The organism is Colwellia sp. E2M01 (genome assembly GCF_018860585.1).
Lineage (GTDB): Bacteria > Pseudomonadota > Gammaproteobacteria > Enterobacterales > Alteromonadaceae > Colwellia.
Genome location: NZ_JAHKPR010000010.1, coordinates 28,050 through 83,390 on the forward strand (window position 1 = coordinate 28,050; position 55,341 = coordinate 83,390).

Below are 55,341 nucleotides of genomic sequence, written 5' to 3' on the forward strand. Positions count from 1 at the left end.
GCTGAGTGGGAAAGAACTTAATCAAATTGGTATAAATTTATGGAACACCTAGTATAAAGGCTGACATCGTCATAAAATAAGCGTAATTATCATTTGATGGAAAATTTAGTTACTTATGAAATTTCAGATTATTATGCTAAGCGCTTTAATTGTACTGACCGCTTGTTCAAGCTCAAGTACAGGTAGAAAACAAATTAAGCTTTTTTCAAGTGCAGAATTAGATCAAATGGGTGAAAGTTCATTTGAAGAAATGAAAAAAAATACAGCAATTAGTCAAGATAAAGCAACAAATGATTTTGTGCAATGTGTTGCTAGTGCCATCACTAAAAATGTAGCAAAGTCTGTACATCAAGGTGACTGGGAAGTTGTGGTGTTTGATTCAGCACAAGTTAACGCCTTTGCTTTACCTGGCGGTAAAATAGGGGTTTATACGGGCATTTTAAATGTAACTGAAACACAAGATCAGTTAGGCGCTATTATTGGTCATGAAGTAGGGCATGTTATTGAACACCATTCTAATGAACGTTTATCAGCTAATAAAATTCAAGGTATTGGTATGACTGCAGCAACAACCGCAGCAGGAATGGTAGAGTTTGAAAATAAAGATATGTGGATGGCTGGACTTGGTATGGGCATACAATATGGTCTGATTATGCCTTATAGTCGCTCTCATGAAAGTGAAGCTGATATTGTTGGTCAAGATCTCATGGCAAGATCGGGGTTTGATCCTAAAGCGAGCGTTAAGCTTTGGCAAAATATGGCGGCTTTTAGTGCAAGTTCAGGGCAAACTGCACCAGCGGAATTTATGTCGACACACCCATCTAATGAAACTCGTATAAAGCAGCTTAGTGAACATTTATCAGTTTCGATGAAGTACTATGATAAAAACCAGGCTCCAAACTGTGTAAAGCCTAAAATTATACCTAAACCTGCGTAATGTTTTGGTAAGTGTTGACGTAAGCTATACCTATAAAAAATGCCTATAGAGTCATGCACTCTATAGGCATTTTTGTATATCGTTTATTACGTATATAAAAATATTAAGGGTGCAGCTTATGTTGTGTCCACTGGCCATTTTCTTTTTCAAAACAAATTCTGTCGTGTAAGCGATTAGTTCGTCCTTGCCAAAATTCAATAGATTTAGGCTTCACTCGCCATCCGCCCCAAAATTCAGGGTGAGGTACTTCACCTTCTGAAAATTTTTCTTGGTAATGGCTCATTCGATCTTTTAATTCATTGTCATATTTAATTTTTTGACTTTGCTTAGAAGCCCAAGCGCCCACTTGGCTACCTCGGTCACGACTATGAAAATAATTGGCAGACTCCTGTACACTAACTTTCTCTACAGTACCTTCAATACGAATTTGACGCTGTAATACATTCCAGTGAAACAATAAGGCAACTTTATTATTCTCAGTTAATTCATTGCTTTTACGGCTACCGTAGTTGGTAAAGAAAACAAACCCATTCTCATCATAGCTTTTGAGTAATACCATACGGCTACTTGGTTGGCCATCAGCACTACAGCTACTTACAGACATAGATTCAGGTAATAATATGCCTGCTTTATTTGCATCATCAAACCACTGTTTGAATAACTGTTCAGGCGTAGTGATTGCAGATAGTTCTGGAAGGGGTAAGGCAACTCCCTGACCAAAAGTTAGTAGGCAGCGCAGTTTTTCAAATAAAGTCATAATATATAAATGAATGAATATAATTAATAATGGGGTATTCTAGGCTTTAATCATACTAATGCAAGATGATTACTTTGATATCCCTCTTTATATTTAATGGTTTTTAGCAAAGGATTCAGTTACCAATCTTCACTATCATCAAGTAATTCTTTGAGGCGCTTTTTTTCTTGTAATTCGTCAATACGCTTTCGAGCTAACAAGTTTTTTTGTGCTTGTTCTTGGATCTTTTTGTCAGACAGTGTATTACCTTTTGCACTACTATCATTTGCTGTTTCATCTGTGCTGTCATCACTAATATCGTCTGAAAAATTATCGTCAATATCAATTTCCATTAGTACTACCTTCTCTATAATAGCTGAAATATTGCAAAGTATATTGCTTAACATAGGTAAGTTAAAAGCGATTTTCAATGGTCAATTACAAAAATAAACAAAAATATTACTGGTTGAACTTTTTATACACGGATGCTTTATATATTTTGTACATATTATCTAGTTGATGCTCGGTTAATATTATAAAGTCATGAAAAGTTGTTAAAGCACTCAATAAAAAACCAGTGACAAACACTGGCTTTTTATTGAGTTATTGATTAGTTATACGTTTACCAACCCTCAACACCTTCCATATTAGGTAAGTGATGAGCGATACCTTTATGACAATCAATACAGGTTTTTTCACCTGAAGCAAGCGCCGTAGAATGTTGATAAGCTGCACGTTCACTTTGTTCAGTAAAGTCCATGTAATCAAAATTATGACAGTTACGACATTCTAAAGAGTCATTCGCTTTTAAACGTGTCCACTCATTTTGAGCTAGACGTTTACGGTGTACTAAAAACTTCTCACGAGTATTTATGGTTCCAAAAATAGTACCCCAAACCTCTTTCGATGCTTGCATTTTACGAGCAATTTTATCTGTCCATTTATGTGGAACATGACAATCAGGACATGTAGCGCGAACACCTGAGCGGTTGGTGAAATGTATAGTAGGCTTTAATTCTTCATAGACATTATTTTCCATCTCATGGCATGAAATACAAAACTCTTCAGTATTAGTTACTTCTAAAGCGGTGTTAAAACCACCCCAAAAGATAATACCGGCAATAAAACCACCAATAACTAACGCACCAAGGCTGTAGTAGCCACTTGGCTTGGTTAACGTTCGCCAACCAATTAAAAATAGTTTTTTCATGTTGGCTCCTAATGGCTCTCAGTTTTTATAGTTTTTTTCTTCATTAAACTATTCATATCAGTAAAAGTATTCTCAACTAAAGGCTCAGCATCAACTTGTGTCACATGACATTGATTACAAAAATAACGACGTGGTGATACATCAGCTAAAAAATTACCATCTCGGTCCATATAATGTGTAACACTTACCATAGGTGCTTGTGATTTTTCGGTACGGTGACGTGAATGACAAGACATACATTTGTTATTCATCGTATTTACTTCATAACCACGTATCGTATGAGGGATCACCGGTGGTTGCATTGGATAATTACGACCTTGTTTAATGTCCTTATTTACTACTTTAGGAATTTGATTTGGCTCTTTTTGAGTCATAATTGGAGTGTGATCACGTAACGTCGCCGGAGTATTAATTGTTTCTTTATCTGTCGCATATGCAGCTAAAGAGTACAGAGATGGTGATACAGCGAGTACCAATAAACTGGCAATGACTGCTAGATTAAATTTTTTCATTGTGTACTCCTATACTTTCTCAATTTTGATGGCACATTTTTTATAATCCGTTTGTTTTGATAGCGGATCGGTGGCGTCTAAGGTGACTTTATTCACTAAGCGACTTGCGTCAAACCAAGGCATGTAAACTAAGCCTTTCGGTGGCTTGTTACGTCCTCTTGTTTCAACACGCGTTTGTACTTCGCCGCGACGAGATATTAATTTAACTAAGTCACCGCGACGCATTCCGCGTTTTTTAGCATCATCTGGATGCATATAAACGAGCGCATCAGGCATAGATTTGTATAATTCTGGAACACGTTGGGTCATTGAACCAGAATGCCAGTGCTCTAATACTCGACCTGTTGATAGCCATAAGTCATATTCTTCATCTGGAGACTCTGCCGGTGGCTCATAAGGTAGGGCGAAAATATTTGCTCGACCGTCTTTGTTTCCGTAAAAGTCCCAGTTACTACCTTTTTTAGCATAAGGATCAGAGCCTTCTTTAAAGCGCCATTGTGTTTCTTTACCGTCTACTACAGGCCAACGTAAACCTCGCTCCTTATGATAAGTATCGTATGGCGCTAAGTCGTGTGCATGGCCGCGGCCAAAGGTTGCGTATTCTTCAAATAAACCTTTTTGAATATAAAAACCAAAATCACGGGCGTCATCGTTTAAACGATCTTCTGGAATTTCGTCAAGTGAGAATTTACCAACAGCAGAGTCTTTATAAAGTACGTCAAATAATGTTTTACCGCGAACTCCTGCTTTTTTAGCGATTAATTCTTCAGGCCACACATCTTCTACTTTTAAGCGTTTTGAAAATTCAACGAGCTGCCATAAATCAGATTTTGCCCCTTCAGGTGATTCAACCATTTGATACCAAGATTGAGTACGACGTTCAGCATTGCCGTATACACCTTCTTTTTCTACCCACATAGCGGTAGGTAAAATTAAATCGGCAGCTTGGGCGGTAACTGTTGGGTATGGATCAGAGACCACAACAAAGTTTTTAGGATTACGGTAACCAGGATAAACTTCTTCATTAATATTGGCGGCGGCTTGCATATTGTTATTACATTGCACCCAATAAAAATTTAACTTGCCATCTTTTAGCATACGGTTTTGTAAAGCTGCATGATATCCAGGTTTAGGCGGTACAGTACCTTCAGGTAAACCCCATATTTTTTCAGCGGTTGCACGATGTTTAGGGTTAGTAACCACCATATCGGCAGGTAAGCGATGTGAGAAAGTACCTACTTCACGGGCTGTACCACAAGCAGAAGGCTGGCCTGTTAATGAAAATGGGCTATTACCAGGCGTTGAGATTTTACCTGTTAATAAGTGAATGTTATAAACAAGGTTGTTCGCCCACACACCACGGGTATGTTGATTAAAGCCCATTGTCCAAAACGAGGTTACTTTCACTTTAGGGTCGGCATATAATTCAGCTAATGCTTTAAGTTTATGTTCAGGAACACCTGATAATTTAGCAGTGTATTCTGCGGTATAAGTACTTACAAATTTAGCATATTCATTAAAGCTAATCGGGGTTGAACTTCCTGCTGTTTTACCATTATTTTTTGCTACTTGCTCTAATGGATGTTCAGGACGTAAACCATAACCAATATCTGTTTCACCTAATCTAAAGTTTGTATGTTTATTAACAAACTCAGTATTAACACGATCTGTTTGAATAATGTAATTAGCAATATAGTTTAAAATAGCTAAGTCGGTTTGCGGTGTGAACACCATGCCGTTATCAGCCAAATCAAAACTTCTGTGTTCGAATGTTGATAATATCGCTACTTTTACATGTGGTGCACTTAAACGACGGTCTGTTAAACGCGTCCATAAAATAGGATGCATTTCTGCCATGTTCGATCCCCATAACACAAAGGCATCAGCGGCTTCTAAATCATCATAGCAGCCCATTGGCTCATCAATACCAAAGGTACGCATAAAACCACCAACGGCAGAAGCCATACAATGACGTGCGTTAGGGTCAATATTGTTGGTTCTAAAACCTGCCTTCATTAATTTAACGGCAGCGTAGCCTTCTTGAACTGTCCATTGACCAGAGCCGAACATGCCAACTGCTTCAGGACCATTTTCTGTTAACGTAGTTTTAGCTTTTTCTGCCATTACATCGAAAGCTTGATCCCAAGAAATAGGTGTGAATTCACCTTGTTTATCGTATTTGCCATTACTCATACGTAATAAAGGTTGAGTCAGTCTGTCTTTTCCGTACATGATTTTAGAAAGGAAATAACCTTTAACACAGTTAAGACCTTTATTAACAGGAGACTTAATATCACCGTGGGTGGCAACAACTTTACCGTCCATGACGCCTACATTAACACTACAGCCAGTACCACAAAAACGACAAGGGGCTTTGTCCCATTTAAGCTTGGTTATATCAGAGCTGGTAATTAGATTTGATGCCATTGCAGGTACAGAAACACCGGCAACAGCTGCTGCGGCTGCAATAGCGTTAGCTTTTATGAATTCTCGGCGATTAATTGTCATTGTGTCACCATCCTCTTATTTATATTGATTCAATGTTGTTAAATATATTTTTATTCTGTTTTATTCGTTATTAATGCGTTACGTATACTTATTTTATGAGCTATTAGTTAATACCTACATTTACCGCATCAATGCTTGGTTCATCAGGAGCTTTTTCACTTTCGTCTAAAATTTGGTGGTAAACAGGAGATAAGTTAATTATGCCTTTGTGCACCCTGATGATATCCATCTTGCTGCCAATATCTCGGTAACTATTACCTTCTATCGTAAATACTATTTTTCCTTCTTCACTGACTGCATGAATCTCGGTGCCTTCAACCGTAAGAATTGCTTTTTTTACTGTATCAAGCTGCTCAAGTATGGGGTAAGCGACAAAACTCGCTACATGGTATTCATCGCTTATATTTTCAGTGCTTTCCATTATTTTTACTCTCTGAAAAATCGGTTAAGTTAAATAGTGTTTGGTTCAAAGTGAAATGCGATAGCATCTTGTGGGCAGCTGCTAATACAAGCGCCACATTGCGTACAATCTAGGTCGTTTAAACTTGGCTCAGGTATACTGGAATTAATATAATTAAATTTAATCACACTGGTTTCACATTCATCACGACAACTCTGACAATAAATATTATTTTTGGCTAAACATTTGTCTGATATTGCAATTGTGACGGGCCAAGCTTTTGTATGCTCATTCTCTATTGCTTGTTCATCGGTAGTCTCATTTACAATATAGTCGTTAGGGAAGGCACCAGAAAAAAGTGGTTGCTCACATGCATTGATACATTTATTGCAAAAAGTGCATTCCCCTAAGTTAAAATCAACTTTAGGAAAGCCATCTTCATCTTTAACAATAATGTTGGTTTCGCAACTAGTGATGCAGTCTTGGCATTGTGTGCAGCCTGAGGTAAATATCGTTTCATTAATTATCCAAGGTAAACGTAATACTTGTTTGGTTTTTACTTGGCCACGAAAAAACCTTCTTCGAGAAGGATCCTCCACGCGTTCATTTTTTTGCGTGTTTTGATGGATGTTTTTAGTAAACAATGGTTAAGCGCTCGGTGGGCCAAATACCATCATTTGACTTATCCATATGGCAAAACCAAAGCCTGCAACGATTAATACAGATAAAATAGGCGCTAGAAAAACAGCAAGAAAAATAAAGGTATTTCGCTCATGCTTTTTTTGTTGTTCAGGTGTTGTAGCTTGGTTCATAATGCTCTCTAAGTTTATAATTTATGTAAATTAACCTGTGTTAGAAACTTGTACAGATTCTAATCCTTTGCTTGCCCTTGAATGTTGACTTGGATCAAGTTTCATCAAGTAACCTCGTAATTTTTCATTTAAATAGTATAGATAGTGATTGTTTAAAAAACACACTATTAGCAAGTCGTTTTTTTTGTGTTTACGTTTGTGTGATATGCTTGATAAATCTCATTTTAATAATGCTGTATCAAGATTATATTTTTACTCGCTTTTTATGGTTTTGTTGGCTCTGTATTTAATGAAAGTGATCTTTAAGGTGTAAAGAAAATATGACGGAATCACATGCTTTTTTATCTTGGTTTAATCAACTAAGAAAAGACGCCTTGAAAAATAATGAACGTCGCTTGATTGTCTTATCAGGAGAAGAGTCCTGGGCGAATTCCTTATTAAATAGCATCGAAAACTTTTCTTTAACGCTAGAACAGGAAAATACAAAATGCCTAATATATGGTGATAGCTCTGTATTCAAGGCGACTATTCAAAAAAAACGTTTTCGTGATTATTTAGGTACGGAAAGTGATTTTATAATTTTTGCTGATAGTCAGTTTACTATCGATGCTTTTGCTGCGTTATCGGGTATATTAAAAGCAGGTGGAGTGATGTTTCTAATTACGTCGTCATTCAATGAAAACATTGAAGAAAGTTTGTTTTTCAAACGTTTTTATTCACTTGTTAAAGCTAATGATAAACACACAGTAATAACTCAATCACAAGTAAATTTAAGTCACAATTTTATAGTTTCTGATGTAAGTGTTAAAGCTCTATTACCGAAAGTACACCTTGAAGGCTGTATTACCAATGAGCAATATGAAGCCGTTACGGCAATTAAAAAGGTTGTATCGGGACATAGAAAACGACCATTAGTCTTAACAGCTGATCGCGGGAGAGGAAAATCATCGGCATTAGCTATTGCTTGTGCGCAGTTAATGCAAGTGCACAGTAATGATGATTTTAATGTGTTGGTTAGTGCGCCTGATATTCAATCTTTGTCAGTATTTTACCGACAATTAAAGCAAAGTTTATCAACTGATATTATTAAAGAACGCTCAGTTGATAATGCAAAAGAAAGTATTATTCAACAAGGTAATACCATTCTTTTTGGTAAAGCTAATTTACGTTTTATTCCGGTTGACCAACTTATTAAATCTCCGGTTAAATGTAATTTACTGGTAGTGGATGAAGCGGCGGCAATTCCTGTTTATCTGCTTGAGCAATTGCTTAGCCATTATCACCGTATGGTTTTTTCTAGTACAGTTCATGGCTATGAAGGGGCAGGGCGTAGCTTTACGTTAAAGTTTCAAAAAACACTTAATAGCGTATGCCCACAATGGACAAGTTTACATGTCAATCAACCTATTCGCTGGCGTGAAGATGATCCTCTTGAGCAATTAGTTTTTGAAGCTTGTTTATTGAATGCTGAATTACCGAATATTGAAAATTTTCCGAGTCAAAAAGAACGAATAGAAACCTCAACTAAAATTGTTTTAGACACACTTTCATGTCGAGTGATTAGCGCTGAAGATTTAGTTAACGATGAAGTGCTATTAAAGCAAGTTTTTGCCATATTAGTCACGGCTCATTATCAAACTAAACCTAGTGATTTAAAGTTGATGCTTGATAATCCGCAGGTACAGGTGGCTTGTTTATTTAGTGGTGATAAGAAAGAAAAAATTATTGGCGTTGCTTTATTAATGACCGAAGGGGCAAATAGTCGTCTTGATAAGGGCGATATTAGTAATATTAAACAAGCAAAACGTCGGTTACCTAATCACTTTTTGCCACAGTCTCTATTAACACATTGTGGCTTTGAGGCGGCATTTAACTTTCAATATTTACGTATTATGCGTATTGCTATTCATCCTAGGTTACAACAACAAGGTATTGGCTCTCATTTTATGCAAGAAATAGAATTACTTGCTAAAAAACAAAATGTTGATTTTATTGGCGCCAGTTTTGGTGCTAATAGTGACTTACTGGCCTTTTGGTTAAATGCAAAATTTACAACGGTTAGAATTGGTTTTACTAAAGATAAGGCGAGTGGCGAAAATTCGGCACTAGTGCTTAAAGGCTTAAACGAAAAAGCTATAACGACTCAAGATCACCTTAGTCATGATTTTTACCGTAGTTTTGATTACTTACTTTTAGATGAGTATAAAACTCTTGCACCGCCACTCGTACATTTATTGTTGACTAAACAGGTTAAATCAACGTTAACTGCTTTAAGGCCATTAGATCTCGCTACTGTCAAAGCCTATTCAACCGGTGAGCGATTATTTAGTAGCTGTGTTTACAGTTTATATTTGTGGTTTAAACAACAGCTTTTAGAAGCTGAAACTGATATTGATAGTGATGTATATAAAACCGAACTTATGCTCATCACTCGCCTAATACAAAAACACGATAGTGAAACTGTTTGCAAGCAGTACGGTTATTCGGGTAAAAAAATGTTGGATAACCACATAAAAGGCTACGTTAATTTATGTTTATTAGCGTCTTAAATTCAGGTGTTTCCAAATATTAAAAGAATCAATTGATTAGACACTTTCTACATGTACAGCTATGATTTAATAACTAAATATACTTAAGGTTATCATGACAATATATACAAAAACACTTAAAACAGCGCATTATAAAAAAACATCTAGAATATTCGTTATTGTAAAATATGTCATGATTATAATGTTTTGTACGCTTGTCTATAGTAAGCCTTCAATGGGGCAAACGTTGATCAAAGTAGTTGATCAACATAATACTCCGCTAAGGAATGCGGTTATTGAATATGTTGCTGAACTAACAACGACAAACAAAAAATCAGCAGATCACATCTATGTAATGGATCAAATAAATAAAGAATTCTCACCTGAAGTGTTAATTGTACCGGTGAATAGCCTTGTTAGTTTTCCTAATAGTGATGATATACGTCATCATGTTTATTCATTTTCTTTAGCAAAAACATTTGAATTAAAGTTATATGCAGGTAAGCCGAAAAGCCCTATACATTTTGATAATACTGGTGTGGTGGTGATGGGCTGTAATATTCATGATTCGATGGTTGGTTATATTTATGTCACGGATAAATCACAATATTATCTGACTGATGAAAACGGGGAGGCAAAATTACCGCAAAATAGCATACCATTAAATACTCAATTACAAGTTTGGTATGCAGGTAGTGCGGCCGGCGTGGATAAACATACCTTATTTACACTTACTCAAGAAGTGCTCAATCAAGATGTCATTACCCTAATGCTAAATGTTAATACTCCAAAGGCGAGAGATAGTTTTGCCGAATTAGCGACTCATGAACACTAAAGCCAACACTCGCTTAAGCTTTAAAGCTCAAATAACTTGGCTATTAACAAGCTTAATTTTATTGACGGTCATTTTTTTAACCGCCAGTAATTGGTTTAGGTTTGCAGACTACGCGGAAAGCCAAATTGAACGACAAATGTATTTTGCGCAAAATGTACTTAATCAAACGCTAAAATCACAAGAGCAAGTACTTATTACCACGGCCAGTGTTCTTGCTTCTGATTTTGGATTTAAACAGGCTGTTGCCACAAAAGACAAAAAAACAGTAGAGAGTGTTTTACTCAATCAAGGTAAACGTATTAATGCAGATTTAATGCTAATACTTGATTTAGAAGGGAAGTTATCAACAACTAGCTCATCCCTTTCTTTTACTAGTGATGTTATTGAAAAAAATATTACTAAACTCCCATTTAGAGAAGTACATGCCCAAATACTAAGTATCGAAAATAAAGTCTTTCAAGTTATTGTTGTTCCTGTAAAAGCGCCAAGAATTATTGCCTATACCGTTATCGGTTTTGAATTTAAACAGACTGCTTTACTACAGCTTAAAGAGTTAATTGCATTTGATGTTACGCTTGTACAAAACAATAAACTTCTTGGCTCAACCATTGCAAACGAAGCCGTAAAATCACAGTTATTAGTAGAGCAAGAACAACAATCACCTAGCCTTTTATTTACTCGTTCAGATTACTTTAATAAAACTCTCAACTTTGCTAGCTCTAGTGATGTCCAAGTTATTTTATCTGCGTCTTTAGCGCAAATACAGAGCGACTTTAATCGTTTAATTTACGCTATGTTAATTGTCGCTTTTATCGTGATAGTAATCGCTTTCACTTTTTCTCGTCTGCTTTCTCGAAGCTTATCAACGCCGTTAACTGTATTGATGGAAGTAACGAAAAAGATTGGTAACGGGGAATTAGCTGTTCCTAAGTTAACCAATCGATTACCTGCAGAGTTTAATGAGCTTTACCAAGGGTTTTCTGTGATGGGAGCAGCAATTGAAAACAGAGAGCAAGCAATCACTTATCAAGCTGAACATGATATTTTAACGGGATTGTATAATCGTTATAAATTTTTATCTGCAGTCGAAAAGTACTTTAAAAATAATATTAAATTAGCATTGATAACCTTTAATATTAAAGGGTTTAAGGCACTAAATGACACCATAGGTTTAACTAATGGTGATCTTATTCTGCAAGAAATAGCAGCACGAGTCCGTGTTTATATTGAAAAGCTAAGCCAAGCTCCGCATAAAGTTACAGCGCAAAAATCAAGGGCAGAAACTATTATCGCTCGTACTAAGGATAATGAGTTTTTAGTGGCGGTTGCAATCAATGAAGTTGATGACATTACACATATTGTAGAGTTATTACAAAGTGAGTTAAGTCGTCCTTTTTGGCTTGATGATATAAAAATCGATTTGTCTTTATATTTTGGGGTCGCTAATTCAATTGAACATGGTATTGATGCAGAGCGTTTAATTCGACGTTCAAGTATGGCGGTTGCTGCTGCATTACAAGAACAGTTATTTTTACGGTTATATCAGGACGGTGAAGACGAAACTTACCTCTATAAACTACGATTGATTGAAGAATTAAAACTAGCGCTTGAGAGTAAAACAAGCCCATTGTTTATGAATTACCAGCCTAAATTAAATATGAATACAGGTAAAGTCGATAAACTTGAAGCGCTAATCCGGTGGATTAATAAAGATGGAGAGTTTGTTAATCCAGAATTATTTATTGATTTAGCGGAAAAGGCAGGCCTTATTGTCACCTTAACTCGATGGGTTATTCTACAAGTTATTCGACAGGTTGAGCAATGGAATCAGCAGGGCTATCAATTTAAAGTCTCAATTAATTTATCCGCCCAAGATATTCAAAACGAACAATTTGTTGATTACTTACTTACGAAGGTAACAGAGCATAATGTCGCAACATCACAAATAACACTTGAGTTAACAGAAAGAGATATTGCTGAAAATGAAGCGTTAGTCCTCTCTCGGTTATTACATTTAAAATCTCTTGGTTTTGCTATTTCAGTTGATGATTATGGCATTGGTCAGTCATCATTAGCTAAATTAAAAAACTTACCAGTTGATGAATTAAAAATAGATAAAACCTTTATTTTAAGGTTAGATCAATGTCAAAAAGATCAAGATATTGTTGCGTCGACTATATCCCTTGGTCATAAACTTGGCATGAGTGTTGTTGCTGAAGGGGTTGAGAATAAAGAAAGCTTAATGCTGTTAAACCGTTTTAATTGTGATTATGCTCAAGGTTATTATTTATCTCGTCCTGTTAATGCTGAAAAATTTATTGAGTGGTATAAAACTTATGAATCGCCTTTGTAGCTTTACTTCATGTTCACTTATACTAATATCGCTCATTATGCCTTCCCTTAGTTGGGCTAATGGAAAAATATTAGCAACCCCTGGTGTTATTCAAATTGAAGGTTCGGGCGGCGGCGGCTTAGTTCCGTGGGCTCAATTAGCGGGTTATGCGACTGAGGATGAGATTGCCATTTCCGCTTTCTGCTCGCGCGCTAACGTGAAAAACTTTCAATTAGATAGTTGTGGCGGACAGCTCAATTTATATGACCGACTGGAAGTCTCATTTGCACGGCAAAACTTCGATGTAGAGCCTTTATCACTAACCTTATCTCAAAACATTATAGGTTTTAAATTAAGAGTATATGGAGACTTAATTTATAGTGACTGGCCACAAGTCTCGTTAGGAATGCAACATAAAATGTTAAATACCCCCGAAGTTGCTTATTCATTAAATGCTAAAGAGGATAGCGGGACAGATATTTATTTAGCAGCAAGTAAATTACACTTAGGATTATTAGCGGGTTATAACGTACTGTGGAATGTAGCCACTCGGTATACAAAAGCAAATGAAATGGGGTTACTAGGTTTTGGCGGGCCTGATGGCGATGGGTCATTACAAGCGGAAGTATCTGTTGCGGTATTACTCAATAAACACTTAGCTATTGGCACCGAATATAGAATGAAACCAGACAACTTGGGTCTACAGGAATCTGATTGGCAAGATTTATTTATAGCTTGGTTTCCCAATAAATATTTTACAGTTACTTTAGCTTATCTTGACTTGGGTTCTATAGCCGCGATACCTGAACAAAATGGTTGGTATCTATCTTTATCGGGAGCCTATTAATGTTTCACCATTCACATATTCTTTGCTTATTATTAACTGTTTTATTGTTTGCTTGTACTAATAACACGGTTGAAAAAAATGTAGCAGATGAGACTCATATTCCGTACCAAAGTGAAAAAAACAACTCTCTTTATAAGGCGATTGGTGGTCAACAAGGCATTGAAAAGTTAGTAAATGTTTTTGTGAAAAACATCGCTAACGATCCCGACATATTGCCCTATTTTGAAAAATCTAGTGTTAAGCACTTCAAACAAGGTTTTGTCGAACATTTTTGCGGTATTGTAGACGGACCATGCAAGTATACAGGTGACAGTATGGTTGATATTCACACAGGTATGCATATCACTGAAAAGGACTTTAATCGTGTTGTAGAGTTGTTAGTACAATCTATGGAAGAAGTTAACATCTCATATCGAAATCAAAATAAAATACTTAACAAATTAGCATCCTTAAGAGGTCAAATAATCAAAATATAAAGTCAATAATAGGGTGAAACCTTTTAAAAATTTCGCTGTAAAATTAAGATAAGTACGTTTACTTAAAAATAGCAATGATTTGACTGCTACTTGATTTATAGAATAAAAAATTGATATAGCGCTGTTGTCGTGTAGTATTATTGCACAACACCAACATAGGCAAAGCTTAGTTAATAACGAGAAAGTATTTTATGTTCTTTCGTTACTCAAGTTATTGTTTATTGTTAAGGTACGTTTATTGGCTATCACCTAGGTATAACTAAATAATTATGTCGCAATCTAGCCTTTGGCAAATTCACACCGAGACTGGAAATTTTGCTGAGTTGTGTAATGCATTATATCAGCGTGAAATTAGCTTTATTGCCAAAGGCGATTATAGTAATGCGCAAGCAGTACAAACACGTTTAAAAAGTTTGCCGTATTACATTTCAAGAACAGCTCATGCTATGACTAAAGTTGTTGCTGAAAGTCATTCTCCATTATCCTTAGATTATCAAAATGCAAGTTGGTCAGCGAAGCAAAGTAAAAAAATTCCCTTAACGGGACAAGAAACCATTAATGAGCAGAAAAGTGCCATGCGTTGGTATTTACAAAAAGACATACGTGTTGGTCTTGTGGTACCTGTATTGTTAGTTGATCACATAATTATTGACTGTATTGATAGGATTGATCTGGATAAACAGCGAATTCGTACTAATGTTGGCGGTTGGTTTTCATTGACTGAAATAGACTCGTCGGATAATAGCGCTATTCTTACCAAAACCAGCGATAAAGCTATCAATAAGCGTTTACTTAAACCAAATAAAAAAATCATGATAGCCGCTTGTGCGGGTCAATGTTGGCAAGGTAATACTACGCAGCGACCTATTATTCCTACCCTGAGAGAATTACTCCTTTCTTGCTCTATTAATTGGCGTGACTTTAAAAAAACTTTAGCCATTTAACTAGCTATTTAACTCTGCCTTTAGTTAGGTATAATGACAGCAATATCTTCATTACTTTAATACTATTAACTAGGCCTGCATGCGCGTATTTACAGCAATTTTGCTGATACTCTTAATTTTACTTCAATACCGACTTTGGTTTGGTAAAAACAGTGTGCCTGACTATCTGGTATTGAAAGAGAATGTGCTCACTCAAAAAGAGACAAATGAAAAGTTACAACAGCGTAATAAATTGCTTTTTGCAGATACCGATGATTTAAAGTTAGGGCTTGAAGCAATTGAAGAGCGTGCGCGAAACGAGTTAGGCATGATCAAAGAAAATGAAACTTTCTTTCGTTTGATCCCTAAAAATAATAGACCTCGTAATAGCCGCAATTAATGATAGGCAGGATGCTACTTAATGGATGAAACACAAACTTTTATTGCTATCGTACCTGCAGCAGGTGTGGGCAAACGTATGCAAGCAAACTGTCCTAAGCAGTATTTAAAAATTAATGAACAAACAATTCTCTATCACACGGTAAGTAAACTCTTAAGTCACTCGTGTATTACGCAGGTTATTATTGCATTAGGTGAAAACGATCAATACTTCAATGACTCTGGTTTAGTCGATAATAAAAACATCCTTCGTGTAACCGGTGGTAAAGAACGTGTTGATTCAGTTCTTAGCGGTTTAAAAGCCATAAATTCTATAAAAAATCCGTGGGTGCTAGTTCATGATGCGGCGCGTCCGTGTGTTAGCCTGACAGATATTGATAAACTTATACAAACATGTCGACAACATAATAGCGGTGGTATTTTAGCAACCCCTGTTCGCGATACAATGAAGCGTGGTCATTTACTCAATGCTGATATAAGTACCATCAATAATACCGTTGAGCGAGAACAATTATGGCATGCTTTAACACCGCAACTTTATAAAACAGATGAGCTAACGTCAGCGATAGAAAAAGGCTTAAAAGAAGGCTGGAATATAACAGATGAAGCATCAGCTATTGAATTAGCTAACCTACCGAGCTTACTAGTGCCTGGTAGTAGTGAAAATATCAAAATAACGAATCCTGATGATTTAGCTTTAGCTGAATTTTATTTGAATAAGCAAGCAGCAAAATAAAAGGCAATAACATGCGTATAGGACATGGGTTTGACGTACATAAGTTTGGTGGAGAAGGCCCGCTTGTACTTGGTGGTGTAAAAATACCTTTTGAACATGGTTTTATTGCCCATTCAGATGGCGATGTTGCGATACATGCGCTTTGTGATGCTATTTTAGGTGCTTTATGTTTAGCCGATATTGGTAATCACTTTCCTGACACCGATGGTCAATACGAAAACATATCTAGCCGCATTTTATTACGTCATGTGGTCTCGCTAATGACCGAAAAGGGCTTTCAACTTGGTAATGCTGATATTACTATCGTTGCACAAGCGCCGAAAATTGCGCCTCATTTGTTAGCAATGCGTACTTGTTTAAGTGAAGATCTAAAGTCATCTATTGAGCAGGTGAATGTTAAAGCAACAACGACAGAAAAACTTGGCTACACAGGGCGCAAAGAGGGTATTTCAGTGCACGCTGTCGTTTTGCTTATTGCCAGAGAAGAAATACTACCACCTGCTGACGAAGTACAGCATATTTAACAGTTTGCTTTTGTTTAGCACACAAGTACATTAAGCCAGCATCTTGGCAAAAGTACACGTATTACAAAATTTAAGAAGATAACTAACATGTCAATAGAAAACGCTTACTTGCACGGTAAACCTGAATCAAGTGGTTTATTACGTAATGAAATCAGTGATTTTAAAGTGTATGAAAAATTACCATTCTTACCTTGCGGAGAAGGCGAGCATTTATTTATTCATATTCGCAAAACGGGAGCAAATACGGTATTTGTTGCTCGTGAATTAGCCAAGTACTTTGAAGTAAAAGAACAGCTTGTTTCTTATGCGGGATTAAAAGATCGCTTTGCTATTACTGAACAATGGTTTGGTGTACATGTACCAGGTAAGCAAGAATATAATTTAGATGATTTAAATATTGATGGTGTAGAAGTATTGTCTTACCAAAGACATAACAAAAAGCTACGCACAGGCGGTTTACTAGGTAATAACTTTGAAATTACCTTACGTGAAGTAACCGCCATTAAAGCGTTTACCCAGCGTTGGGATAATATTGTTAAACATGGTGTACCTAACTATTTTGGTGAACAACGCTTTGGTATTAATGGCGGCAATATTGATCGCGCCTTAGGTTTGTTTTCAGGGCAAAAAGTTAAAGATAAGAAAAAGCGAGGTATGTATTTATCGGCCGCACGCTCGCATATTTTCAACCGTGTTATTAGTGAGCGTATCAAGCAGCAATGTTTTGATCAGGTCGCCGTTGGTGATGTGTTGATGCTTGCTGGTACACAATCAGTATTTCACCTCGATGCCGTCGACAATACTATTAAACAACGCTTGATTGATAAAGATGTAGATATTACTGCGCCAATGTGGGGGGCGGGTGAATTAATGACAACAGACGAGCCGTTATTATTAGAGCAAAAAATAGCAGCAGAAAATCCAGAGTTTTGCCAAGGTCTACCTCGCTTTGGTTTAAAACAAGAGCGTCGTCGCATCCGTTTAACGGTGAGTGAGACTGATATTGAATTACTCAATAGCCCAGAGACTGAAAATGCCATAAAAATTAGCTTCTTTTTACCTGCGGGCTGTTATGCAACAACGATATTGCGAGAGTTATTAAACTATCAAGATATGACTACTCGTGTTGATAAAAGAGAACTAACCAGTAATGCGCTTTAAAGTGTGCTAATAACTATTAATATATCGCTTAGCAATCAAATTAACTCAAGACTAATAACTAATGAAAATACTACTTAGTAACGATGATGGTGTTCATGCCTTAGGTATTAAAGTACTCTTTGATGAATTGAAGAAACATTTCACAGTAAACGTAGTAGCGCCCGATCGAAACTGTAGCGGTGCTAGTAATTCATTAACTCTTATGAATCCGTTACGAGCAGATTTACTCGACAATGGCTTCACTTCAGTTAATGGCACGCCAACAGATTCAGTACATTTAGGGGCAAGTCACCTCTTTACTGATTGTGACCTTGTCGTCGCAGGTATCAATAAAGGTGCTAACTTAGGTGATGATACCTTATATTCAGGGACTGTGGCAGCAGCGACAGAAGGGCGACACATGGGTATGCCTGCTATTGCGGTTTCATTAGCAGGTAAAACTGAACAGCATTATCAAACAGCGGCGATAGTGACTGCAAAAATCATTAAACGTTTGCAAACGCATCCATTACCCGCAGATCAAATTTTAAATATTAATGTACCCGATATTCCTTTAAATGAATTAAAAGGAATAAAAGTGACACGCTTAGGTCATCGACATAAAGCTGAAAGTATGCAGAAAATGCAAGACCCATGGCAACGTGATATTTATTGGTATGGTGTTTTAGGAAAAGAATTAGATGGTGGTGATGGTACTGACTTTCATGCGGTAGCCAATGGTTACGCATCAGTAACGCCACTCACTGTCGATATGACAGCACATCGCAGTATTGAAAAAGTTAAGTCTTGGCTTACAGGCCTAAAATTTTAAGGTAAATGGATAATTTATATGATGTCTAATCGGTTAGGCGGAAAATCAAAACGCAGTGGTGAATTACTTGCGCAAAAATTACAAAGTGAAGGGATAAGTGATCCTGCTGTTTTACAAGCAATAGCCCATTCACCGAGGCATATTTTTATACCTGAAATATTAGCCCATAAAGCATACGACAATACAGCTTTACCTATTGGCCAAGGACAAACTATTTCACAGCCTTATATTGTCGCTAAAATGTCAGAATTATTGATTGCCGGTAAACGGCCTAATAATATATTGGAAATAGGCACAGGATCGGGGTATCAAACCTCTATTTTAGCGCAACTTACTGACAAAGTGTTCTCTGTTGAGCGCATTAAAGCTTTACAGTGGCAAGCAAAGCGCTGCTTACGTGCCATGGATTTGCATAATGTTGCCATGAAACATGGTGACGGTTGGCAAGGATGGCAAAGCAAAGGGCCTTTTGAAGCGATTATAGTTACCGCCGCACCTGCTAGCGTACCTCCTGCATTATTAAATCAACTTGCTGACGGTGGTCGCTTGATCATCCCTGTTGGCGAACAAACTCAAATTTTAAAAATTATTACTCGTGAAGGGGATGATTTTACAGAACAACAAATAGAAGCGGTACGTTTTGTACCTTTAGTAGCTGGGGATTTACTGTAGTGAAAATTTTTTCGAGACTTTATCAATGGACTTTACATTGGGCAGAGCATAAATTTGCGCCACGTTATTTAGCGTTATTAACATTTATTGAATCGATATTTTTCCCTATTCCTCCTGATGTTATGCTGGCGCCTATGGTGCTAGCTAAACCGCATAAAGCATGGCACTTTGCCAGTATTACTACAATCGCTTCTATTTTAGGTGGCGCAGTCGGTTATTGGCTTGGGTACTTTATGTTTGAACCATGGATACAACCATTAGTAACTCAATTTGGTTACCAAGAGCGATTAAATCTTGCTATTAACTGGTTTAATGAATGGGGTGTTTGGGTTGTTTTTATTGCTGGTTTCTCGCCTATCCCATATAAACTGTTTACAGTTAGCGCTGGCTTTTTGCACATGGCATTTATTCCTTTCTTTATTACCTCCGCAATCGGCAGAGGCATGCGATTTTTTCTTGTTGCGGGTCTCATTAAGTGGGGCGGAAGTGCGATGGAACAAAAAATACGCCAATGGGTTGATGCATTAGGTTGGTGTATTGTTGCTGCCATCATTGTGGGGTATTTTGTTTTATATTAAAAAATGAACCATTAGTTTATGCAGAAATTTAACATCGCAAAACTTAGCATTATGAAATATCAGCTCATAAAAAACGCCCTTAAGAGGTATTTTTTATGAGTGATTTTTATTATCTAAAGAACACCGTTCTTTGTTGCATATTGGCGAGCGCTTTATTTTCTTGTAGTAGCAGAGATACGCCTGCACCAGTCTCAACTCTCTATGGCAGTAGCTTCACCTCAGGGCGAAGCCTTGATGAAATAACCAGTAACCAATACGCTGTTAAAAAAGGCGATACCCTTTTCTCTATCGCTTGGCGTGCTAACTCAGATGTAAGAAATATAGCACGTATAAATAAACTCTCTTCCCCCTACCGAATATACCCAGGACAAAATTTATTTTTAGTCGAATCGAAAAGTAAAAAAATCACAAAAGTTAGCAAGGCTAAGGCATACAATAAAAAGTCGAATAAAAGCTCTATCAAAACCAATAAAAATAGTTCGAAAAATACACTTGCATCTACAAAAAAGCAGGCGTATGGTAAAAATGTAAGTAAGAATGAAATAGTACAAAAGTCACTACCAAAGTCTGATTTCTCTAAAAAAATCAAGCAGTGGCAGTGGCCAGTAAACGGCAAAGTTATAGAGTTTTTCTCTGACAGAGCTCAAGGTAATAAAGGCATTAATATTGCCGGTAGTCGCGGTACTGAAATACGTTCAGCGGCAAATGGTAAAGTGGTCTATGCGGGTACAGCGCTTCGAGGTTACGGTAAACTTATTATAATAAAACATAATGATGATTACTTAAGTGCTTACGCTCACAATGATCGCATTCTTGTTAAAGAGCAGCAGCTAATTAATGCAGGAGATGTTATTGCCAATATGGGAGATACTGATGCTAATAAAGTTATGCTTCATTTTGAAATACGCTTTAGAGGAAAGTCTGTTAATCCGATAAAATACTTACCAAAAAAATAGGCTTTAGCCGTTGAATTATAATAAATAACAACAGTTAAAGTTAAAGATAACCACAACATAATTGATAAAAAAACTACCGGAGTTACCGTGAAAATTTAATCGTTAATAAAAGCTTTGCACATTTGGGAGAATAGCATGGTCAAATTAAAAGAAGAAAAAACAACTGTTGAATCAAAGGAAGATGCTCCATCAAATTTAGATGCGACGCAAATATATTTAAGCGAAATTGGTTTTTCGCCATTATTAACAGCAGAAGAGGAAGTCTACTTTTCACGCCTAGCACTAAAAGGTGATGAACCATCACGTAAGCGTATGATTGAAAGTAATCTACGATTAGTTGTAAAAATCTCCAGACGATATAATAATCGAGGCCTACCATTACTAGACTTAATTGAGGAAGGTAATTTAGGCTTAATCAGAGCGGTAGAAAAATTTGACCCTGAACGCGGCTTTCGTTTCTCAACTTATGCTACTTGGTGGATACGTCAAACCATTGAACGGGCTATAATGAATCAAACCCGTACCATTAGATTGCCTATTCACGTAGTAAAAGAGCTGAATATTTATTTACGCGCATCACGTGAATTAATTCAACAACTTGATCATGAACCAACAGCAGAAGATATAGCCCAGCATTTAGATGTTTCTGTTGCTGATGTTAATAAAATGCTTCGTTTGAACGAACGTATTGCCTCAGTTGACACGCCTTTTGCCGGTGATTCAGAAAAAGCCTTACTTGATATTATCGCGGACGAAAAAAGCTCCGGTCCAGAAGATGATTTACAATCAGACGATATGAGTAAAAACATTGTACATTGGCTAAATGAATTGAACACCAAACAAAGAGAAGTATTAGCAAGACGTTTTGGTTTGTTAGGCTATGAAGCCGCAACACTAGAAAATGTAGGACATGAGATTGGTTTAACGCGTGAACGCGTTCGCCAAATTCAAGTAGAAGCACTTAAACGTTTACGTGATATTTTATCGCAACAAAACTTATCAATTGAAGCAATCTTTCAAAACTAAGTTGTTACACTATTAATAAATTTTCACAATAGAAAACTATTGTTCAAAAATATAAGTAACATCATTAAAAAGCAGTAAAAGAAATTTTACTGCTTTTTTGTTTATAAAATATAGATTTACTTTTTTGTACAGCCCTTAGGTACTTGATTAAAAGTAGCTTTACTCTGTCAGGTGCTTACCTCAAGCTGAAGTCATTTTAATCAACGAACGATTTATTTTAAGTACGGTTATCTGCACACTTTATTTCAGGTGATATATCTTATTCACTTATAAGTCTGATTTTATTTTTTAAGCGCAATTATCAACAAGTATGTATAAATTATATTTATAGAGGCATGTAACTATTGTTGATGGAAATAATTTTAATAAAAAAGATCGGATCTTAATAGAATAAAGGGTCGTGTTCATGGTAATATCGCGCCAGAAATTTTAACTTAGAGCCAGTGGGTTTTATTTTTAGTGTCATGCTAAACTTAATTCTTTACTGAAATACACTGAAATCGGCGACCTGATTTTACTAATTAATGCTTAGATTTTCGTATTTAATTATTAGTTAGTTTAATTAATAAACTGATTTTTATACTCCCATCAAAAGTAGTGCAAGTGTTTATGATTACAATAAAAAAAGGCTTAGATGTTCCTGTTCAAGGTGCTCCTCAGCAGGTAATCCATGATGGTCCGTCCATCAAAACCGTTGCAACACTCGGTGAAGAGTTTGTGGGTATGCGTCCAACCATGTTTGTAAAAGTGGATGACCGCGTAAAAAAAGGTCAAGTGATTTTTGAAGACAAAAAAAATCCTGGCGTTAAATTCACAGCTCAAGCTGCCGGTGTTGTTAAAGAAATTAACCGTGGTGAAAAACGTGTTTTACAATCTGTTGTTATCGAAGTCGATGGCTATGATCAAGAAAAATTCACCAGTTACCCAACCAATGAACTAAATACAATTGCCCGTGAAGACGTGGTAAAAAACTTAGTTGATTCTGGTTTGTGGACAGCGTTAAGAACTCGCCCATTTAGTAAAATACCAGCCATTGATAGCACGCCTGTTGCTGTTTTTGTTAGTGCTATGGATACTAATCCATTAGCAGCTAATCCTGAGGTTGTTATTAATGAGCAAAGCGACGCATTTAAAAATGGTTTAACCATTTTATCACGCTTAACAAGTGGTGAAGTTTTTGTTAGTAAAGCTCCTGGTGCTAATATCCCAGTAGATGCTAACTCTACCGTGACTGAATTTGCAGGTAAACATCCTGCTGGTTTAGTAGGTACGCATATTCACTTCTTAAAACCAGTAAGTGCAGACAAAGTCGTTTGGCATATTGGTTATCAAGATGTTATCGCCTTCGCCAAATTATTCACTACAGGTGAACTTGATAATACACGTATTATCTCTCTTGCTGGTCCTGCAGCTAAAAACCCACGTTTAGTACGTACTGTTTTAGGTGCTAGTACTGCTGAGTTAACAGCGACCGAAGCGACTGAAGGTGAACTGCGTGTAGTGTCTGGTTCATTATTAATGGGCTCTACTGCTAGCGCTGTGCATGGATATTTAGGTCGTTACCATACGCAAGTATCATTAATCCTTGAAGGGCGCGATAAAGCCTTTATGGGTTATATGTCTCCAGGTCCTAATAAGTTCTCAGTAACTCGTGCATATATGTCTCACTTGTTCCCAAGTAAGTTATTTAATATGACTACGACGACTAACGGTAGTTCGCGTGCCATGGTACCAATTGGTAACTTTGAACGTGTTATGCCATTAGATATTTTACCGACCTTGTTATTACGTGATATTTGTTCGGGTGATACCGATGGCGCGCAACAACTTGGTGCCTTAGAGCTAGACGAAGAAGATTTAGCACTGTGTACATTTGTTTGCCCAGGCAAAACAGATTACGGTGTGATCCTTCGTGACTGTCTAACTACTATTGAGAAGGAAGGTTAGTCATGGGCTTGAAAAAATTTATTGAAGATATAGAGCCGCAATTTGAAAAAGGCGGCAAACATGAGAAGTGGTTTGCGCTTTATGAAGCGATAGCTACGGGCTTATTTACCCCTGGTTACGTGAATAAAGGTAAAACCCACATTCGTGATAGCATTGATTTAAAGCGTATCATGATCACAGTATGGCTTGCCGTTTTTCCAGCCATGTTCTTTGGTATGTATAACATTGGTTATCAAGCGGTTGACGCTTTAGCTGCTGGTTATGCTTTACCACAATCTTGGCAGGTTGATTTATTTACCTTGCTAGGTGGTACGTTAACGGCAACATCTGACTGGTTCAGTATGATGTTGTATGGCGCTTGTTTCTTCTTACCTATTTATGCTGTGACCTTTGTGGTTGGTGGCTTCTGGGAAGTATTATTTGCGGCAGTACGTAAACATGAAGTTAACGAAGGTTTCTTCGTTTCATCAATTCTTTTTGCACTTATTCTTCCGGCAAGTATTCCATTATGGCAAGTAGCTATTGGTATTACTTTCGGTATTGTTATCGCAAAAGAAATCTTTGGTGGTACAGGTAAAAACTTCTTAAACCCAGCATTAGCGGGTCGTGCGTTTTTATTCTTTGCTTACCCTGCACAAATCTCTGGTGATGCTGTTTGGGTTGCCGCTGATGGCTTCTCAGGTGCTACTTTATTAAGTGCTGCTAACCAAGGTTTAGTTGATTACTCAATGAATGCTAATTGGTGGAACGCTTTTTGGGGTTTCATTCCAGGCTCTGTAGGTGAAGTATCAACTTTTGCTATTTTACTTGGTGGTGCTTACATTCTTTACAAAGGTATTGCTTCATGGCGCATCGTATTAGGTGTGTTTGGCGGTATGGTAGTAACTTCATTATTATTCAACGCTATTGGTAGTGACTCTAATGCTATGTTTGCTATGCCTTGGCATTGGCACTTAGTTATTGGTGGTTTTGCTTTTGGTATGATGTTTATGGCAACCGATCCTGTGTCAGCTTCATTCACTAATACTGGTAAATACTGGTTTGGTGCTTTAGTTGGTGTAATGGTTGTACTAGTACGTGTTGTTAACCCTGCTTTCCCTGAAGGTATGATGTTAGCGATATTATTTGCTAACTTATTCGCACCATTGTTTGACTACTTTGTAGTGAAGAGTAATATTAAACGGAGGCTTGCACGCAATGTCTAGTAATAAAGAAACATTCGGTAAAACGGTTGGTTTTGTACTAGCTGTCTGTATTGTTTGTGCATTGTTAGTATCTTTCTCTGCAGTGCAGTTAAAGCCACTACAACAAGCAAATAAATTACTTGATCAACAAACTAAAATTCTTGAAGCCGCAGGGCTTTTAGAAACAGCAGGCAAAGATGTTGTTGGAACTTACAACAAATTTGTTGATGCACGTATGATCGATTTAGACTCAGGTGAGTTTATTGAAGGTGACGTTATTAACTTTGATGAACGTCGTAATGCTCGTGATACAAGCTTATCTATTAAACCAGAAAATGATATTGCCGGCATCAATCGTCGCTCTAACAGTGCGGTTGTTTACATAATCAAAGATCAAGCGGGTGCTGTTGACTCTGTTGTGTTACCAATTGTTGGCTCTGGGTTATGGAACTTAATGTTTGGTTATGTTGGTTTAGAAGCTGACTTAAACACAATAAATAGCGTTATTTATTCTGATCATAGTGAAACTCCAGGATTAGGTGCAGAAGTACTTAACCCTAAATGGAAAGCGTTATGGCCAGGTAAGAAAATTTATGACGACGAAGGTAATGTTGAAATACGTCTTGTTAAAGGTGGTGCCAAAGCTAATGATATTCACGGTGTGGATGCATTATCTGGTGCAACGTTAACAAGTAACGGTGTTACACATACATTGCAGTTTTGGTTCGGTGAAGAAGGGTATGAACCTTTCATTACTAAATATCGTGCAGAAGGGGTTAAATAATGTCTTCAGATGCTAAAAAAGTATTAACGGGTCCTATTGCTGATAATAACCCGATTGCATTACAAGTATTAGGTATTTGTTCTGCACTTGCTGTAACAAGTTCAATGGCTAACGCCTTAGTTATGAGTTTAGCGGTTATTTTTGTAACAGCTTTCTCTAACTTGTTTATTTCAATTATTCGTAATCATATCCCATCTAGTGTACGTATTATTGTACAGATGGCGATTATTGCATCATTGGTAATTGTGGTTGACCAAGTGTTAAAAGCTTTCTCTTATCAGTTATCTAAAGAACTTGCTGTATTTGTTGGTTTGATTATCACTAACTGTATTGTAATGGGGCGTGCTGAAGCGTTTGCTATGAAAGAAAAGCCAGGTCTTAGCTTTTTAGATGGTATTGGTAACGGTTTAGGTTACGGTGCTATTTTAATGCTAGTTGCTTTCTTCCGTGAATTATTGGGTTTTGGTACTTTATTCGGTATTGAAATTTTACCATTGATTCAAAATGGCGGCTGGTACCAAGGTAATGGCTTACTAGTATTACCATTTAGTTCATTCTTTGTTATTGGTTTAATCATTTGGGCACTTCGCCAATGGAAACCTGAACAAGTAGAGAAGGATTAATAGCATGGAACATTATATTGCAATTTTAGTTAAATCTATTTTCATTGAAAACATCGCGTTAATGTTTTTCCTAGGTATGTGTACCTTCCTTGCTGTATCTAAAAAAGTTGATACTGCAATTGGCTTAGGTGTTGCTGTTGTTGTGGTACTTGGTTTAGCGGTTCCTATGAACCAAATCATTTACCAAGCAGTATTAGCTCCTGGCGCACTTGACGGTGTTTTAGGTATTACTGATCCGAAAGAATCGATTGACTTAAGCTTCCTATCTTTTATTACCTTTATTGGTGTAATTGCAGCTTTAGTTCAAATCTTGGAAATGGTACTAGACAAATATTTCCCAGCGCTTTATCAAGCACTTGGGATTTTCTTACCACTTATTACCGTAAACTGTGCAATTTTTGGTGCCGTGTCTTTCATGGTAGCGAAAAACTTAACACTTGGTGAAAGTGTTGTTTACGGTATTGGCTCTGGTATCGGTTGGGCACTTGCTATTGTGCTATTAGCTGGTATTCGCGAAAAGATGAAATATTCTGACGTGCCAGACGGTTTGAAAGGTTTAGGTATTACATTTATTACTGCAGGTTTGATGGCTTTTGGCTTCTTATCTTTCGGTGGTATTTCCCTATAAGTTTGGTCGGTGTAATATGGGATTACCCACATTACACCCTTAGAAAAGTTTAAGGAAAGGTCGATGGAAATTATTCTCGGCGTATCGATGTTTACCATAATTGTTGTAGCTTTAGTGTTAGTGATTTTATTCGCTAAATCTAAGTTAGTATCAAGTGGTGACGTTACGATTAGCATAAATGGTGACCCAGACAAAGCAGTAACTACTGCAGCGGGTGGCAAATTATTAGGCGCATTAGCTGATCAAGGGATCTTTATTCCTTCAGCTTGTGGTGGCGGTGGTACTTGTGGCCAGTGTCGCGTAGATGTGCATTCAGGTGGTGGCGATATTCTTCCAACGGAAGAAGGTCACATTACTAAACGTGAAGCCAAAGCGGGTTGTCGCTTAGCATGTCAAGTTGCTGTTAAACAAGACATGAATATTGAAGTTGAAGATGAAATATTCGGTGTTCAACAATGGGAATGTGAAGTTATCTCTAACGATAACAAAGCGACTTTCATTAAAGAACTTAAGCTTCAAATTCCTAATGGTGAATCAGTACCGTTTAAAGCCGGTGGTTATATTCAAATTGAAGCACCAGCGCATCACGTTAAATACAGTGATTTTGATATTGATGAGCAATACCGTGGCGATTGGAACCATTTTGGTTTCTTTGATGTTGAGTCAAAAGTGGACACAGATACATTACGTGCATACTCAATGGCTAACTACCCAGAAGAGGAAGGCATTATTATGCTTAACGTGCGTATTGCTACGCCGCCTCCTGGAAAGTTACATTTACCAGCGGGTAAAATGTCATCATTCATCTTTAGTTTGAAGCCTGGTGATAAAGTAACTATTTCTGGTCCATTTGGTGAGTTCTTCGCTAAAGAAACTGATAATGAAATGGTATTTATCGGTGGTGGTGCGGGTATGGCACCAATGCGCTCTCATATCTTTGATCAGCTTAAGCGTTTAAAATCTAAACGTAAAATGAGCTTCTGGTATGGTGCACGTTCATTGCGTGAAATGTTCTATGAAGATGATTATAACGGCTTAGCAGCTGATAATGATAACTTCCAATGGCATGTTGCATTAAGTGATCCACAACCTGAAGATAACTGGGACGGCTTAACTGGTTTTATTCATAATGTTCTTTTTGAAGAATACTTGAAAGACCATGAAGCACCAGAAGATTGTGAATACTACATGTGTGGTCCACCAATGATGAACCAAGCTGTTATCGGCATGCTTAAAGATCTTGGTGTAGAAGACGAGAACATCATGTTGGATGACTTTGGTGGCTAATATTCATATTTAAGCGTGTTTAAACGCCATTAGCTTCGTTGGAAGTGCTCATTGACTAGCGTCAACTTCGCGCTTCCGCCTTGCTACTAACGTTAAATCACAACTTAAATAAAGAATATAAAAATCATTTATTTTAAAGTATTAAAACTAAATGATTTATATCAAAGGTTATCAAAATTAAAGACGGCTTAGGCCGTCTTTATTCTTTTATATGTTTTATAAAAAGAAAAGTTAAATTTGTGTTCTATAACGATGAAATCGGCAATTAAGTTCTGAATCTATTAATAACATTATTATTTAAATGAAAATATTTTAAGCATTACTTTAAATATGATTAACAACATCACTTTATGAGTGTTTTCATTTAAACAATAATTTGGACGTACTATGAATATAATTAAATCATTATTATTAATATGTTTAACAATAACGTTATCTGCATGTTTCCCAAGTAATCCTTCTAAAAATACGGAAGTATTGTTGCAAGGTCGCACCATGGGGACTACTTATAATATTAAAGTAGTCACAACAGAAGAAGAGATTATTGCTCTTAAATTGCAGCAAAAAATTGATGCGGCTTTACAACAAGTTAATCAAGAAATGTCAACTTATCTGCCAAATTCTGAAATATCGCTATTTAATAAATCAAGCTCAACTGAGGCTGTTACCGTTTCACCGGGTTTTGCTCGAGTACTTAAAGAATCAATTCGCCTTGGTAAGTTAAGCCAAGGTAAGCTTGATATTACTGTTGGTCCATTAGTTAACCTTTGGGGCTTTGGTCCTGAGCAACGTCCTGAAAAAATTCCAAGTGATGAACTTTTAAGTACGACTAAGCAGCGTATTGGTTTAGATAAATTAATACTTGAAGGTGATCAATTATCGAAAAAAACACCTGATCTCTATATCGACTTATCAACTATTGCTAAAGGCTATGGAGTTGATGTCGTTGCAGAATTAATTGAAGAGAATGGCTTTACTAACTACTTAGTAGAAATTGGCGGAGAAATGCGTTTAAAAGGCGTGAAACATACAGGTGAATTATGGGCTATTGCCATTGAGAAGCCTATTCTTGATCCAAGTGGTGTCGAACGTGCAATTCATCAAGTCGTTATTCCTAAAGATAATGCGGTAGCAACCTCTGGTGATTATAGAAATTACTTTGAAGTAGAGGGAATGCGCTTTTCACATATAATTGACCCTGATACAGGTAAACCTATTAATCATAATTTAGTCTCTGTTACCGTGATTGATCCATCTTCAATGACCGCAGATGGCTTATCAACAACGTTAATGGTAATGGGGATGGAGCAAGGTATGCGTTTTGCTATTGAAAATGATATTGCTGCTTTGTTTATCGCTAAAACCGATGATGGCTTTGATGAGCAATTTACGGTAAAATTCAAACAATATTTGAAATAATAGTCCTGCTGTTTTTTAATAAAAAATTTGAACCAATGCATTGTTCATTGTGTTGTTTGGTTAACCGTTAAATAAATAAGTCAGTCGATGACGTTAGTAAATTAGTTGAGAGCAAAAATTATGATGATTTTCCTTATTACCTTCGGTTTCTTCCTTGTTGTTGGTGCAGCTATGGCTGTTGGTTATATATTTCAAAACAGAACCTTAGCAGGCAGTTGTGGTGGCTTAGCAAGCGTAGGTATTGATAAAGAATGTAACTGTGATAACCCCTGTGAAAAACGTCAAGAACGTGAAAAAAAGGCAGCACTACAACTTAACCTTGAATCAAAAATTGATGTAAAAAATTTATAATGCCTTAATTCTATTAACCGTAGGCTTAAGGACGTTATAAATAAAAAAGGGTAATGAACTAAGTTCATTACCCTTTTTTAAATGTTATTGAAGTTGTTTTTATAACAAGAATTTATCTATTTTATTAATAATTCCATCGGCATCCAAACCTAACTCTTGATGAACTTCTTGTTGAGTACCATGTTTAACAAACTGATCAGCAACACCAATATTTAATATACAAACAGGTTTACCTTGTGAAAGTAAGTACTCATTTACACCTGAGCCTGCACCACCTGAAATAGCATTATCTTCAACCGTTACTAATACATCATGCTCGTTAGCTAACGTATTGATAAGATTAATATCTAGTGGTTTAACAAAGCGCATATCAACAATTGTTGCGTTAAGTGTTGCTGCGGCCTTTTTGGCTTCGCTTAGCATGGTACCAAAACTTAATATGGCAATACGTTTGTTTGGCTGTGAATCAGTTGCTTGTACTTTGTCTTCTTGTCTAGTTGAAACAACTAGACCTTTACCTAACTCAATGGTTTCATCAATATTCGGTAATGTTTCACCGGTGCCACTACCACGCGGGTAACGAACTACACTTGGACTATTTAATTGAAAGCCAGTATTTAACATTAGCTGACATTCACGTTCATTAGATGGTGCCATGATAATGATATTAGGAATACAACGTAAAAAGCTTAAATCAAATACACCTTGATGAGTCGCTCCATCTGCGCCAACAATACCGGCTCTGTCAACTGCAAACATAACGGGTAAGTTCTGGATAGCTACATCGTGAATGAACTGATCGTAGCCGCGTTGTAAAAAGCTTGAATAAATAGCCACTACTGGTTTTTGTCCGCCAATAGCTAAACCTGCTGCATAAGTTACTGCATGTTGTTCAGCTATAGCTACATCAAAGTATTGTTCTGGAAAGCGTCGACTAAACTCCACCATGCCAGAGCCTTCAGCCATGGCTGGTGTTACCGCAACCAATTTTTTATCAACTTCAGCCGTTTTACATAACCAATCACCGAATATTTTAGAGTATGTCGGTAGGCTTGCTTTAGATTTAGGTAAAGTGGTCTCTTCAGGGTTAAACTTAGGTACAGCATGGTATTTGATAGGGTCTTGCTCAGCTGCTTGATAGCCTTTACCCTTAGTAGTTACTACATGTAAAAGTTGCGGGCCTTTTAGGTTACGCATATTTCTGATTGTGGTAACTAAACTATCCACATCGTGACCATCAATTGGACCAATGTAATTAAAACCTAACTCTTCAAAAAAGGTGCTAGGTACTACCATGCCTTTTAAATGCTCTTCTGCACGACTCGCTAATTCTTTTATTGGTGGCAGGTTATTTAATATTTTTTTACTGCTTTCTCTAAAGCCGGTAAAAATACTGCCTGATAATAACTTAGCTAAATGGTTATTTAATGCACCTACATTTTCTGAAATTGACATATCGTTATCGTTTAAAATAATTAACATGTCTTTTTTTATGTCACCAGCATGATTTAATGCTTCAAATGCCATTCCTGCGGTCATAGCACCATCACCAATTACAGCGACTGTTTTTCTGTTTTTGCCTTCCTTTTCAGCGGCAACAGCTAAACCTAAGGCGGCTGAAATAGACGTACTTGAGTGACCAACGCTTAAAGTGTCGTATTCACTTTCTTCGCGCCAAGGAAAAGGATGTAACCCATCTTTTTGTCTGATGGTATGTAATTGGTCGCGTCTTCCCGTTAATATTTTATGTGGGTAAGCTTGATGACCAACATCCCAAATTAAATGATCAAAAGGGGTGTTGTAGACATAATGTAAAGCAACAGTAAGCTCTATTGTGCCTAAACCTGAAGCAAAGTGACCACTACTTTTACTCACGGAACTTAATAAAAAACTACGTAACTCATTACTCACACGGGTGAGTTTTTCTTGCGGCATATTGCGCAATTCGCCAGGTAGGTTAATCTGCGAAAGTAAAGGATAGTTAGCTAAATTCGTGGTCATAGTGCGTCTAATAGTATGTCTATTGATAATTATTATAATTTTTAACGTGTTAGCTAATTATAAGGAGATTCCCAGTAATATGCTTAAATACAGTACAGTGTATAGCTTATTTAATGACTGCGTTTCACGATAAAGTTAGCAAAATTTGCTAAGGATTGCGTATTGTAAGGCAATCTTGCCAAAGCTTGAAGCGCTTGTTGTAATAAGTTTTCAGCTTTGTCTTGTGCGCCTTGTAAACCTAGAAGTGCAGGGTAAGTGCTTTTGTCTGCAGCAACATCAGATCCCACAGGTTTACCAAGCTCTTCTTCAGTAGATGTTAAGTCAATAATATCATCTTGAACTTGATACGCTAAACCAATAAGTTGTGCGTACTCACTTAATATTATTTTATGTTCATCGGTAACCAAGTCACTACATTCAGTAGGCATTAATACCGCTGCTTCAAGTAAAGCACCTGTTTTTAATGAATGTAAAACTTCTAAGTCAGTTAATGAAATACTTTTTCCGGTAGCGGCTAAATCAAGCGCTTGCCCGCCACACATTCCTTGGTAGCCTGATGCGCGTACTAATTGTTGCACTAGTTTAAGTTGTACCGGTGTTTTTAAAGTGTTTGTTGATAACGAAAAAGTATGATTAGCTAAAATATCAAATGCTAATGTTTGTAATGCATCACCTGCTAAAATAGCTGTAGCTTCATCAAAAGCTTTATGACAAGTAGGCTTGCCGCGTCTTAAATCGTCATTATCCATTGCCGGTAAATCATCATGAAGCAGTGAATAAGCATGAATACATTCAAGCGCACCTGCAACCGCATCAATTTCTTTTACATCAACAGCTATTGCTTCACCTGTTATATAAGCAAGGTAAGGGCGCATACGTTTGCCGCCAATAAGCAAGCCATAACGCATAGCTTCAAGCAATTTGGGGTCATTAATAGTTAAACTATCGATTTTTTCAGCTAAAAAGTTATTGATACGTTGTTGATAATGTTCATAAGAAATCAAAGTTGTCATTAATCTTCGCCTGTAGCACTATCAAAGTCTGTTAATTGTGCATTACCATTTTTTTCTAGTAAAATTTTAACTTTTTGTTCAGCTGTTTGTAATTTCACCTGACTTAACTGACTAAGGTTTAAGCCTCGTTCAAACAATGCCATTGACTCTTCTAGGTTTAAATCACCTTGTTCTAAGCTTTGGACTATGGTGTCCAGTTCATTTAATGATTCTTCAAAAGAGAGGTTTTCTAATTTCTTTTTAGCCATGATTATTGCTCTAAGCACTTAACGATGAATGAATGGAGGGCAAACTTACCTTAGCTTGCTACTCCGGTCAATTGACCTACGGAGAATATTGTTCAACAAATATTTTAACATTAGTGTTAAGTTATTGACACAACGGGCGATAATAAACTTATATGCGTATTTTTTATTGAACTGCTATTTATTCGGTATATGTAAGATATCACTTGGTTAATAGTGAATAATTTGTACATAATGTACTATTCTTTTAAAGAAGTACTGTTTTCAAGCGCTATCTATTTGTTGTTTAGGAGAGTTTTGTGGATTTAGCTACATTAGTTGGTATTTTAGGCGCCATAGGTTTATTGATAATGGCGATGGTGTTATCTGGCGATATTATGATGTTTGCAGATACCCAGTCAGTAATTATTGTTTTTGGCGGTTCACTTTTTATTGTTTTAGCTAATTTCAGCATAGGGCAATTTTTTGGTATTGGTAAAATTATTGCTAAAGCATTCATGTTTAAAATAGAGCAACCTGAAGAGTTAATTCAAAAAGCTGTTGATATGGCTGATGCCGCCCGTAAAGGGGGGTTTTTAGCACTAGAAGAAGCCGAAATTTCTAATGCTTTTATGCAAAAAGGGGTTGATATGCTCGTTGATGGGCACGATGCCGATGTGGTGCGAGCTACTATGCAAAAAGATATTAATTTAACGACAGAGCGCCATGAAAAAGGTGCTAGTATGATGATGGCACTTGCTGATGTCGCCCCCGCAATGGGAATGATAGGTACACTTATCGGCTTAGTTGCTATGTTATCGAATATGGATGACCCTAAATCTATTGGTCCTGCAATGGCGGTTGCGTTATTAACTACGTTATATGGTGCCTTTCTAGCGAATGTTATTGCCATTCCTATTGCGTCGAAGTTAAAACTTCGTATGGCTGAAGAAAAAATGAACCAAGAATTAGTGCTTGATGCGGTTTTAGGTATTCAAGATGGCCAAAACCCCCGCGTCATCGAAGGCTTACTAAGAAATTACTTAGCCGAAAGTAAACGAAAAATAGATACCACAGAAGAATAACAGGAGTAAACGTATGTTATTCATACTCGGTAGATTTATTGTCAACACCTTAGTATTCACAGTAGTTAACAGGAGGGCGCATGGCTGAGCAAAAATGTAAGTGTCCACCTCCAGGGTTACCTGCATGGATGGGAACCTTTGCTGATTTAATGTCTCTTTTGATGTGTTTTTTTGTTCTACTTTTATCCTTCTCAGAAATGGACGTTCTAAAGTTTAAACAAATTGCTGGCTCAATGAAGTTTGCTTTTGGCGTACAGAATAAAATTGAAGTAAAAGATATCCCTAAAGGCACGAGTATTATCGCGCAAGAATTCCGCCCTGGAAAACCAGAGCCAACGCCTATTGAAGTTATACAACAACAAACTATGGAAATGACCCAACAAATGCTTGAGTTTCAAGCGGGTAATGAAGCATCAGCGGGTGGTCGCCAAGAGCAACGTGGCACTGAACGTGGCGGACAGGCACAAAATACCGAAGATGCGCTATCACAACAAGCGATTGAACAAGCTAAACAAGATCTAGAAGAAGCATCACAAGAGCAAGTTAATGAGTTAGTTAAAAAAATTGCCGACCAACTTGAAGAGCAAATTCAAGATGGGGCAATAGAATTAGAATCTTTAGGCCAGCAAGTTATTATTCGTATTCGTGAAAATGGCTCATTTCCATCGGGATCTGCATTTTTACAACCTAAATTCTGGCCTGTTATTCGAGAAATTGGTGAGCTATTAAATACTATTCCCGGTGAAATTATGGTGTCAGGTAATACAGATAATTATGGTGTTGATTCTGAGCTGTTTACCTCTAATTGGGATTTATCAAGTAAACGCGCGGTTGCTATTGCCCACCAATTAATTAAAGTGCCAGGCTTTGACCCAACAAGGTTAGTGGTTGCCGGTCATGCCGATACTAGGCCTTTAGTTCCTAATACTAACGCACTAAATCGCCGTCGTAATCGTCGTGTTGAAATAGCCATAAACCAAGGTAAAGCTAAAGAAACTGAGCGTATAGGTTTAACTGAAGATGCAGCTAATTAGCTGCTAATTAGTCATAAGTTGCCGGCTTATTACTAATAGCAACGGATAATTGTATAAGCGAACGGTAAAATTTAAAAAAAGACAAAAAAAATAGTGTATAATCCGCGCCATTATTTTTTTGTCTTTTTTAGGTTATAACCGATGAAATTTATCGTTAAACTGCAGTCTGAGATCACCATTAAATCTCGCCCCGTTCGTAAACGTTTTACTAAAATATTAGAGTCGAACATTAAAAATGTTTTACGTCGTATTGACGAACAAGTCACTACTCGTATGAACTGGGATAATGTTGAAGTTAATACCAAAGACAACTCGCCAGAAAACCGTGAACGTTTAATTAATGGACTTAAGTGTATACCCGGCATTCCAACGTTTTTAGAAGTACAGCAAAGTGAATTTACAGATGTTCATGACATTTATGAAAAAACCTTAGCGATACACGCAAAAACGATTGAAAATAAAACTTTTTGTGTTCGTGCTAAACGTACCGGAACACATGATTTTAAATCATTAACTGTTGAGCAATATGTCGGCGGCGGTTTAAACCAAGCGGTTGCAAGCGCAAAAGTTAAATTAACTAAGCCAGATGTAACTATTCGTATAGAAATTAAAAATAAAGACTTATTTATTGTTACTGAACGTCATATTGGTTTGGGTGGTTTTCCTATTGCTACTCAAGAAGACGTTTTATCATTAATGTCGGGTGGCTTTGACTCTGGTGTTTCAAGTTACCAAATGATCAAAAAAGGGGCGCGTACTCATTACTGTTTCTTTAACTTGGGTGGATCTGCGCACGAAGTTGGCGTTAAGCAAATCAGCTACTATTTATGGGACAAGTTTGGCTCGTCGCATAAAGTTAAGTTCTTCGCTGTAGATTTTGAACCTGTTGTTGCTGAAATATTAGAAAACGTTGAAAACAGCCAAATGGGTGTTGTACTAAAACGTATGATGGTACGCGCCGCAACTAAAATTGCCGAGCGAGGTAAAATACAAGCGCTTGTTACTGGTGAAAGTTTAGGTCAGGTTTCAAGCCAAACCCTAACCAACTTAAATGTAATAAACAAAGTAACCGATACTCTTATCTTGCGTCCGCTAGCAGCTTACGACAAACAAGATATTATTGATATTGCCCGTAATATTGGTACTGAAGACTTCTCAAAAACTATTCCTGAATACTGTGGTGTTATTTCGAAAAAACCTACCGTTAAAGCAGTATTATCTAAAGTTGAAGAAGAAGAAGGTAACTTTAACTTTGATGTTTTAGACAAGGTGGTTAGTGAAACGCGTGTTTATGATATTCGCGATATAGGTACTGAAACCGAAGAAGAAATTCGCGCCGTAGACTTGGTTGAAAATATCCCAACCGATGCAGTAATTGTTGATATTCGTAGTCCTGAAGAAGAAGAAGACAAACCTTTAGAATTAGATAATGTTGAAATAAAACACATACCGTTTTACAAGTTAGCTACTCAGTTTGGTGATTTAGATATGTCGAAAGAATATTTACTATATTGCGATCACGGTGTAATGAGTAAACTACAAGCTTTATACTTACTTGATAACGGCTTTAAAAACGTTAAAGTTTACCGTCCATAACAGTTAGTTATAGCTGACAATATATCATCGATGTACAAACGTAGGCGGGAATTTATTCCCGCTTTTTTGTGCGCGAATTAATACTCACGAATGATTAATCACAAAGCTTATTGATATTCACTAAGAGATTTAACCGCTTGCCACATTCGAGTATTTTCAGGAGTAGCAATATTGTGCTTTTCTCCTAAACGGTGAATGTAACCGTTGATATAATCTATCTCAGTTGATTTACCTGCTAACACATCACAGCGCATAGATGAGCAATTTTGTGCCGTTGCTTTAGCGACATTTCTTACAATTTCTTGCAACTCAGCTAATGATAAATTAATCTCCTCAGCTTTACTTACTGCTACAATTTCAGCCAATATATAATTTACTTGCTCAGAAAATTGCTCATTGTTTACTTCGCCATTATCCAAACCATTAATTGCTGTTATTGGGTTTATCACACAGTTAATTGCTAACTTTAGCCACTGTTTTTCTATTATATCTTGATGGAAAGTAACACTAGGTAAGGCTGTATTTAGTAATGCCGTGAGTTGCTGTTGTTCAATGGCGGTTAATTCGTCAGCCAAACGTCTGTTGACTTGACCTATATCACTTCGCCCTAACCCTGTATGAGTTATATTTAGTGGAGAGTTTCGTAAACTACCGTGTGTAGTTAACATGGTCAGTATTCGCTGTGATTTTGGCAGTAAATTAACAACTTCTTCAACCGCTCCCATTCCATTATGAGCGAGAATAATAATGCAGTTAGGTGAAAGTTGTTTGGCTATGTTTTTTATCGCAGCTGCTATTTGGTATGACTTTACGCATAGCAAAATAATATCAGCAATAGCTATATCAGCTGTTTCACTATACCTAAGTGGGTAGCTTTTACCCTGTACCTTTTCTGACGGTATTTCTTGATAAGAGGTAAAGTGGTAGTTTGTTAGGTGTGCTTGACCAACATTTTTATTTTTATGAGTTAGCCCTTGTTTAGAAGTAAGTAAAGTTACTGAGTTTTTAAAAGAAAATTTAGCTTGGGACAAATGATGATACCAAAGTAAACCAATGGCACCTTGACCAACCACTACAATATTACTGAATGGAATTACTGAGAGAGTACTTGTTTGATTTGTCATGCTCTAACCTATACTAATAACCGGCTTTATTTGTAGCTTATCACTTATAACTTAAAGGATTATTTTTACGCTGACGGAAAAACTTAAGGTATAACCATTTCGCTAATACAAATAAACCTATGCCAATAACATCAGCAAAAAAGTCACCTAGCTCACCACTACGATACCCTAAAAATGATTGTCCAATTTCAGTGAGTGCCCCGTAAAAAACCAGTAAAGGGATGCAATAGGGCAAAGATAACTTAATAACTGAGTGACATACCCAAGTTAAAATAAAAAAGCTAGTCAGATGACCAATAGTATCAATGGCTGGAAATTTAAAAATGCGTTTTCTTAAAATATCAGGTAATAGCTCGTGGGCAAAAAGCAGTACGGTAAAGATAATAATAACAGTAATGAAAAAATACGTGTGTTGGCGTGCTTGCACGAGAAATCTACAGTCAAATAAAAAGTGATCTGATATTAACATGTATTTTTACCTCTGCCTCGGCTTTTATTGGATTGCTGGCGGAGCAATTACTGAAAGAGAAAGAGCTTAATTAATTGGTTTAAGGCTATAGTTGCACCACGTAAAGCTAAAGGTATAATAGCAAAAATTAAATTTATTCAACTTATAACTAGTTATAGTCACTTTAATTTTACGGCAAGTAAATATTGAAGTGGGGCTAGATCAACACAAGAGAAACAATTATGCCATCAATGGATATCGTATCAGAAACTGATTTAGAAGAAGTAAGAAATGCAGTCGACAATGCTAATCGTGAATTAACTACACGTTTTGATTTTCGTGGAGTAGAAGCTAGTTTTGAATGGAAAAAGCCAAATGTAACCCTTAAAGCAGAAGGTGATTTTCAACTAAAGCAAATGTGCGACATGTTACGTAGTCAGTTAACTAAACGTGGTGTTGATGCGAAAGCGATGAACATTGAAACAGCTAGCGCTACCGGTAAAAACTGGAGCCAACAAGTTAACTTTAAAGAAGGTATTGAGCAAGACGTTGCTAAAAAGGTAGTAAAACTAATCAAAGCAGAAAAACTTAAAGTACAAGCAGCTATTCAAGGCGAGTCTGTTCGTGTAACTGGTAAAAAGCGTGATGATTTACAAGCGGTAATGCGTTTAGTTAAAACGGCAGAGTTAGAACAATCTTTCCAATTTAATAACTTTAAAGATTAATAGCGCGACTCATACTAACATTATGGTTTTATCACTCAGGGTAGAACCATAACATTCACTTTTTTATTGCGCTAATTTTGGGATTTTTAGTAAGTAACATAAATTATATTTAATAATAAAAAAACTCTGTACCCTATACCCATATTGCTCTCTCGCTATTCACCATTAATAATACTTACAAAATCATTTAGACGTCTATACGTTTAAACGTTGACATACATATCAATCCAAGTAACATTGTATTCCTCAATAAATACGTGCTTTTTTGTTAGGTGTCTATCATGCCCATTAAAATTCCTGGTCAATTACCCGCTTTGTCAATTCTCGATAATGAAAACATTTTCGTTATGTCTGAAGATCGCGCTGCGAGCCAAGAAATTCGCCCAATGCAAGTGGCTATTTTAAATTTAATGCCTAATAAAATAGAAACGGAAGTGCAAATTTTACGTATGTTGTCGAATACGCCATTACAAATTAATGTGGAGTTTGTGCGTATTCATAAAAACGTGTCTAAAAATACACCGAAAGAACATTTAGAAAACTTCTATTGTTTGTTTGATGACATTAAACATAAGCAATACGATGGCTTACTTATTACGGGCGCACCTTTAGCGCTGCTTGATTATACCGAAGTAAGTTATTGGGATAAAATATGCGAAGTATTTGACTGGGCAAATAAAAATGTAACCTCAACAATGTTTTCATGTTGGGCTGCTCACGCTGCTTTATATCATTATTACGGATTAAATCGTCATTTACGTAAAGATAAGCTTTTCGGTGTTTTTCAGCATACGCCGTTAGATAGTAAAGAAGAGCTTACACGCGGCTTTGATGAGAACTTTAATGTGCCACATTCTCGCTACGGTTATATCGACAAAGCCGACTACGAAAGTATTGATGAAATAAATATTTTAGCGGAGTCTCCAGAAGCTGGAGTTTATTTGGCTGCAAGTGAAGATAAACGTCAGGTGTACCTTATTGGTCATCCAGAATATGACACATCTACATTACATGAAGAATTTTTACGCGATTGTAAAAAAGACAACACGACGAGCAAGCCTGTTAATTATTATCAAGATGATAATGTTGATAATGCGCCCGTTGGTACTTGGCGAAGTCATGGTAGTTTACTTTACACAAACTGGCTTAATTACTATGTTTATCAAATGACACCGTACCAGTTAGACGCTGAACACATGACCGCAACGTTAAAAAATAAATAAAGTTTATAATGCATCAAATATAATCTCGTTGGTTAATAAATACCCCGAGACTTACTAATCGTTTATCAACAGCTTGATGACGATAGTGAACAACGAAAAAATTACTTGGATATCAAAATGAAAAAACATGCTTCTTTCGCCTTATTTGAACAGCAACTTGCTAAAAATATATTAATTCTTGATGGTGCTATGGGTACCATGATCCAAGCATATAAATTTGAAGAGCAAGATTTCAGAGCTAATCGTTTTGCTGATTGGCACACTGATGTGAAAGGTAATAATGATATGTTAGTGCTTACTCAGCCTGACATAATCAAAGCTATTCATCTTGAGTATCTTGAAGCAGGCGCTGACATTCTTGAAACCAATACCTTTAACGCAACGACTATTGCCATGGCCGATTACGACATGCAAGAGTACAGCGCTGAAATTAACCGAGAAGCCGCAAGAATAGCGCGTGAAGCGGCTGATGAATACACCAAAAAGAACCCAGAACGCCCACGTTTTGTGGCCGGTGTTTTAGGGCCAACAAACCGTACTTGTTCTATTTCACCTGATGTTAACGATCCTGCCTTTCGTAACGTAACTTTTGATGAACTAAAAGATGCTTACATTGAATCAACTAAAGCCTTAATTGAAGGTGGCAGTGACATTATTTTAATCGAAACTATTTTCGATACACTTAATGCAAAAGCAGCTATTTTTGCAGTAGAAACGGTTTTTGATGAATTAGGTGAACGTTTACCAGTAATGATCTCAGGCACAATTACTGATGCCTCAGGTCGAACCTTATCAGGTCAAACTACCGAAGCATTTTACAACTCACTTCGTCATGCTAAACCTGTTTCATTCGGTTTAAACTGTGCGTTAGGTCCAAATGAATTACGCCAATATGTTGCTGAGCTAAGCCGAATTTGTGATACCGCCGTATCAGCGCATCCAAATGCAGGTTTACCAAATGCTTTTGGTGAGTATGACTTAATGGCTGATGAAATGACCACGCATATAGAAGAGTGGGCTAAGTCTGGCTTTTTAAACATTGTTGGTGGTTGTTGTGGAACCACGCCAGATCATATTCGTGCAATGGCACAAAGTGTTGCTAACATTTCACCACGTAAAATTGAAGAGCGCCCAATAGCTTGTCGTTTATCAGGGTTAGAAGCCTTAACTATTCAGGAAGACAGCTTATTTGTTAACGTTGGTGAACGTACTAACGTTACTGGTTCAGCGATGTTTAAACGCTTAATTGTTGAAGAAAACTACGAACAAGCGATTTCAGTTGCTTTACAACAAGTAGAGAATGGCGCACAAATTATTGATATCAACATGGATGAAGGCATGTTGGATTCAAAATCCGCTATGGTACGCTTTTTAAATATGATTGCTGGCGAGCCTGATATTGCTAAAGTGCCAATCATGATTGATTCCTCTAAATGGGACATCATTGAAGCGGGCTTAAAATGCATTCAAGGTAAAGGTATTGTTAACTCCATCAGCTTAAAAGAAGGTGAAGAAAACTTCCGTGAGCAAGCTGAATTACTTCGTCGTTACGGCGCTGCAGTAATCGTGATGGCCTTTGATGAAGAAGGCCAAGCGGACACACGAGAGCGTAAATACGAAATTTGTCATCGTGCTTATCATATGTTGGTTGACGAAATTGGCTATCCACCAGAAGATATTATTTTCGATCCGAATATCTTTGCCGTGGCAACGGGTATTGATGAGCATAATAACTACGCGGTAGATTTTATTGAAGCGGTTGACGATATTAAGAAAAATTTACCACACGCGATGATTTCGGGTGGGGTATCAAACGTATCTTTCTCATTCCGCGGTAACAACCCTGTTCGAGAAGCTATTCACGCGGTATTTTTATACTACGCCATCAAAAATGGTATGGATATGGGTATTGTTAACGCTGGGCAACTTGCTATTTATTCAGACTTGCCTGAAAAGCTTAAACAAGCGGTAGAAGATGTTATTAACAATAGCGATGACGGCGCTACCGAACGATTATTAGATATTGCCCAAGAATATCACGGACAAGCTGGCGGCCAAGCAGCTAAAACTGACATGGCATGGCGCGAATTACCCATTAATGAACGTTTAGCGCATGCACTTGTTAAAGGTATTAACGAATTTATTATTGAAGATACTGAAGAAGCACGACTTGCGGCAGACCGACCTTTAGATGTTATTGAAGGTCCGTTAATGGATGGCATGAACGTGGTTGGTGATTTATTTGGCGCGGGCGAAATGTTTTTACCGCAAGTAGTAAAATCAGCGCGTGTTATGAAACAAGCTGTAGCACATTTAAACCCGTTTATTGAAGCTGAAAAAACCGAAGCAAGTAGTAACGGTAAAGTGTTATTAGCAACTGTTAAAGGCGATGTTCATGATATTGGAAAAAACATTGTTGGCGTTGTACTGCAATGTAATAACTACGAAATTATCGACCTAGGCGTAATGGTATCTTGCGATGATATTTTACGCGTTGCTAAAGAAGAGAATGTCGATATTATCGGTTTATCTGGGTTAATTACTCCATCTCTTGATGAAATGGTGCATGTTGCTAAAGAAATGAAACGTAATGAGTTTAAGTTACCATTACTTATTGGCGGCGCAACCACTTCTAAAGCACATACCGCTGTTAAAATAGAACCTCAATACGATGAGCCTGTTGTATATGTTTCAAACGCATCGCGCGCGGTATCTGTGGTAAGTAACTTGTTATCAAGTGAACATAAAGAGCAGTTTCATATGAGCACTAAAGAAGAGTATGAAAAAGTTCGTGCCCGTCATTATAAAAAAGGCCCACGTTCAAGTTTAATTAGTCTTGAAGATGCGCGTGCTAATGCTACCGGAATTAACTTTGATGATTACACTCCGACAAAACCAAATAAGTTAGGCGTAACCGTACTTGATAACCTTGATCTTAACGAGGTAAGAAATTACATCGATTGGACGCCATTTTTTATGACTTGGCAGTTATCAGGTAAATACCCACTTATTTTAAAACACGAAGTTATTGGCGGTGAAGCAACTAAGTTATTCAACGATGCTAACGCCATGCTTGATGACGTTATTAATAATAAAAAACTTACAGCAAGAGCGGTATTTGGTCTATTTCCAGCAAATGCTAAGCAAGATGATATTGAACTTTATACTGATGAAAGTCGTAGCGAAAAATTAACGCGTTTACATCAATTACGTCAACAAAGTAAAAAACCAGCAGGACAGTTTAACCGTTGTTTAGCAGATTATATTGCCCCAGTTGAGTCAGGTATTGAAGATTATGTAGGCGCGTTTGCGGTATCTGCTGGCTTTGGTGTTGAAGAACTAGTAAAAGCTTATGATGCTGAATTTGATGATTACAATTCAATATTATTAAAAGCAGTTGCGGATAGATTAGCCGAAGCAAGTGCTGAATACTTACATGAAAAAGTACGTAAAGAATATTGGGGCTTTGCACCTGATGAAGATTTAGATAATGACGCGTTAATTCGTGAAAGTTACCAAGGTATTCGTCCTGCTCCTGGTTACCCTGCGTGCCCTGAGCATACCGAAAAAGGTTTAATTTGGGAGCTCTTAAACGTTAAAGAAAATATTGATATGGACTTAACCTCAAGCTATGCCATGTGGCCAGGTGCTGCGGTAAGTGGACTGTATTTCTCACACCCTGAGTCTAAATACTTTGCGGTAGCAAAAGTAGCGAAAGACCAAGTGATTGATTATGCAAACCGTAAAGGGATGACCTTAGAGCAAGCTGAGCGTTGGTTATCTGCTAACTTGGATTATGAGCCAGAGTAATAAAAGAAGCTACATAAGCATTAATTAAATAAAAAGCAGTTACTGATAAACAGTAACTGCTTTTTTTATACTTTTACATTAGCTTATATTGAAGCTTTGATGGTTTAGAACAATAGCCTTACGGGGCTGCTTGATACATATCTGTTTGTGGTACAACAAACTTAGAATGGAATTTAGCGGATAATACACCTTTACGATGTGCTAGAGCTCTCTCTAGTTTCTTAGCAACTTTCGCGATAGCGGCATAAAGTTTTTTGTCTGACGCATTTACGGTAACTTTTTCTCCTTCGTACAAGGTGGTTACTTCAAGTTTTTGCTGGTGTGGCTCAACGGTTATCGTTGAATCTAGCGTCATAATTGACGGATAATGTTTAGAGATTTTGGCGAACTTACTTTCGATAGACTGCTTGATACCTTCTGTAATTTCTACATGATGTCCAGAAACGTTAATCTTCATAATCTTACCTCTCGTTGTCATCTTAATCATTTACTTCAATTTCATAATCCTCCTCTTGTCATCAAAATGCAATAGTAAAATGCTAGATAAATGCAATTAAATGTAACTGGAAATTAAGATACTTTTATTCGGGGTATGATGATTATTAGGGCATGAAAAATGCTTATCAGCTAGCTTTCAAAGATAGAATAGCAATAGGGCTTTTTGAGAATGGAAGACGTAGGCAGGAATTTATTTTCGCTTATTCATAAAGGTGCACTTTAGATCCCACCTACAACAAATAGTTACTTTGGCGGACTCGCCTGAAGTCAAATTTTTATTTTAGACTCAATTGTTTATTTTAGACTCTATTGAATATTAGCTAAGTGATTTACAAAGGATACCAGATAATACACTTTAGGGATGACAGTGTTTAGTTTGATGATAATGGCAGAGGTAGGCGTGAATTACGTTGCATAAATGCAACGTAATAGACAATGCATATCGTTTTGTTCATGCTTATTTAAAATGCCTATCAAAAAAATCAACAATAGTAGTATTTAAATGCATTTTCACTTTTTTACCATTCATACTGTGTTTACTCCCCGGATAAGTCATTAATTCAAATAACTTGCCTTCATCTTGTAGAGCTTTCATTAACTTAGTTGAATGGGTAAAGAGTACATTGTCATCAGCCATGCCATGGTAAATCATTAATGGACCATTTAAGCCTGCAACATAAGGAAGTACACTACTTGCCTCATAACCTGCAATATTGTCGCTAGGGTGATTTAAATAACGTTCAGTGTAATGAGTGTCGTATAAACGCCAATCAGTAACAGGTGCACCACTAACTCCGGCTTTAAAGTACTCACCAGCTTTGAACATTGCCATTAATGTCATATAACCACCATAAGAATGGCCGTAAATACCAATACTGTCTTTATCAACATAAGAGAGAGATTGTAAATATTTTACTCCGCTAATTTGATCGCTAATTTCCAGTTGACCTAAACCTTCATAAATAGGAAATTCAAAAGCAGTACCGCGATGGTTAGTGCCTCTGTTATCTAATTGAAAAACAATATAACCTTGTTTTAATAAATACTGGGTTAGATCAAAGCCTTGCCATTTGTTAATAACGTGTTGTGCTTGTGGACCACCATAAACATTAACGATCACAGGGTACTTTTTGCCTGGCACCATGTCTTTTGGTTTGTATAGCTTGTAATACAAAGTGGTTTTTTCATCTGCAGAGGTTATTGCCCCAAATTCAGGTGAAACTAAATCATCATAGTAAGGTGCAATAGGGTGAGTTGGGCTAACTTTGTTTTCGGTTAACCAAGTGAGTTGTTCACCATTAGCCGCATGTAAACTTACTTGCTCTGGCGTTGTTATATTTGAAAAGTTATCTATATAATTTTCATTGTTTTTGCTAAACATAACCTGATGAACACCATTACGTTTGCTAATATTCTGCACATGTTCAGGAAACTTGCCACTAAGTGGTACTTTATATAAATGACTTTCAAGTGGTGTATCAGCGCGGCCAGTAAAATAAACCCAGCCTTGTTTTTCGTCAATGGTTGCAAGTGAATCAACTACCCATTCACCTTTGGTTAATTGTGCAATAAGTTTACCGTTGAGATTGTAATGGTACAAATGTTTGTAGCCATCTCGCTCAGAAGCCCAAATAAAGGTTTTATTATCTTTTAAAAACCTTAGATCATGATGTAGGTTAAGCCAATGGGTTGATGTTTCAGTCACTAGGGTGTTTTGACGACGATTTTTTAGGTTGTAACTTATTAACTTTAACGTTTTTTGATCACGACTTTGCCACTGATACGATAAACGCTTACTATCGTTTAACCAATTGACTCTAGGTATATAGATATCTTTATTGTCGCCAGTATCAATAAATTGAATGTTGCCATCTTTAATATCTATTATCGCCAGTTTTAAAGTGACGTTATCAGTGCCCGAAGTTGGGTATTTTTGTTCTATTAATGCTATTTCTTCAGCATATATTTCATTACGAATAATAGTTTCTACCGGTGCATCATCAACTTGTAAAAAAGCGATATGTTTTTCATTAGGTGACCACCAATAGCCAGTCATGCGATCCATTTCTTCTTGGGCGACAAACTCACTCATACCGTTTTTAATCGATCCTTTGCCATCGCGGGTTAGTTGAGTTTCCTTACCTGAACTTATATTAAGGATATAAATATTTTGCGCGCGAATATAAGAAACAAAATTACCTTTGGGTGAAAACTTGATATCCGTTTCAAAGTCAGCAGTTTGCGTTAACTTTTTAGCGACTTGAGTTGCTATATGGTAATGGTAAATATCACCATTAATAGGAAATAATAAAGCGCTACCATCATCTGAAAATTGATATTCCATGATGCCAAAGCCATATACACGCTGGCGCTCGCGACGAGATTTTTCTTCATCTGATAAAGTTTCAGAGCCGTCGAATAAGACTTGAGAGTCAACTAATAATTTATGCTCTTTACTTGCAAGGTTATATTCCCATAAATCGTAATGATTTGAGTCTTCAGTTTTACCTTGTAAATAAGTGACGCGGCTACCATCAGGAGAAAACTGTAATGACTTAGGTGTTTGACCATTAAGTGATGGCGAGCTATAGATGCGCTCAAGTGTTAATTCATTTGTTGTGTCATTTATTATTGGCATAACTGTTTTACCAGTGGTTTTGTCGGTGTTGTTAGAATTGGCGTTTTTTTCACTAAATTCTTGTTTTAACTGTGTAGTAACTGTTGCAATACTTTGCTTAGTACTTTTTTCTTTAGTGTCGACTTCTATGCTTTTTTCTACGCTTGCTTCAGTATTTTTTTCAATAGCTATTTCGGTACTTATTTGGGGAGCTTCTTTTACTTCACTATCGGCTAATGCTTGTATATAAAATGAAGTTGATAATAAACAAGTGAGTGAAAAAAGTATTTTAGTCATGATAAATTTCATTGCTATCTCTTAGTTATCTAACTGAGCTCTTTTCCTTGCTCATTATGGTAAAAGCTTATTGTAAAAGTGAAAATGGAGTCGCTGATATTACCATAAACTCATATATCGCTTGTTCTTTTGTATATGTGTTTATGGTCACTTTATTTAATGGAGTTTTATTAATGCTACTTATTTAGAGTTATTTAATTAACGCTATTAGCTCATGAATCGTTTTTACCGCTTTAATGTTAGCGCCTAAACCTTCCATTGATTTATGGTAATTACGATATGGAATATATATTTCGGTAAAACCATGTTGTGCAGCTTCTTTAACGCGTGGTACACCACTATCTATTGGTCTAACATCACCATTTAAACTCAACTCGCCCATAATGCAGGTAGTACGAGGTATCACAAAATCATTCAAACTACTTAATAAGGCGGTAACTAACGCGAGATCGATACAGGTTTCAGACTCATCTATTTTTAAACCGCCAACAATATTAAAAAAGGTATCGTGAAATATTTTGGTTTTGGTGTGTTTACGCAATATTCCAGTTAACATTTTTATGCGGTTCATGTTTAAGCCAACACAAACACGTTGTGGAAACTCTGCTTCGGTTTCTGTGGTTAAGCATTGAATTTCTAAAAGCAGATTTCGATTACCTTTGCGAATACAGGTGATGGTTGAACCTGGAGATTCAGTACTAGAGCCAGATAAAAATATTTCACTTGGGTTATCAACGCTAAGCATACCTCGCTCACACATTTTGAAAATGCCGACAGTATCAATATCACCAAAACGGTTTTTGTTGGCGCGTAAGGTTCGTATTTGCCCGTCGTTAGTGTCTATATGCAGTAACGCATCAACAATATGTACTAGTGTTTGTGGACCAGCAATTTCATTGTTTTTATTAACATGAGCAATAATAAACATGGTTACATCGTTTTGCTTACAGTATTGCGTTAAGGCTTGAGCACTACTTTTTACTTGTGACGGAGAGCCAGGGCTACCGTTGGCATTATCAGTAACTACCGCTTGAATAGAGTCAATTACTGCGAACTTAATCTTATTTGTTTCTAACTCTTCGATGATTGCTTCAACGCTTGTTTCAGCAAGTAAATATAGCTGTTCTTCGTTGTAATCGAGTTTTAATCGGTGTACGCGGTTTTTAAACTGAGAAAGTGATTCTTCCGCAGTACAATAAAGTGATGCCATATTTTGTGACATGCGGGCAATTAAATCTGAGAGTAGGGTGGTTTTACCAGCGCCAGGATCACCTGAAATAATATTTACAGAGCCTGTGGTTACGCCGCCACTTAATACGCGGTCAAGCTCACCAATGCCTGTTAATCTTTTTTCGGCTTCGGTTGATTGAATTTCATTAATTTTTTTAGAGCCGCCACCGGTAAGTCCGGCATAACCACCATTACTGGTAAGGCGAGAGCTAGCACTTTTATTGCCTGCCTTAGGTATTTTCATTTCAACAATTGTATTCCAGGCGCCGCAACGGCATTGTCCTTGCCAACGATTATAGTTCAACCCACAATCTGTACATACGAACTCTATTTTTGCTGCTTTTGCCATTTAAATTGATACCTATTTATGAACACGACTATGACTGAAACGATAACGGACTTTAACACTGGACTTACAACTCAAATTTTCTAGGTAAGGCTAGTGAGTTGCGGTATTATTTATAACGCTATTAAATTTTTAGCTTTATTATAAGGTTTACATTAGGAGTTAGCATTATAGAATTAAAGAAACAATTAAAAAAATTCAAATTAAATGAATGACTTTGTACTTTTGTGCTAACTTTTTTCTAATGAGGCATAATATTGCTATGTTTTTAAAGATAAATTTGTTTAGATTACAATGATTTTAATTTTGTTGTCTAAACTAATAATATAAAGTAATAAAAACTAAAAAACACCGCTATCAAACTCGGTTTAATTGCAGTCTTTAACTGTAGAATATAAGTTAATAAAATAATTATGAATAAAGATTTTAGCAAACACTATGAAATTATTAATAATTTACGTGGTGAAGTAAATAAAAAAGGCTTTGAACCTAAGTATAATGCGGCGACCGAACATTTAAGTAAAAATGAACGATTTTTACTTAAAATGGAATTAAAACGTTTAGCGTCTCCTTGTACCCGTGCTATTGATTTACGGGGATTGGTTAAAGGTGATTGTCAGTTTTTTGATTTTCAGGGGCAATCACACTTTTTAGATGAAGTTGCTATTGCTGCTTTTAAAGAAAGTGTAGGTATATATGGCGGTTATACTTTTGGTGTTTATGAAGATGTTAAAGATGCTAAAAATAGTTTTCGTAATATTTATGAAAACGAACAAATAAAGCCGAGTACAGTCGACAACGTTAGCAGTACTAATAAACCCAGTGTTGAAAAACTGCAATATACAGCCAAACTTCACCTGTTAAGTAACTACCCAGATCGCGCAGAAGAGCGGATGAATTATGCCATTCCGATCACCTTAAAAGTGCATAATCAACGAGAAATATCTACTACCAGTATTGATATTAGTGTACGCGGAATAAAGTTTAAATTGATAAATGAAATGGGCTTATATAAAGGTGATGTTATATCTATTGCTTTTACAGGATTAGAGCAAGAATTTCAGTTTACTAAAGATTCATTATTCACCTTTGAAGTGAAAAATGTAAAACGTGATTCGGGTACGCAAATTATTGGCTGTAAGCGTATTAATATTTCCGATAACGATGCTTTTGAACGTTTTTTGATAGGTTATATTCAAGGTAATAAACGTCGTTATAAAATTAATTTAGACAATACTTTAGCTGCATTACAATCAAGAAGTTTTGAACAATTTTCGTTAGTAAAGGTAAATGAGCTACCTATATTTTTGCAAAATAAAAATAAAAATAAAAATAAAAATAACAACTCAGAAACGTTCTTACCTCGTTATGCCTTAACAACTAAAAATAATAACAAGCAATATCAATACTGGAAAGATGATAAAAATCAGTCAGCATTACATTTTTTGATAAACCCAGAACGACTGCAGTATTTACTTGAGTGTAAAGAGCAAGGCAAGTCTTTACTTGTGTTTAGTTTTTTTCATGAAAATAAAGGTAACAAGTTTTTTTACACTTTAGATGAGCAACATCTAAAAGAAGACAAAGTGTTTTTTAAACAATTTTTAGCCTTTGCAGCAACAAAAGAAAGTTTTGCTGTTACGGCATTAAATATTAAAAAAGTGGATACTGAACATGCATATTCACCTTTTACTTTATCAAATACAGCAACTAAACAAGAAATTTACTTAAACCCACCTGTTTCAAATGAAGTTAATCAAATAATTAAGCAACTACCTTATATCGTTACCGCTATTGATATTACCGACAAAACGGCAAGAAGTGATTATAAATCGCTAGGAGCCACGGGAATTGATCCAGATAAACTTAAACGACTTGGTTGTAAAGTTACAGCGACGAAAACTGTTGATGAAATAGTGTTAAGTTACGGCCACCAACGCCAAGAGATGCGCTTTAAATATGAAACGCCGGTAACTATTGAATGTGAGTCTGTAAAATGGTCAGGAACTTCGGCTGACTTTTCTGTATCAGGTATGAAAATAAATTTAGCGAGTCCTGCAACTTTGTCTAAAGATGATATTGTTTATTTAAGCTTTCCTAAATTACAGAAAATAACTTCAGAGTTTGATCTTAGTAACTTGCCTTATAAAGTTATTCGAGTAAATAAGGATAAAACAGAAATTAATTTACGGGTTTCTGTGAAAGAACATCAACATATAGGTCGTTCATTTTTTAAGTTACTTATAAATAAAAATAAGAACAAATTAACGCCTGATGAATACGCCATGTTAACGCCGGGTTTATCTGATGCATTAAGAACTTTATATGCAGTAAATATGTCGATACCGTCAGCGATAGTGCAATCAAGCGGTAGTCGTTATAAGGTGGAAAGCTTGGTCGCAGGGCAGTATGGATTACAAAACCATAATAATCTTTTAGCTGATATGTTACGTTTAAGTGATCGCCGTGGTTACTATAATCTTTACCCGTTGTTGAGTAATTTAGGTGTTCGTAACTTACTTGATCAGTATATGAAAAAACTACTAGCAACAGATAGTGCGATAAATGAGCAACTTTATATTGCCATTAAAACTAATATAACTGACGTAGAAAGCTCTGTTGAAATAAGCCGAGTAAGTGAATTAAAGACAGCTGAATTACGGCATGCATTTATTAAAGAGGCTTTAAAGCAAGGGCGGTTCTATAGTGTTGATTTAAAGTTATCACGAAGTGATGAAGCACATATGGAATATTTAAACCCAGAGCTAGCGTATGTTAGCTCATATGCCATTCATCGTGGTAAACAGATTGAACAAGAGATATACAGTGTCGCAGGTTTAGTTCAGCTGGTTGATTCGACACAAGAAGCTTTATTAAGGCATATTCTGGTAAGTGAGCTAGATAATAACTAATTTGTTATTAAAAGTTATATTGTGAGTGAGCAGGTTGCGATACTTATAACGTAACTTGATCAAAAAAGCCTCAGTGAAAACCCTAAATAGGTTTTTCACTGAGGCTTTTTAGTTAGTGCTTATGACGTTAGCGCTTTAGAAATTATAAGTTAAAGCTTACTACCATGCATATATAATGGATTAGATAGTTAAGCTAACCAATGTAATAAGCAGTCTAAGCCTTGTACATTGATACTACTATCAGCTTGCGCTAACACAATTGGTTTAGCATGAAATGCAACACCAAAACTTGCTGCGGCCATCATCACTAAGTCATTAGCACCATCACCCATTGCGACAGTTTGACTAGGTGGAATCGAGTACTCTTCACTTAAAATAGCTAATGAGTCAGCTTTTACTTGTGCATCAACAACATCACCTAAAACTTTACCCGTTAATTTGCCATCAACAATCTCAAGAGTGTTAGCAAAAGCAGCATCTAAACTTAACGTATCTTTTAAGTGATCGGCAAAATAAGTAAAACCACCTGAAGCAATAGCAATACGCCAATTATACTTTTTAAGTTCAGCAATTAAGGGTTTTAAGCCTGCCATTAAAGGGATGTTTTTTGCCACATCACTTAATATACTCACAGGCGAATCTTCTAAAGTAGCAACACGTTGATGTAAGCTTTGAGCAAAATCTAATTCACCTTGCATAGCACGTTCGGTTACTTCTGCTACTTCTTCGCCAACACCGGCAAGAATGGCTATTTCATCAATACATTCAATTTCTATTGTGGTTGAATCCATATCCATTACTAATAAACCGGGCTCACTTAACCTTGGTACTTTATTTAATAAAGCAGCTTCAATGTTATTGGCTAAAGTAAACTCTGCTAGAGTTTTACGCGAAGCTATAAAATCGGCACAGTTTACTTGAAAACGATAACTGGTTTGATTATTGCGGTGATTAATAGTGTTTAATGAGGTTATTTCAAGCTTAACTTGCTCTGTTAATGCGAGTAGCTGAGATAATGTCAATTCTTGAAAAACAACTAGTTCTGTTTTATTTTCGTTGATGTTTGTTTGGTTGCTCTTTTCACCAATGTTAAGTGCTTGTGTGGAAAAGGTGAAAGTAACAGGTAATTGAGTATTTATTGGGTTTTGAGCTAAATATTGCTCAAGTGATAAAGGTAATAGATTGCTGATTTCAGGCACGTTAATTCTCTAGGCTATTGGTATTTATGTAAATATTAAACTTCACATCAGTTAATAATCTAACTATAGTGAGATTATTAATGTAATAAAACAATTATAGCCGTATTATGAAGCAAGCCGAGCCGTTTTTATACCCTAAATTATCGTCGACTTATAATAAAATTTTCCAATTAATTGCTGCCATTGTACTGATCGTTCTATTGATGAGTATTTGGCAATCGATGAGTAAACGCGATAACGAAAATTTAACTGAACATTTTAATTATATTGCTAAGCAACAGTTAAAACAGGCTATTGCTGGTATTGCGGTAATTCTTGAGCAATCTCATGAAAATAAAAATAAAGAAGCCAGTTTTTTACAAGATTACCTCGACGGCTTAACCAAGGTTAATTTCGTTAATCAGGCCCATTTATACGACGCTACAGGAAAATTACTTGTTTCAAGTGTTTCTATTGGAAAAGATAAACAGGGTAATGATGTTATGCCCGCACAAGCAAAAAGTATTAATGATCTATATGGTGTTTCTCCTTTTCAACGTAACTTAACGTCAACCTTTACTCCTTTTATTGAAGAGATCAGATATACCGATCAAAATATTGATAAATTACATGGATATTTACGCTTTACTATCGAGCCGAGTTATTTAACTAAATTATTAGCCAAAGCTGATGAAGAGAAGCAATCGTTACAGCGCTTAATGTTGTTATTAGCGGGCGTCGTTGGCTTTTTATTGACTCGCGGTTTAAACCGCTTTAGTCGACGTGGTTATCGGTTAAATACTAAACCAAACGTAGATCAAACATAATTTATATGGTTAATTAAATGTGGCTAAAAAATACTTGTTCTATATTGCTCTCAAGCTGATTCGCAATTTCTTCGACATTTTCTGTACGTATATTCGTTAGTACTTTAAATATCTGAATAATATTAACTGGTGAGTTGTTTGGTTTTTTTGTTGCGTCACTTTCATATGTCATAAGTAACTCGTCACTCTTTACCTCATTACTCATAACTTCTTTACTTAACGGCATTGATGGCGCGTCAGTTTCCAGTACTAAACTTGTTAACGGTAAACGCTTAATGGCGTTAATGGTCTTTTTTGCTCGTGAATAGGTGATAGTACTGCCAACGCCGAGTTTAAAGCCTAAGTCTATATAATTTACTGCTTGTTGGTAACTGCCCGAAAAGCCGTGAATAATACCTGCTTTGTTTAATTTATAGCGTTTTAAAAAAGGCATTATTTTATCGTGAGATTGCCTGTGATGAATAATAACTGGTAAGTTTTGTTCATTTGCAATATTCAGCTGATAATCAAAAAAATGTTGCTGATGATGCCAGTTATCTTCAATACTTTGCCCATGTGCTTCCGCTTTTTTAGCAATAGCGCCATCAAGACCAATTTCTCCAATAGCAATAATGTCACTACGAGCTTGCTTAACACTTTGTGTTAATTGTGCAAGATGTGTGTCGTTTAAGTCTTGTAAAAACCAAGGATGAATACCTAAACAAGGATAAATGCAAATAGGATCTTTGTGATGATTTTTCGCTAACTCAAGTACTTGGTTAAAGTTGCTAGGTGATATTGCAGGGACAATAATGCGGTTAATATTGAGCTGCTGGCATTGCACCAGTAACTCAGGAAGGTGCTCTTTAAAAGCAATGTCATCAAGGTGGCAATGGCTATCAGTAAATTGCATTATTGCCTCCGTTGATGGTTTAGCTATATTAATAGTAGTCGTTATCCCCGAGTTATTTATCGGGGAGCTATTCTTGTATTTTTTAATGTCTTAAAAACTAGATTCCCGACAGGACACTT

General features: G+C 36.5%; 50 protein-coding genes. 32 read left to right on the forward strand and 18 right to left on the reverse strand.

The genetic code is table 11. The features are described 5' to 3' along the window. Positions 1 to 115: 115 nt before the first annotated feature. Positions 116 to 937: a M48 family metallopeptidase gene (locus KO502_RS00890; protein ID WP_216020670.1), complete on the forward strand. Its 822-nt coding sequence runs from the start codon at positions 116 to 118 to the stop codon at positions 935 to 937. A 103-nt stretch (positions 938 to 1,040) separates the two neighbouring features. On the opposite strand, the gene pdxH is transcribed toward KO502_RS00890, so the two are convergent. From pdxH to napE, 8 genes are all read right to left on the reverse strand, one after another. Further along, entirely contained in the window at positions 1,041 to 1,694 is a 654-nt protein-coding gene (gene pdxH, locus KO502_RS00895; RefSeq protein WP_216020671.1) for a pyridoxamine 5'-phosphate oxidase, read from the reverse strand. 119 nt (positions 1,695 to 1,813) lie between these two features. Continuing rightward, a complete protein-coding gene (locus KO502_RS00900) occupies positions 1,814 to 2,026 on the reverse strand; it encodes a PA3496 family putative envelope integrity protein (RefSeq protein ID WP_216020672.1) in 213 nt (70 codons plus the stop codon). Positions 2,027 to 2,295: 269 nt separating this feature from the next. Continuing rightward, positions 2,296 to 2,883: a cytochrome c3 family protein gene (locus KO502_RS00905; RefSeq protein ID WP_216020673.1), complete on the reverse strand. Its 588-nt coding sequence runs from the start codon at positions 2,881 to 2,883 to the stop codon at positions 2,296 to 2,298. Positions 2,884 to 2,891: 8 nt separating this feature from the next. After that, positions 2,892 to 3,395 (reverse strand): nitrate reductase cytochrome c-type subunit, encoded by a 504-nt coding sequence (locus KO502_RS00910; protein ID WP_216020674.1) that lies wholly within the window; start codon positions 3,393 to 3,395, stop codon positions 2,892 to 2,894. A 9-nt stretch (positions 3,396 to 3,404) separates the two neighbouring features. Further along, on the reverse strand, positions 3,405 to 5,903 hold the full coding sequence (napA, locus tag KO502_RS00915; RefSeq protein WP_216020675.1) for a nitrate reductase catalytic subunit NapA: 2,499 nt from the start codon (positions 5,901 to 5,903) through the stop codon (positions 3,405 to 3,407). A 103-nt stretch (positions 5,904 to 6,006) separates the two neighbouring features. Beyond that, positions 6,007 to 6,324, reverse strand: a complete 318-nt coding sequence (locus tag KO502_RS00920; RefSeq protein WP_216020676.1) for a chaperone NapD — start codon at positions 6,322 to 6,324, stop codon at positions 6,007 to 6,009. A 29-nt stretch (positions 6,325 to 6,353) separates the two neighbouring features. After that, positions 6,354 to 6,947, reverse strand: coding sequence for a ferredoxin-type protein NapF (locus KO502_RS00925; RefSeq protein ID WP_252730436.1), 594 nt, complete (start codon positions 6,945 to 6,947; stop codon positions 6,354 to 6,356). A 3-nt stretch (positions 6,948 to 6,950) separates the two neighbouring features. Continuing rightward, positions 6,951 to 7,115, reverse strand: coding sequence for a periplasmic nitrate reductase, NapE protein (gene napE / locus KO502_RS00930; protein WP_216020677.1), 165 nt, complete (start codon positions 7,113 to 7,115; stop codon positions 6,951 to 6,953). A 320-nt stretch (positions 7,116 to 7,435) separates the two neighbouring features. Between napE and KO502_RS00935 the strand changes: the two genes are divergently transcribed. From KO502_RS00935 to nqrM, 23 genes are all read left to right on the forward strand, one after another. Then, entirely contained in the window at positions 7,436 to 9,664 is a 2,229-nt protein-coding gene (locus KO502_RS00935) for a GNAT family N-acetyltransferase (RefSeq protein ID WP_252730437.1), read from the forward strand. A gap of 94 nt (positions 9,665 to 9,758) precedes the next feature. After that, complete coding sequence (locus KO502_RS00940; RefSeq protein WP_216020678.1) at positions 9,759 to 10,478, forward strand: methylamine utilization protein; 720 nt, start codon at positions 9,759 to 9,761, stop codon at positions 10,476 to 10,478. Next, complete coding sequence (locus KO502_RS00945) at positions 10,468 to 12,831, forward strand: EAL domain-containing protein (protein WP_216020679.1); 2,364 nt, start codon at positions 10,468 to 10,470, stop codon at positions 12,829 to 12,831. Before KO502_RS00940 ends, KO502_RS00945 begins: the two co-directional genes overlap by 11 nt. Next, complete coding sequence (locus KO502_RS00950) at positions 12,815 to 13,657, forward strand: DUF3034 family protein (RefSeq protein ID WP_216020680.1); 843 nt, start codon at positions 12,815 to 12,817, stop codon at positions 13,655 to 13,657. Before KO502_RS00945 ends, KO502_RS00950 begins: the two co-directional genes overlap by 17 nt. Further along, entirely contained in the window at positions 13,657 to 14,133 is a 477-nt protein-coding gene (locus KO502_RS00955; RefSeq protein WP_216020681.1) for a group 1 truncated hemoglobin, read from the forward strand. Before KO502_RS00950 ends, KO502_RS00955 begins: the two co-directional genes overlap by 1 nt. A gap of 269 nt (positions 14,134 to 14,402) precedes the next feature. Next, positions 14,403 to 15,077, forward strand: a complete 675-nt coding sequence (locus KO502_RS00960; protein ID WP_216020682.1) for a hypothetical protein — start codon at positions 14,403 to 14,405, stop codon at positions 15,075 to 15,077. Between the two features lie 79 nt (positions 15,078 to 15,156). Continuing rightward, positions 15,157 to 15,456: a cell division protein FtsB gene (gene ftsB, locus KO502_RS00965; RefSeq protein WP_216020683.1), complete on the forward strand. Its 300-nt coding sequence runs from the start codon at positions 15,157 to 15,159 to the stop codon at positions 15,454 to 15,456. 21 nt (positions 15,457 to 15,477) lie between these two features. Then, positions 15,478 to 16,191 carry a 2-C-methyl-D-erythritol 4-phosphate cytidylyltransferase gene (ispD, locus tag KO502_RS00970; RefSeq protein WP_216020684.1) on the forward strand — a complete coding sequence of 238 codons (714 nt, stop codon included), beginning with the start codon at positions 15,478 to 15,480 and terminating at the stop codon, positions 16,189 to 16,191. A gap of 11 nt (positions 16,192 to 16,202) precedes the next feature. Beyond that, positions 16,203 to 16,715 (forward strand): 2-C-methyl-D-erythritol 2,4-cyclodiphosphate synthase, encoded by a 513-nt coding sequence (ispF, locus tag KO502_RS00975; protein ID WP_216020685.1) that lies wholly within the window; start codon positions 16,203 to 16,205, stop codon positions 16,713 to 16,715. A gap of 87 nt (positions 16,716 to 16,802) precedes the next feature. Further along, the gene (locus tag KO502_RS00980; protein ID WP_216020686.1) at positions 16,803 to 17,876 is read left to right on the forward strand and encodes a tRNA pseudouridine(13) synthase TruD; all 1,074 of its coding nucleotides are present in this window, start codon (positions 16,803 to 16,805) and stop codon (positions 17,874 to 17,876) included. Between the two features lie 61 nt (positions 17,877 to 17,937). Beyond that, positions 17,938 to 18,687 (forward strand): 5'/3'-nucleotidase SurE, encoded by a 750-nt coding sequence (gene surE / locus KO502_RS00985; protein ID WP_216020687.1) that lies wholly within the window; start codon positions 17,938 to 17,940, stop codon positions 18,685 to 18,687. A gap of 21 nt (positions 18,688 to 18,708) precedes the next feature. Further along, positions 18,709 to 19,359: a protein-L-isoaspartate(D-aspartate) O-methyltransferase gene (locus tag KO502_RS00990; RefSeq protein WP_216020891.1), complete on the forward strand. Its 651-nt coding sequence runs from the start codon at positions 18,709 to 18,711 to the stop codon at positions 19,357 to 19,359. Then, the gene (locus KO502_RS00995; RefSeq protein ID WP_216020688.1) at positions 19,359 to 19,937 is read left to right on the forward strand and encodes a YqaA family protein; all 579 of its coding nucleotides are present in this window, start codon (positions 19,359 to 19,361) and stop codon (positions 19,935 to 19,937) included. Before KO502_RS00990 ends, KO502_RS00995 begins: the two co-directional genes overlap by 1 nt. 95 nt (positions 19,938 to 20,032) lie before the next feature. After that, positions 20,033 to 20,893, forward strand: coding sequence for a peptidoglycan DD-metalloendopeptidase family protein (locus tag KO502_RS01000; protein WP_216020689.1), 861 nt, complete (start codon positions 20,033 to 20,035; stop codon positions 20,891 to 20,893). Positions 20,894 to 21,028: 135 nt separating this feature from the next. Continuing rightward, positions 21,029 to 21,919, forward strand: coding sequence for an RNA polymerase sigma factor RpoS (gene rpoS / locus KO502_RS01005; protein WP_216020690.1), 891 nt, complete (start codon positions 21,029 to 21,031; stop codon positions 21,917 to 21,919). 609 nt (positions 21,920 to 22,528) lie between these two features. Continuing rightward, positions 22,529 to 23,866 (forward strand): Na(+)-translocating NADH-quinone reductase subunit A, encoded by a 1,338-nt coding sequence (locus KO502_RS01010; RefSeq protein WP_216020691.1) that lies wholly within the window; start codon positions 22,529 to 22,531, stop codon positions 23,864 to 23,866. 2 nt (positions 23,867 to 23,868) lie between these two features. Then, entirely contained in the window at positions 23,869 to 25,071 is a 1,203-nt protein-coding gene (locus KO502_RS01015; RefSeq protein WP_216020692.1) for an NADH:ubiquinone reductase (Na(+)-transporting) subunit B, read from the forward strand. Next, positions 25,064 to 25,834 (forward strand): Na(+)-translocating NADH-quinone reductase subunit C, encoded by a 771-nt coding sequence (locus KO502_RS01020; RefSeq protein WP_216020693.1) that lies wholly within the window; start codon positions 25,064 to 25,066, stop codon positions 25,832 to 25,834. Before KO502_RS01015 ends, KO502_RS01020 begins: the two co-directional genes overlap by 8 nt. Beyond that, on the forward strand, positions 25,834 to 26,457 hold the full coding sequence (locus KO502_RS01025; protein WP_216020694.1) for an NADH:ubiquinone reductase (Na(+)-transporting) subunit D: 624 nt from the start codon (positions 25,834 to 25,836) through the stop codon (positions 26,455 to 26,457). The genes KO502_RS01020 and KO502_RS01025 overlap by 1 nt, the downstream gene beginning before the upstream one ends. A 4-nt stretch (positions 26,458 to 26,461) precedes the next feature. Further along, positions 26,462 to 27,085 (forward strand): NADH:ubiquinone reductase (Na(+)-transporting) subunit E, encoded by a 624-nt coding sequence (gene nqrE / locus KO502_RS01030; protein WP_216020695.1) that lies wholly within the window; start codon positions 26,462 to 26,464, stop codon positions 27,083 to 27,085. Between the two features lie 63 nt (positions 27,086 to 27,148). Then, positions 27,149 to 28,372 carry an NADH:ubiquinone reductase (Na(+)-transporting) subunit F gene (gene nqrF, locus KO502_RS01035; protein WP_216020696.1) on the forward strand — a complete coding sequence of 408 codons (1,224 nt, stop codon included), beginning with the start codon at positions 27,149 to 27,151 and terminating at the stop codon, positions 28,370 to 28,372. Positions 28,373 to 28,759: 387 nt separating this feature from the next. Further along, positions 28,760 to 29,791, forward strand: coding sequence for an FAD:protein FMN transferase (locus KO502_RS01040; RefSeq protein ID WP_216020697.1), 1,032 nt, complete (start codon positions 28,760 to 28,762; stop codon positions 29,789 to 29,791). A gap of 120 nt (positions 29,792 to 29,911) precedes the next feature. Continuing rightward, the gene (gene nqrM / locus KO502_RS01045; RefSeq protein ID WP_216020698.1) at positions 29,912 to 30,142 is read left to right on the forward strand and encodes a (Na+)-NQR maturation NqrM; all 231 of its coding nucleotides are present in this window, start codon (positions 29,912 to 29,914) and stop codon (positions 30,140 to 30,142) included. A gap of 99 nt (positions 30,143 to 30,241) precedes the next feature. Here the strand turns inward: nqrM and dxs are convergent, their stop codons facing one another. The 3 genes from dxs to KO502_RS01060 form a co-directional block, all read right to left on the reverse strand. Then, a complete protein-coding gene (dxs, locus tag KO502_RS01050; RefSeq protein WP_216020699.1) occupies positions 30,242 to 32,143 on the reverse strand; it encodes a 1-deoxy-D-xylulose-5-phosphate synthase in 1,902 nt (633 codons plus the stop codon). Positions 32,144 to 32,253: 110 nt separating this feature from the next. After that, on the reverse strand, positions 32,254 to 33,156 hold the full coding sequence (ispA, locus tag KO502_RS01055) for a (2E,6E)-farnesyl diphosphate synthase (RefSeq protein WP_216020700.1): 903 nt from the start codon (positions 33,154 to 33,156) through the stop codon (positions 32,254 to 32,256). Further along, the gene (locus KO502_RS01060) at positions 33,156 to 33,404 is read right to left on the reverse strand and encodes an exodeoxyribonuclease VII small subunit (protein WP_216020701.1); all 249 of its coding nucleotides are present in this window, start codon (positions 33,402 to 33,404) and stop codon (positions 33,156 to 33,158) included. The genes ispA and KO502_RS01060 overlap by 1 nt, the downstream gene beginning before the upstream one ends. Positions 33,405 to 33,700: 296 nt before the next feature. Here KO502_RS01060 and pomA point away from each other — a divergent pair, with 296 nt between their 5' ends. From pomA to thiI, 3 genes are all read left to right on the forward strand, one after another. Then, the gene (gene pomA, locus KO502_RS01065) at positions 33,701 to 34,465 is read left to right on the forward strand and encodes a flagellar motor protein PomA (RefSeq protein ID WP_216020702.1); all 765 of its coding nucleotides are present in this window, start codon (positions 33,701 to 33,703) and stop codon (positions 34,463 to 34,465) included. A gap of 80 nt (positions 34,466 to 34,545) precedes the next feature. Then, positions 34,546 to 35,499, forward strand: coding sequence for a flagellar motor protein MotB (locus KO502_RS01070; protein WP_216020703.1), 954 nt, complete (start codon positions 34,546 to 34,548; stop codon positions 35,497 to 35,499). A gap of 141 nt (positions 35,500 to 35,640) precedes the next feature. Next, positions 35,641 to 37,095, forward strand: a complete 1,455-nt coding sequence (gene thiI / locus KO502_RS01075) for a tRNA uracil 4-sulfurtransferase ThiI (RefSeq protein WP_216020704.1) — start codon at positions 35,641 to 35,643, stop codon at positions 37,093 to 37,095. A 107-nt stretch (positions 37,096 to 37,202) separates the two neighbouring features. On the opposite strand, the gene KO502_RS01080 is transcribed toward thiI, so the two are convergent. Next, positions 37,203 to 38,219: a 2-dehydropantoate 2-reductase gene (locus tag KO502_RS01080; RefSeq protein ID WP_216020705.1), complete on the reverse strand. Its 1,017-nt coding sequence runs from the start codon at positions 38,217 to 38,219 to the stop codon at positions 37,203 to 37,205. Positions 38,220 to 38,259: 40 nt separating this feature from the next. Continuing rightward, a complete protein-coding gene (locus tag KO502_RS01085) occupies positions 38,260 to 38,688 on the reverse strand; it encodes a VanZ family protein (RefSeq protein ID WP_216020706.1) in 429 nt (142 codons plus the stop codon). Positions 38,689 to 38,909: 221 nt separating this feature from the next. On the opposite strand from KO502_RS01085, the gene KO502_RS01090 reads away from it, so the two are divergent. The 3 genes from KO502_RS01090 to metH all read left to right on the forward strand — a co-directional run bounded on the left by KO502_RS01090 (position 38,910) and on the right by metH (position 44,425). Beyond that, complete coding sequence (locus KO502_RS01090; protein ID WP_216020707.1) at positions 38,910 to 39,392, forward strand: YajQ family cyclic di-GMP-binding protein; 483 nt, start codon at positions 38,910 to 38,912, stop codon at positions 39,390 to 39,392. 281 nt (positions 39,393 to 39,673) lie between these two features. Continuing rightward, entirely contained in the window at positions 39,674 to 40,615 is a 942-nt protein-coding gene (gene metA, locus KO502_RS01095) for a homoserine O-succinyltransferase (protein ID WP_216020708.1), read from the forward strand. A 117-nt stretch (positions 40,616 to 40,732) separates the two neighbouring features. Beyond that, positions 40,733 to 44,425 (forward strand): methionine synthase, encoded by a 3,693-nt coding sequence (gene metH, locus KO502_RS01100; RefSeq protein ID WP_216020709.1) that lies wholly within the window; start codon positions 40,733 to 40,735, stop codon positions 44,423 to 44,425. Positions 44,426 to 44,543: 118 nt separating this feature from the next. Here the strand turns inward: metH and raiA are convergent, their stop codons facing one another. The 3 genes from raiA to radA form a co-directional block, all read right to left on the reverse strand. Continuing rightward, positions 44,544 to 44,882 carry a ribosome-associated translation inhibitor RaiA gene (gene raiA / locus KO502_RS01105; RefSeq protein WP_216020710.1) on the reverse strand — a complete coding sequence of 113 codons (339 nt, stop codon included), beginning with the start codon at positions 44,880 to 44,882 and terminating at the stop codon, positions 44,544 to 44,546. 498 nt (positions 44,883 to 45,380) lie between these two features. Next, positions 45,381 to 47,561: a DPP IV N-terminal domain-containing protein gene (locus KO502_RS01110; protein ID WP_216020892.1), complete on the reverse strand. Its 2,181-nt coding sequence runs from the start codon at positions 47,559 to 47,561 to the stop codon at positions 45,381 to 45,383. Between the two features lie 466 nt (positions 47,562 to 48,027). Beyond that, a complete protein-coding gene (radA, locus tag KO502_RS01115) occupies positions 48,028 to 49,416 on the reverse strand; it encodes a DNA repair protein RadA (protein ID WP_216020711.1) in 1,389 nt (462 codons plus the stop codon). Between the two features lie 410 nt (positions 49,417 to 49,826). On the opposite strand from radA, the gene KO502_RS01120 reads away from it, so the two are divergent. Continuing rightward, positions 49,827 to 52,325: a PilZ domain-containing protein gene (locus KO502_RS01120; RefSeq protein ID WP_216020712.1), complete on the forward strand. Its 2,499-nt coding sequence runs from the start codon at positions 49,827 to 49,829 to the stop codon at positions 52,323 to 52,325. A 188-nt stretch (positions 52,326 to 52,513) separates the two neighbouring features. Here the strand turns inward: KO502_RS01120 and serB are convergent, their stop codons facing one another. Continuing rightward, a complete protein-coding gene (gene serB / locus KO502_RS17280; RefSeq protein ID WP_216020713.1) occupies positions 52,514 to 53,524 on the reverse strand; it encodes a phosphoserine phosphatase SerB in 1,011 nt (336 codons plus the stop codon). Between the two features lie 107 nt (positions 53,525 to 53,631). Here serB and KO502_RS01130 point away from each other — a divergent pair, with 107 nt between their 5' ends. Continuing rightward, positions 53,632 to 54,330, forward strand: a complete 699-nt coding sequence (locus KO502_RS01130) for a hypothetical protein (RefSeq protein WP_216020714.1) — start codon at positions 53,632 to 53,634, stop codon at positions 54,328 to 54,330. Between the two features lie 13 nt (positions 54,331 to 54,343). Here KO502_RS01130 and KO502_RS01135 read toward each other — a convergent pair whose 3' ends face one another. Then, positions 54,344 to 55,222, reverse strand: coding sequence for a TatD family hydrolase (locus tag KO502_RS01135; protein ID WP_216020715.1), 879 nt, complete (start codon positions 55,220 to 55,222; stop codon positions 54,344 to 54,346). Positions 55,223 to 55,341: the final 119 nt, after the last annotated feature.

Coding starts and splice junctions, on each gene's coding strand:
- napA (WP_216020675.1), bottom strand. CDS start 5,903: ATGACAATTAATCGCCGAGAATTCATAAAAGCTAACGCTATTGCAGCC.
- KO502_RS00960 (WP_216020682.1), top strand. CDS start 14,403: ATGTCGCAATCTAGCCTTTGGCAAATTCACACCGAGACTGGAAATTTT.
- ispA (WP_216020700.1), bottom strand. CDS start 33,156: ATGACAACTTTGATTTCTTATGAACATTATCAACAACGTATCAATAAC.
- KO502_RS00950 (WP_216020680.1), top strand. CDS start 12,815: ATGAATCGCCTTTGTAGCTTTACTTCATGTTCACTTATACTAATATCG.
- KO502_RS01135 (WP_216020715.1), bottom strand. CDS start 55,222: ATGCAATTTACTGATAGCCATTGCCACCTTGATGACATTGCTTTTAAA.
- napE (WP_216020677.1), bottom strand. CDS start 7,115: ATGAACCAAGCTACAACACCTGAACAACAAAAAAAGCATGAGCGAAAT.
- KO502_RS00940 (WP_216020678.1), top strand. CDS start 9,759: ATGACAATATATACAAAAACACTTAAAACAGCGCATTATAAAAAAACA.
- KO502_RS00900 (WP_216020672.1), bottom strand. CDS start 2,026: ATGGAAATTGATATTGACGATAATTTTTCAGACGATATTAGTGATGAC.
- KO502_RS00990 (WP_216020891.1), top strand. CDS start 18,709: ATGTCTAATCGGTTAGGCGGAAAATCAAAACGCAGTGGTGAATTACTT.
- pdxH (WP_216020671.1), bottom strand. CDS start 1,694: ATGACTTTATTTGAAAAACTGCGCTGCCTACTAACTTTTGGTCAGGGA.
- KO502_RS01060 (WP_216020701.1), bottom strand. CDS start 33,404: ATGGCTAAAAAGAAATTAGAAAACCTCTCTTTTGAAGAATCATTAAAT.
- radA (WP_216020711.1), bottom strand. CDS start 49,416: ATGGCAAAAGCAGCAAAAATAGAGTTCGTATGTACAGATTGTGGGTTG.
- KO502_RS00955 (WP_216020681.1), top strand. CDS start 13,657: ATGTTTCACCATTCACATATTCTTTGCTTATTATTAACTGTTTTATTG.
- thiI (WP_216020704.1), top strand. CDS start 35,641: ATGAAATTTATCGTTAAACTGCAGTCTGAGATCACCATTAAATCTCGC.
- metH (WP_216020709.1), top strand. CDS start 40,733: ATGAAAAAACATGCTTCTTTCGCCTTATTTGAACAGCAACTTGCTAAA.
- KO502_RS01070 (WP_216020703.1), top strand. CDS start 34,546: ATGGCTGAGCAAAAATGTAAGTGTCCACCTCCAGGGTTACCTGCATGG.
- KO502_RS01010 (WP_216020691.1), top strand. CDS start 22,529: ATGATTACAATAAAAAAAGGCTTAGATGTTCCTGTTCAAGGTGCTCCT.
- rpoS (WP_216020690.1), top strand. CDS start 21,029: ATGGTCAAATTAAAAGAAGAAAAAACAACTGTTGAATCAAAGGAAGAT.
- KO502_RS01120 (WP_216020712.1), top strand. CDS start 49,827: ATGAATAAAGATTTTAGCAAACACTATGAAATTATTAATAATTTACGT.
- KO502_RS01040 (WP_216020697.1), top strand. CDS start 28,760: ATGAATATAATTAAATCATTATTATTAATATGTTTAACAATAACGTTA.
- KO502_RS01025 (WP_216020694.1), top strand. CDS start 25,834: ATGTCTTCAGATGCTAAAAAAGTATTAACGGGTCCTATTGCTGATAAT.
- dxs (WP_216020699.1), bottom strand. CDS start 32,143: ATGACCACGAATTTAGCTAACTATCCTTTACTTTCGCAGATTAACCTA.
- surE (WP_216020687.1), top strand. CDS start 17,938: ATGAAAATACTACTTAGTAACGATGATGGTGTTCATGCCTTAGGTATT.
- KO502_RS01080 (WP_216020705.1), bottom strand. CDS start 38,219: ATGACAAATCAAACAAGTACTCTCTCAGTAATTCCATTCAGTAATATT.
- KO502_RS00920 (WP_216020676.1), bottom strand. CDS start 6,324: ATGGAAAGCACTGAAAATATAAGCGATGAATACCATGTAGCGAGTTTT.
- KO502_RS00910 (WP_216020674.1), bottom strand. CDS start 3,395: ATGAAAAAATTTAATCTAGCAGTCATTGCCAGTTTATTGGTACTCGCT.
- KO502_RS01015 (WP_216020692.1), top strand. CDS start 23,869: ATGGGCTTGAAAAAATTTATTGAAGATATAGAGCCGCAATTTGAAAAA.
- KO502_RS00905 (WP_216020673.1), bottom strand. CDS start 2,883: ATGAAAAAACTATTTTTAATTGGTTGGCGAACGTTAACCAAGCCAAGT.
- metA (WP_216020708.1), top strand. CDS start 39,674: ATGCCCATTAAAATTCCTGGTCAATTACCCGCTTTGTCAATTCTCGAT.
- ispF (WP_216020685.1), top strand. CDS start 16,203: ATGCGTATAGGACATGGGTTTGACGTACATAAGTTTGGTGGAGAAGGC.
- KO502_RS00935 (WP_252730437.1), top strand. CDS start 7,436: ATGACGGAATCACATGCTTTTTTATCTTGGTTTAATCAACTAAGAAAA.
- KO502_RS00980 (WP_216020686.1), top strand. CDS start 16,803: ATGTCAATAGAAAACGCTTACTTGCACGGTAAACCTGAATCAAGTGGT.
- raiA (WP_216020710.1), bottom strand. CDS start 44,882: ATGAAGATTAACGTTTCTGGACATCATGTAGAAATTACAGAAGGTATC.
- KO502_RS00945 (WP_216020679.1), top strand. CDS start 10,468: ATGAACACTAAAGCCAACACTCGCTTAAGCTTTAAAGCTCAAATAACT.
- ftsB (WP_216020683.1), top strand. CDS start 15,157: ATGCGCGTATTTACAGCAATTTTGCTGATACTCTTAATTTTACTTCAA.
- nqrM (WP_216020698.1), top strand. CDS start 29,912: ATGATGATTTTCCTTATTACCTTCGGTTTCTTCCTTGTTGTTGGTGCA.
- nqrE (WP_216020695.1), top strand. CDS start 26,462: ATGGAACATTATATTGCAATTTTAGTTAAATCTATTTTCATTGAAAAC.
- ispD (WP_216020684.1), top strand. CDS start 15,478: ATGGATGAAACACAAACTTTTATTGCTATCGTACCTGCAGCAGGTGTG.
- KO502_RS01000 (WP_216020689.1), top strand. CDS start 20,033: ATGAGTGATTTTTATTATCTAAAGAACACCGTTCTTTGTTGCATATTG.
- nqrF (WP_216020696.1), top strand. CDS start 27,149: ATGGAAATTATTCTCGGCGTATCGATGTTTACCATAATTGTTGTAGCT.
- KO502_RS01110 (WP_216020892.1), bottom strand. CDS start 47,561: ATGCCAATAATAAATGACACAACAAATGAATTAACACTTGAGCGCATC.
- KO502_RS01085 (WP_216020706.1), bottom strand. CDS start 38,688: ATGTTAATATCAGATCACTTTTTATTTGACTGTAGATTTCTCGTGCAA.
- KO502_RS01090 (WP_216020707.1), top strand. CDS start 38,910: ATGCCATCAATGGATATCGTATCAGAAACTGATTTAGAAGAAGTAAGA.
- KO502_RS01130 (WP_216020714.1), top strand. CDS start 53,632: ATGAAGCAAGCCGAGCCGTTTTTATACCCTAAATTATCGTCGACTTAT.
- KO502_RS01020 (WP_216020693.1), top strand. CDS start 25,064: ATGTCTAGTAATAAAGAAACATTCGGTAAAACGGTTGGTTTTGTACTA.
- KO502_RS00890 (WP_216020670.1), top strand. CDS start 116: ATGAAATTTCAGATTATTATGCTAAGCGCTTTAATTGTACTGACCGCT.